Origin of the sequence: Streptomyces sp. NPDC053048 (assembly GCF_044547045.1) — a bacterium.
Lineage (GTDB): Bacteria > Actinomycetota > Actinomycetes > Streptomycetales > Streptomycetaceae > Streptomyces.
Window position 1 is genome coordinate 1 of the sequence record NZ_JBITZS010000006.1, and the last position, 55,106, is coordinate 55,106.

55 protein-coding genes and 1 pseudogene are annotated in these 55,106 nt (G+C 72.5%); 36 read left to right on the forward strand and 20 right to left on the reverse strand.

Annotation, left to right across the window (positions count from 1 at the left end; all coding sequences use genetic code 11):
- Positions 1-379: 379 nt before the first annotated feature.
- Both ACIG36_RS16620 and ahcY read right to left on the reverse strand, forming a co-directional pair.
- Positions 380-1,000, reverse strand: a complete 621-nt coding sequence (locus ACIG36_RS16620) for a hypothetical protein (protein ID WP_399927662.1) — start codon at positions 998-1,000, stop codon at positions 380-382.
- Between the two features lie 114 nt (positions 1,001-1,114).
- A complete protein-coding gene (gene ahcY / locus ACIG36_RS16625) occupies positions 1,115-2,569 on the reverse strand; it encodes an adenosylhomocysteinase (protein WP_399927665.1) in 1,455 nt (484 codons plus the stop codon).
- 323 nt (positions 2,570-2,892) lie between these two features.
- Here ahcY and ACIG36_RS16630 point away from each other — a divergent pair, with 323 nt between their 5' ends.
- Positions 2,893-4,950, forward strand: a complete 2,058-nt coding sequence (locus ACIG36_RS16630) for a fructose-specific PTS transporter subunit EIIC (protein WP_399927667.1) — start codon at positions 2,893-2,895, stop codon at positions 4,948-4,950.
- 88 nt (positions 4,951-5,038) lie between these two features.
- Here ACIG36_RS16630 and ACIG36_RS16635 read toward each other — a convergent pair whose 3' ends face one another.
- The 6 genes from ACIG36_RS16635 to ACIG36_RS16660 form a co-directional block, all read right to left on the reverse strand.
- Positions 5,039-6,013 carry a cation diffusion facilitator family transporter gene (locus ACIG36_RS16635; RefSeq protein WP_399927669.1) on the reverse strand — a complete coding sequence of 325 codons (975 nt, stop codon included), beginning with the start codon at positions 6,011-6,013 and terminating at the stop codon, positions 5,039-5,041.
- A 113-nt stretch (positions 6,014-6,126) separates the two neighbouring features.
- Complete coding sequence (gene manA / locus ACIG36_RS16640; protein ID WP_399927672.1) at positions 6,127-7,332, reverse strand: mannose-6-phosphate isomerase, class I; 1,206 nt, start codon at positions 7,330-7,332, stop codon at positions 6,127-6,129.
- 57 nt (positions 7,333-7,389) lie between these two features.
- Entirely contained in the window at positions 7,390-8,571 is a 1,182-nt protein-coding gene (locus ACIG36_RS16645) for an SIS domain-containing protein (protein WP_399927674.1), read from the reverse strand.
- A 70-nt stretch (positions 8,572-8,641) separates the two neighbouring features.
- On the reverse strand, positions 8,642-8,827 hold the full coding sequence (locus ACIG36_RS16650) for a Trm112 family protein (RefSeq protein ID WP_399927677.1): 186 nt from the start codon (positions 8,825-8,827) through the stop codon (positions 8,642-8,644).
- Between the two features lie 191 nt (positions 8,828-9,018).
- Positions 9,019-10,380 (reverse strand): phosphomannomutase/phosphoglucomutase, encoded by a 1,362-nt coding sequence (locus ACIG36_RS16655; RefSeq protein ID WP_399927680.1) that lies wholly within the window; start codon positions 10,378-10,380, stop codon positions 9,019-9,021.
- 96 nt (positions 10,381-10,476) lie between these two features.
- Positions 10,477-10,917, reverse strand: a complete 441-nt coding sequence (locus ACIG36_RS16660) for a DUF3499 domain-containing protein (RefSeq protein WP_399927683.1) — start codon at positions 10,915-10,917, stop codon at positions 10,477-10,479.
- 273 nt (positions 10,918-11,190) lie between these two features.
- On the opposite strand from ACIG36_RS16660, the gene ACIG36_RS16665 reads away from it, so the two are divergent.
- Complete coding sequence (locus ACIG36_RS16665) at positions 11,191-11,655, forward strand: metallopeptidase family protein (protein WP_399927685.1); 465 nt, start codon at positions 11,191-11,193, stop codon at positions 11,653-11,655.
- 45 nt (positions 11,656-11,700) lie between these two features.
- On the opposite strand, the gene ACIG36_RS16670 is transcribed toward ACIG36_RS16665, so the two are convergent.
- From ACIG36_RS16670 to ACIG36_RS16680, 3 genes are all read right to left on the reverse strand, one after another.
- Positions 11,701-13,245, reverse strand: coding sequence for a DUF5719 family protein (locus tag ACIG36_RS16670; protein WP_399927687.1), 1,545 nt, complete (start codon positions 13,243-13,245; stop codon positions 11,701-11,703).
- Complete coding sequence (locus ACIG36_RS16675) at positions 13,242-16,931, reverse strand: glycosyltransferase (protein WP_399927690.1); 3,690 nt, start codon at positions 16,929-16,931, stop codon at positions 13,242-13,244. Before ACIG36_RS16675 ends, ACIG36_RS16670 begins: the two co-directional genes overlap by 4 nt.
- 462 nt (positions 16,932-17,393) lie before the next feature.
- Complete coding sequence (locus tag ACIG36_RS16680) at positions 17,394-17,657, reverse strand: WhiB family transcriptional regulator (protein WP_004952403.1); 264 nt, start codon at positions 17,655-17,657, stop codon at positions 17,394-17,396.
- Between the two features lie 715 nt (positions 17,658-18,372).
- Between ACIG36_RS16680 and ACIG36_RS16685 the strand changes: the two genes are divergently transcribed.
- From ACIG36_RS16685 to ACIG36_RS16695, 3 genes are read left to right on the forward strand one after another with little or no spacing between them, the layout of a single operon-like run.
- The gene (locus ACIG36_RS16685; RefSeq protein ID WP_399927693.1) at positions 18,373-18,879 is read left to right on the forward strand and encodes a cysteine dioxygenase; all 507 of its coding nucleotides are present in this window, start codon (positions 18,373-18,375) and stop codon (positions 18,877-18,879) included.
- Between the two features lie 48 nt (positions 18,880-18,927).
- Positions 18,928-19,905, forward strand: a complete 978-nt coding sequence (cofD, locus tag ACIG36_RS16690) for a 2-phospho-L-lactate transferase (RefSeq protein ID WP_399927696.1) — start codon at positions 18,928-18,930, stop codon at positions 19,903-19,905.
- Positions 19,902-21,263, forward strand: a complete 1,362-nt coding sequence (locus tag ACIG36_RS16695) for a coenzyme F420-0:L-glutamate ligase (protein WP_399927698.1) — start codon at positions 19,902-19,904, stop codon at positions 21,261-21,263. The genes cofD and ACIG36_RS16695 overlap by 4 nt, the downstream gene beginning before the upstream one ends.
- A gap of 35 nt (positions 21,264-21,298) precedes the next feature.
- On the opposite strand, the gene ACIG36_RS16700 is transcribed toward ACIG36_RS16695, so the two are convergent.
- From ACIG36_RS16700 to ACIG36_RS16710, 3 genes are all read right to left on the reverse strand, one after another.
- Entirely contained in the window at positions 21,299-22,204 is a 906-nt protein-coding gene (locus tag ACIG36_RS16700; protein ID WP_399927701.1) for a DNA-3-methyladenine glycosylase family protein, read from the reverse strand.
- 78 nt (positions 22,205-22,282) lie between these two features.
- Positions 22,283-23,365 (reverse strand): sugar phosphate nucleotidyltransferase, encoded by a 1,083-nt coding sequence (locus tag ACIG36_RS16705; RefSeq protein WP_399927704.1) that lies wholly within the window; start codon positions 23,363-23,365, stop codon positions 22,283-22,285.
- Between the two features lie 82 nt (positions 23,366-23,447).
- Positions 23,448-24,989, reverse strand: a complete 1,542-nt coding sequence (locus ACIG36_RS16710; RefSeq protein WP_399927707.1) for an N-acetylmuramoyl-L-alanine amidase — start codon at positions 24,987-24,989, stop codon at positions 23,448-23,450.
- A 127-nt stretch (positions 24,990-25,116) separates the two neighbouring features.
- Between ACIG36_RS16710 and ACIG36_RS16715 the strand changes: the two genes are divergently transcribed.
- The 4 genes from ACIG36_RS16715 to ACIG36_RS16730 all read left to right on the forward strand — a co-directional run bounded on the left by ACIG36_RS16715 (position 25,117) and on the right by ACIG36_RS16730 (position 31,145).
- Positions 25,117-25,869 (forward strand): TIGR03089 family protein, encoded by a 753-nt coding sequence (locus ACIG36_RS16715; protein WP_399927710.1) that lies wholly within the window; start codon positions 25,117-25,119, stop codon positions 25,867-25,869.
- Between the two features lie 91 nt (positions 25,870-25,960).
- A complete protein-coding gene (locus tag ACIG36_RS16720) occupies positions 25,961-27,268 on the forward strand; it encodes an LCP family protein (RefSeq protein WP_399927713.1) in 1,308 nt (435 codons plus the stop codon).
- 275 nt (positions 27,269-27,543) lie between these two features.
- The gene (locus tag ACIG36_RS16725; protein WP_399927716.1) at positions 27,544-29,310 is read left to right on the forward strand and encodes an LCP family protein; all 1,767 of its coding nucleotides are present in this window, start codon (positions 27,544-27,546) and stop codon (positions 29,308-29,310) included.
- A gap of 98 nt (positions 29,311-29,408) precedes the next feature.
- A complete protein-coding gene (locus ACIG36_RS16730) occupies positions 29,409-31,145 on the forward strand; it encodes an LCP family protein (RefSeq protein WP_399927719.1) in 1,737 nt (578 codons plus the stop codon).
- 86 nt (positions 31,146-31,231) lie between these two features.
- On the opposite strand, the gene ACIG36_RS16735 is transcribed toward ACIG36_RS16730, so the two are convergent.
- Positions 31,232-32,248, reverse strand: a complete 1,017-nt coding sequence (locus ACIG36_RS16735; RefSeq protein ID WP_399927722.1) for a glycosyltransferase family 2 protein — start codon at positions 32,246-32,248, stop codon at positions 31,232-31,234.
- Positions 32,249-32,493: 245 nt separating this feature from the next.
- Between ACIG36_RS16735 and ACIG36_RS16740 the strand changes: the two genes are divergently transcribed.
- Positions 32,494-33,978, forward strand: coding sequence for an LCP family protein (locus tag ACIG36_RS16740; protein ID WP_399927724.1), 1,485 nt, complete (start codon positions 32,494-32,496; stop codon positions 33,976-33,978).
- Between the two features lie 113 nt (positions 33,979-34,091).
- Here ACIG36_RS16740 and ACIG36_RS16745 read toward each other — a convergent pair.
- The 4 genes and pseudogenes from ACIG36_RS16745 to ACIG36_RS16760 form a co-directional block, all read right to left on the reverse strand.
- Positions 34,092-34,388 (reverse strand): annotated as a pseudogene (locus ACIG36_RS16745) (acyl-CoA thioesterase); the annotation flags it as partial.
- Between the two features lie 30 nt (positions 34,389-34,418).
- Positions 34,419-36,194, reverse strand: a complete 1,776-nt coding sequence (locus tag ACIG36_RS16750) for a recombinase family protein (RefSeq protein WP_399927727.1) — start codon at positions 36,192-36,194, stop codon at positions 34,419-34,421.
- A 90-nt stretch (positions 36,195-36,284) separates the two neighbouring features.
- Positions 36,285-36,677: a hypothetical protein gene (locus tag ACIG36_RS16755; protein WP_399927729.1), complete on the reverse strand. Its 393-nt coding sequence runs from the start codon at positions 36,675-36,677 to the stop codon at positions 36,285-36,287.
- Positions 36,678-36,699: 22 nt separating this feature from the next.
- On the reverse strand, positions 36,700-37,122 hold the full coding sequence (locus ACIG36_RS16760) for a helix-turn-helix domain-containing protein (protein WP_399927732.1): 423 nt from the start codon (positions 37,120-37,122) through the stop codon (positions 36,700-36,702).
- A gap of 342 nt (positions 37,123-37,464) precedes the next feature.
- Between ACIG36_RS16760 and ACIG36_RS16765 the strand changes: the two genes are divergently transcribed.
- The 21 genes from ACIG36_RS16765 to ACIG36_RS16865 all read left to right on the forward strand — a co-directional run bounded on the left by ACIG36_RS16765 (position 37,465) and on the right by ACIG36_RS16865 (position 49,226).
- Positions 37,465-37,677, forward strand: a complete 213-nt coding sequence (locus tag ACIG36_RS16765) for a helix-turn-helix domain-containing protein (protein ID WP_399927735.1) — start codon at positions 37,465-37,467, stop codon at positions 37,675-37,677.
- Complete coding sequence (locus ACIG36_RS16770) at positions 37,674-37,892, forward strand: hypothetical protein (RefSeq protein WP_399927737.1); 219 nt, start codon at positions 37,674-37,676, stop codon at positions 37,890-37,892. The genes ACIG36_RS16765 and ACIG36_RS16770 overlap by 4 nt, the downstream gene beginning before the upstream one ends.
- 76 nt (positions 37,893-37,968) lie before the next feature.
- Positions 37,969-38,118 (forward strand): hypothetical protein, encoded by a 150-nt coding sequence (locus ACIG36_RS16775; RefSeq protein ID WP_399927740.1) that lies wholly within the window; start codon positions 37,969-37,971, stop codon positions 38,116-38,118.
- Positions 38,115-38,435 (forward strand): hypothetical protein, encoded by a 321-nt coding sequence (locus ACIG36_RS16780; protein ID WP_399927742.1) that lies wholly within the window; start codon positions 38,115-38,117, stop codon positions 38,433-38,435. The genes ACIG36_RS16775 and ACIG36_RS16780 overlap by 4 nt, the downstream gene beginning before the upstream one ends.
- Positions 38,432-38,659, forward strand: a complete 228-nt coding sequence (locus ACIG36_RS16785; protein ID WP_399927745.1) for a hypothetical protein — start codon at positions 38,432-38,434, stop codon at positions 38,657-38,659. Before ACIG36_RS16780 ends, ACIG36_RS16785 begins: the two co-directional genes overlap by 4 nt.
- Positions 38,656-39,765 carry a recombinase RecT gene (locus ACIG36_RS16790; protein ID WP_399927747.1) on the forward strand — a complete coding sequence of 370 codons (1,110 nt, stop codon included), beginning with the start codon at positions 38,656-38,658 and terminating at the stop codon, positions 39,763-39,765. Before ACIG36_RS16785 ends, ACIG36_RS16790 begins: the two co-directional genes overlap by 4 nt.
- The gene (locus ACIG36_RS16795; protein WP_399927750.1) at positions 39,762-40,376 is read left to right on the forward strand and encodes a hypothetical protein; all 615 of its coding nucleotides are present in this window, start codon (positions 39,762-39,764) and stop codon (positions 40,374-40,376) included. The genes ACIG36_RS16790 and ACIG36_RS16795 overlap by 4 nt, the downstream gene beginning before the upstream one ends.
- A complete protein-coding gene (locus ACIG36_RS16800; protein ID WP_399927753.1) occupies positions 40,373-40,936 on the forward strand; it encodes a hypothetical protein in 564 nt (187 codons plus the stop codon). Before ACIG36_RS16795 ends, ACIG36_RS16800 begins: the two co-directional genes overlap by 4 nt.
- Complete coding sequence (locus ACIG36_RS16805) at positions 40,933-41,106, forward strand: hypothetical protein (protein ID WP_399927754.1); 174 nt, start codon at positions 40,933-40,935, stop codon at positions 41,104-41,106. Before ACIG36_RS16800 ends, ACIG36_RS16805 begins: the two co-directional genes overlap by 4 nt.
- A 38-nt stretch (positions 41,107-41,144) precedes the next feature.
- On the forward strand, positions 41,145-41,381 hold the full coding sequence (locus ACIG36_RS16810) for a hypothetical protein (protein WP_399927757.1): 237 nt from the start codon (positions 41,145-41,147) through the stop codon (positions 41,379-41,381).
- Positions 41,378-42,193 carry a helix-turn-helix domain-containing protein gene (locus ACIG36_RS16815; RefSeq protein WP_399927760.1) on the forward strand — a complete coding sequence of 272 codons (816 nt, stop codon included), beginning with the start codon at positions 41,378-41,380 and terminating at the stop codon, positions 42,191-42,193. Before ACIG36_RS16810 ends, ACIG36_RS16815 begins: the two co-directional genes overlap by 4 nt.
- Positions 42,194-42,197: 4 nt before the next feature.
- A complete protein-coding gene (locus ACIG36_RS16820; RefSeq protein ID WP_399927762.1) occupies positions 42,198-42,884 on the forward strand; it encodes a hypothetical protein in 687 nt (228 codons plus the stop codon).
- Positions 42,881-43,237: a hypothetical protein gene (locus ACIG36_RS16825; RefSeq protein ID WP_399927764.1), complete on the forward strand. Its 357-nt coding sequence runs from the start codon at positions 42,881-42,883 to the stop codon at positions 43,235-43,237. The genes ACIG36_RS16820 and ACIG36_RS16825 overlap by 4 nt, the downstream gene beginning before the upstream one ends.
- A gap of 102 nt (positions 43,238-43,339) precedes the next feature.
- A complete protein-coding gene (locus tag ACIG36_RS16830) occupies positions 43,340-43,801 on the forward strand; it encodes a single-stranded DNA-binding protein (RefSeq protein WP_399927766.1) in 462 nt (153 codons plus the stop codon).
- 96 nt (positions 43,802-43,897) lie between these two features.
- The gene (locus tag ACIG36_RS16835) at positions 43,898-44,113 is read left to right on the forward strand and encodes a hypothetical protein (RefSeq protein ID WP_399927769.1); all 216 of its coding nucleotides are present in this window, start codon (positions 43,898-43,900) and stop codon (positions 44,111-44,113) included.
- On the forward strand, positions 44,110-44,523 hold the full coding sequence (locus ACIG36_RS16840; protein ID WP_399927770.1) for a hypothetical protein: 414 nt from the start codon (positions 44,110-44,112) through the stop codon (positions 44,521-44,523). The genes ACIG36_RS16835 and ACIG36_RS16840 overlap by 4 nt, the downstream gene beginning before the upstream one ends.
- Positions 44,524-44,731: 208 nt before the next feature.
- Complete coding sequence (locus tag ACIG36_RS16845) at positions 44,732-44,968, forward strand: hypothetical protein (RefSeq protein WP_399927772.1); 237 nt, start codon at positions 44,732-44,734, stop codon at positions 44,966-44,968.
- Between the two features lie 74 nt (positions 44,969-45,042).
- Positions 45,043-45,843 carry a hypothetical protein gene (locus ACIG36_RS16850; protein ID WP_399927775.1) on the forward strand — a complete coding sequence of 267 codons (801 nt, stop codon included), beginning with the start codon at positions 45,043-45,045 and terminating at the stop codon, positions 45,841-45,843.
- Between the two features lie 143 nt (positions 45,844-45,986).
- Positions 45,987-47,372: a hypothetical protein gene (locus tag ACIG36_RS16855; protein WP_399927778.1), complete on the forward strand. Its 1,386-nt coding sequence runs from the start codon at positions 45,987-45,989 to the stop codon at positions 47,370-47,372.
- A 59-nt stretch (positions 47,373-47,431) separates the two neighbouring features.
- Complete coding sequence (locus tag ACIG36_RS16860; RefSeq protein ID WP_399927781.1) at positions 47,432-48,076, forward strand: hypothetical protein; 645 nt, start codon at positions 47,432-47,434, stop codon at positions 48,074-48,076.
- 76 nt (positions 48,077-48,152) lie between these two features.
- On the forward strand, positions 48,153-49,226 hold the full coding sequence (locus tag ACIG36_RS16865) for a DUF2637 domain-containing protein (RefSeq protein WP_399927784.1): 1,074 nt from the start codon (positions 48,153-48,155) through the stop codon (positions 49,224-49,226).
- A 90-nt stretch (positions 49,227-49,316) separates the two neighbouring features.
- Here ACIG36_RS16865 and ACIG36_RS16870 read toward each other — a convergent pair whose 3' ends face one another.
- Positions 49,317-49,526, reverse strand: coding sequence for a hypothetical protein (locus ACIG36_RS16870; protein ID WP_399927786.1), 210 nt, complete (start codon positions 49,524-49,526; stop codon positions 49,317-49,319).
- Between the two features lie 59 nt (positions 49,527-49,585).
- On the opposite strand from ACIG36_RS16870, the gene ACIG36_RS16875 reads away from it, so the two are divergent.
- The 5 genes from ACIG36_RS16875 (at position 49,586) to ACIG36_RS16895 (ending at position 55,050) form a co-directional block, all read left to right on the forward strand.
- Positions 49,586-50,098 (forward strand): helix-turn-helix domain-containing protein, encoded by a 513-nt coding sequence (locus tag ACIG36_RS16875; RefSeq protein ID WP_399927788.1) that lies wholly within the window; start codon positions 49,586-49,588, stop codon positions 50,096-50,098.
- Positions 50,099-50,101: 3 nt separating this feature from the next.
- Positions 50,102-51,361 (forward strand): PBSX family phage terminase large subunit, encoded by a 1,260-nt coding sequence (locus ACIG36_RS16880; protein ID WP_399927791.1) that lies wholly within the window; start codon positions 50,102-50,104, stop codon positions 51,359-51,361.
- 67 nt (positions 51,362-51,428) lie between these two features.
- Positions 51,429-52,904 (forward strand): phage portal protein, encoded by a 1,476-nt coding sequence (locus ACIG36_RS16885; protein ID WP_399927794.1) that lies wholly within the window; start codon positions 51,429-51,431, stop codon positions 52,902-52,904.
- 15 nt (positions 52,905-52,919) lie between these two features.
- Positions 52,920-54,878 carry a phage minor capsid protein gene (locus ACIG36_RS16890; RefSeq protein WP_399927797.1) on the forward strand — a complete coding sequence of 653 codons (1,959 nt, stop codon included), beginning with the start codon at positions 52,920-52,922 and terminating at the stop codon, positions 54,876-54,878.
- Positions 54,879-54,894: 16 nt separating this feature from the next.
- Complete coding sequence (locus ACIG36_RS16895; protein ID WP_399927800.1) at positions 54,895-55,050, forward strand: Rmf/CrpP fold protein; 156 nt, start codon at positions 54,895-54,897, stop codon at positions 55,048-55,050.
- Positions 55,051-55,106 lie beyond the last annotated feature (56 nt).

Below are 55,106 nucleotides of genomic sequence, written 5' to 3' on the forward strand. Positions count from 1 at the left end.
TCAAGGAACGGACGCTTCCTTTGTACTCACCCTCTCGGGCTTTCCTCCGGGCGCTTCCCTTCGTTGTTTCCAACCTTACCAGATCCGTTTTCCGGTCCCTCCCGCTTCTTAATGAAGCAGTCGGTCCGAATTCCGTTTCCGGCCCCCTGTTGGCGGGGCGTTTCGACTTTATCAGAATTCTTTCCGGCCGATCACATCGGCTTTCCGAATCCTGAAGGGAGTCGAGGCGCTTCGTTTTTGTGATGTGCTCACTGACCGAAGCTGGTCAGATCCTAACCGTTGCAGTGGACTGGGTCCACCTCGTCGCAACCGTTCGAATCTACCTCCCCGCGGAACCCGTGTCAACGGTTTCTGTGGGGCGAAGAGAACAGTACCAGGTTCAGCGGGCCCCGAAGGACGACGGCGGGCTCTCCAGGTCCTCGAGCTCCACCCCGGGAGCCGACAGCACCACGTCGCCCGCGAGGTGGACGGCGTACTGCTCCCCCGTGTCCAGCTCGCTGACCTGGTACTCGTCCACTTCCAGCGGGCCGTTGTCAGTGGCGTGTGCTGTCCTGGCGACCAAGGCCCAGGACTGGTCCAGCGTGCGGGGGGCGAGGACGGGCGCGGTGAAGGAGACGAGGCGGATCCGGACCGGCTCGTCCCCGGGGGACAGGCGGAGGAGACGGCTGATGGCCACGTAGAAGGCGGGGGAAGCGCCGGTGAAGGTGTGGGCTCGGACGTTGCCCTCCGTCGCGTGCTCGCCGGTCGGGTCGGTGCGGACCCAGGTGACGCCGTCGAGTGCGGCGCCGCGCACCTGCCAGTCCGCGCGCTGGAGCTGGAGGCGGATGGGGCGGCCGAGGCCGTCGATGGCGAGGTCGACCGAGCCGGCGGGGGTGCCGGAGGGGCCGGTCAGCTGCGAGACGTAGCGCCAGCCGGAGGGGCCGGTGGCGCAGTGGAAGTGCTCGTTGCCGAGGGGGGAGTGATCGTGGGGGTCGTGGAGCGAGTAGCGGCCGCGAGGCATGGTGGGGTCCTTGACACGAACGGGACAGGCCCCCGCCATGGGGGCGGGGGCCTGTTCTACCAGGTACTGAAGCGGTTACCGAGGCGGCTGCCGGGGGTGTCGGCAGCGGCGCGGTCAGTAGCGGTAGTGGTCGGGCTTGTACGGGCCCTCCACCGGGACACCGATGTACGCCGCCTGCTCCGGGCGGAGCACCGTGAGCTTGACGCCGAGGGCATCGAGGTGGAGACGGGCGACCTTCTCGTCCAGGTGCTTGGGCAGGACGTAGACGTCGGTCGGGTACGACTCGGGCTTGGTGAAGAGCTCGATCTGGGCCAGCGTCTGGTCCGCGAACGAGTTCGACATCACGAAGGACGGGTGGCCGGTGGCGTTGCCGAGGTTGAGCAGGCGGCCCTCGGACAGCACGATCAGGACCTTGCCGTCGGGGAAGGTCCAGGTGTGCACCTGGGGCTTGACCTCGTCCTTGACGATGCCCGGGATCCTGGCCAGGCCGGCCATGTCGATCTCGTTGTCGAAGTGGCCGATGTTCCCGACGATGGCCTGGTGCTTCATCTTGGCCATGTCGGTGGCCATGATGATGTCCTTGTTGCCCGTCGTGGTGACGAAGATGTCGGCGATCTCGACGACCTCGTCCAGGGTGGTGACCTGGTAGCCGTCCATCGCCGCCTGCAGGGCGTTGATCGGGTCGATCTCGGTGATGATCACCCGCGCGCCCTGGCCGCGCAGCGACTCCGCGCAGCCCTTGCCGACGTCGCCGTAGCCGCAGACGACCGCGACCTTTCCGCCGATCAGGACGTCGGTGGCGCGGTTGATGCCGTCGATGAGGGAGTGGCGGCAGCCGTATTTGTTGTCGAACTTCGACTTGGTGACCGCGTCATTGACGTTGATCGCCGGGAAGAGCAGCGTGCCGTCGCGCTGCATCTCGTACAGACGGTGGACGCCGGTCGTGGTCTCCTCGGTGACGCCGCGGATCTCCGACGCCAGCTGCGTCCACTTCTGCGGGTTCTCGCCGAGGGTGCGGTTGAGGAGCGTGAGGATCTGGGCGTACTCCTCGCTGTCGGCCGTCGCCGGGTCCGGGGCGGCGCCCGCCTTCTCGAACTCGACGCCCTTGTGCACCAGGAGGGTGGCGTCACCGCCGTCGTCCAGGATCATGTTGGGGCCGCCGGTGGCGGTGCCGGGCCAGGTCAGGGCCTGCTCCGTGCACCACCAGTACTCCTCCAGCGTCTCGCCCTTCCAGGCGAAAACGGGCACGCCCTGCGGGTTCTCGGGGGTGCCGTCGGGGCCCACCGCGATGGCCGCGGCTGCGTGGTCCTGGGTGGAGAAGATGTTGCAGGACGCCCAGCGCACCTGGGCGCCCAGCGCCACCAGGGTCTCGATGAGGACGGCCGTCTGCACGGTCATGTGCAGCGAGCCGGTGATGCGGGCGCCGGCCAGCGGCTGGGCCTCCGCGTACTCCTTGCGGATCGCCATCAGGCCGGGCATCTCGTGCTCGGCGAGGGTGATCTCCTTACGACCGAAGGCCGCCAGCGACAGGTCCGCGACCTTGAAGTCCTGGCCGGTAGTGAGAGTCATACGGGCTGCTCCTCTAGGGCGAGCTGGAGTGGGTACGGCTGTGCACGCGGTCAGCCCAGCGTGGGCACGGTTGGTTCCACACTGATCCCCTGGCCGCAGCTCAGTCCGTCGGAGGCCCTCTCTCCCTCGGTCGGCCCGTCGCGCGGGCCGCCCGACCGCCATCAGCAGCGACGTCTGGCTCTGCCACGAATCTACACCGGGGGGTGTGGCGAACCCCAGCCCCCTCGGCCCCCGTTCGGCCCCGTCGCTCCTGCCCTCCGGGCCCGCTCCTGTTGCAGGATGCGGAGGAGGATCGATGCCGGCCGAGTGGTGAGGAGGACCGCGTGACGCCTTCAGCCGATCCCCCGGCGCGCCCGGCGGCCAGTGGACAGCGGCTCGGACTGATCGCCGTGACCGCCTGCCCCACCGGCATCGCCCACACCTATATGGCGGCGGAGAAGCTGGTCCAGGCCGCGGAAGCGCTCGGCCATGACATCAAGGTGGAGACGCAGGGCTCGATCGGGGCCGAGAACGTGCTGTCCGACGAGGACGTCCGGCGGGCGGACGGCGTCATCATCGCCGCCGACAAGGACGTCGACCGGGCCCGGTTCGCCGGCAAGCGCGTGCTGGTGGTGGGAGTCGCCGAGGGGATCCACCACGCCGAGCAGTTGATCGAGCGGGTGCGGGACGCCCCGGTGTACGAGCCGGTGGGCGGCGCCCGGGGAGGCGGTCCCGACGAAGGCCGGCGAACCGGGCTCGGTGCCGGAGCCGGCGGTGGGCGCGGTGTCGTCTACGGGTCGTTGATGAACGGGGTCTCCTACATGATCCCGTTCGTCGTCGTCGGCGGCCTGCTCATCGCGGTGTCGCTGGCGCTGGGCGGGCATCCGCAGCCGGACGGCGGACTGGTGATTCCCGAAGGGTCCTTCTGGAAGCACGTCTTCGACATCGGCGACATCGGCTTCAAGCTGATGATCCCGGTGCTGTCCGGATACATCGCCTACGCCATCGCCGACCGCCCCGCCCTCGTGCCCGGGATGATCGGCGGCTGGATCGCCAACACCGGCGCGCTCTACGACTCCGAGTCGGGCGCGGGCTTCATCGGCGCGATCGTGACGGGCTTCCTGGCCGGGTACGCGGTCCTGTGGATCAAGAGAGTCCGGGTTCCGGCATTCGTCCGGCCGATCATGCCAATCATCGTGATCCCGGTCCTGTCGACGGCGGCCGTCGGGCTCTTCTTCATCCATGTGCTCGGCCGCCCGATCTCATGGGTCTTCGAGCACCTCACCTCCTGGCTGGGCGGGCTGACCGGGACCAGCGCCGCTCTGCTGGGGGTGGTGCTGGGCCTCATGATCGCCTTCGACATGGGCGGGCCGGTCAACAAGACGGCGTTTCTCTTCGGCGCGGGGCTGGTCTCGAGGAACCCCGAGGTCATGGGCATGTGCGCGGCGGCCATTCCGGTGCCGCCGCTGGGACAGGGGCTGGCGACGGTGCTGCGGCGCGGGCTGTTCGTCGATCAGGAGCGGGAGACGGGCCTGGCCGCGCTGTTCATGGGCTTCTTCGGCATCACGGAGGGCGCGATCCCGTTCGCCGCCGCGCGGCCGGCGCGCGTCATCCCGGCGAACATGGCGGGCGGTGCGGTGGCCGGTGCCATCGCGGGGCTCGCCGCAGTCAAGGACAGCGTGCCGCACGGCGGTCCGATCGTGGCGGTGCTGGGGGCGGTCGCCGGTGTGCCGATGTTCTTCGTCGCCATCGCCATCGGCATGGCCGTGACCGCGCTGACGACCGTCACGCTGATGACGCTGGGCGCCCCCGGCGCCCGTTCGCCGCTGCCCGTTCCGCGTGCCGCAGCGGGGGGACGGGCGGCCGGGGTGCGGGCCCCAGTGGCACAGGGCGTTCCCGGGGCGACCGTGGCTGCGGCGACCGTGGCCGCGGCGGGGGCTCCGCCCGTCGTGCTCTCCGGCTGCCTCACCGAGCGGACGGTGCGCCAGGACCTCGCGGCGGACCACAAGGAAGCGGCGATCCGGGAGATGGCCGAACTCCTCGCGGCCACCGGCAAGGTGACGGACATCGAGGGCCTGGTGCGCGCCAACCTCGCCCGGGAGGTGATGGGGACGACGGGTCTGGGCGAGGGAATCGCGATCCCGCACGCGAAGACGGACGCGGTCTCCGAGCCGCTGGTCGGCTTCGCCCGCTCGGCCGAGGGCATCGAGTGGGGGGCGCTGGACGGGACGCCGGCCCGGCTCGTGTTCATGATCGCGGTGCCGGAGGCGGCGGCGGGCGACGAGCATCTGCGCCTGCTGGCGCTGCTGGCGCGCAAGCTGCTGGACGCGGACTTCCGGGAGCGGTTGCTGGAGGCGCCGGACACGACGGCGATCCTGCGGGTGCTGGCGGAGGTGGGCTGAGGGAAGCGCCGCGTCAAAAGCAAACCGGCCGGACCGAGGCGACGGGCTGCCCGCCCTCCCCGGTCCGGCCGGCCGTTCTCACTGGGTGTCAGTGTGCAGTGGGTGCGGGGCCGCCCGGCGTCGCCGCCGGGTCCGCGCCCGCCGCGGCCGCGCTCTCGCTGTAGACGTCCGGCTCCAGGTAGATCACCCGGGCGATCGGGACCGCCGCGCGGATGCGGGTCTCGGCCTCGTCGATCGCGCGGGCCACCTGGGCGGCGGTGTCGCTGTGGCGCACCGCGATCTTCGCGGCGACGAGGAGCTCCTCGGGGCCCAGGTGGAGGGTGCGCATGTGGATGACGCCGACGACCGTCTCACCGTCGACGGCAGCGGCGCGGATCTTGGCGACCTCCTCCGGTCCCGCGGCCTCGCCGAGCAGCAGCGACTTGGTCTCGGCGGCCAGCACCAGCGCGATCAGGACGAGGAGGGCGCCGATGCACATCGTGCCGATGCCGTCCCAGATGCCGTCACCGGTGATGATCGTCAGGCCGACGCCGCCGAGCGCGAGGACGAGGCCGACGAGCGCGCCCAGGTCCTCCAGCAGGACGACGGGCAGTTCGGGCGCCTTGGCCGTGCGGATGAAGGAGCCCCACGACTGCTTGCCGCGGAGCTCGTTCGACTCCTTGACGGCCGTGCGGAAGGAGAACGACTCGGCGATGATCGCGAAGACGAGCACGCCGACCGGCCAGTACCAGTTGTCGAGCTCGTGCGGGTGCTTGATCTTCTCGTAGCCCTCGTAGAGGGCGAAGACGCCGCCGATGGTGAACAGCACGATGGAGACGAGGAAGCCGTAGATGTAGCGCTCGCGGCCGTAGCCGAACGGGTGCTCCTCGGTCGCCTTCCGCTGGGCCTTCTTGCCGCCGAGCAGCAGCAGCGCCTGATTGCCGGAGTCGGCGACCGAGTGCACGCCCTCGGCGAGCATCGACGACGAGCCGCTGAACGCGAAGGCGACGAACTTCGCCGCCGCGATGGCCAGGTTGGCGCCCAGCGCGGCGACGATGGCCTTGGTTCCGCCTGTTGCACTCATATGTAACGGGATATCCCTTCCGCGACTCCGCTGCTGCGGTTGCCTTTACAGTCCCTTTACTGGTTACGGCGGGTCATTGTCGCAGCAGCCGGGACGGAATGCGCGTCAGGAGGTCACTGTGGCGCGGGCACCACGGCCCGGAAGAGGGAACCCTCGCCGTCCGCCGTCACCGGCTCCCCCGCCTGTACATAGGCGGACTCGCCGCGGGCCAGGGCCAGTTCGGTGCCGTCCGCGCCGCGCAGGCGGGCCGAACCGGCTACGCACAGCAGGATCTGCGGCGTACCGGCGTCGAGCCGGTGGGGGCCGGAGCCGGGGGCGAGCGCGTAGCGGGACAGGCGGAACTCCTCGACCGGCGTCTCGTACACCTCCGCGCCGTCGGGGTCCGCCTCCGGGCGCAGGACGCGCGGTTCGGTGGCCTCGAAGCGGACGATCCGCAGCAGTTCGGGGACGTCGACGTGCTTGGGGGTCAGGCCGCAGCGCAGCACGTTGTCGGAGTTGGCCATGATTTCGACGCCCAGGCCCTCGAGGTAGGCGTGCGGGACGCCGGCGCCCAGGTAGAGGGCTTCGCCGGGCTGCAGGCGGACATGGTTGAGGAGCATGGCGGCGATGACGCCGGGGTCGCCGGGGTAGTGACGGGCGATGGAGGCGTAGGCGGCGTAGGCGGCCCGGTGCGGTCCGGTGCCGGTGGCCAGGCGCTCGGCGGCGTGCGCGGCCCGCTGCACCGTCTCGGCCATGGCGTCGCGCTCGGCGCTCAGCACGGCGGTGAGCATCTCGCGCAGCGCGGCGTCCTCGGGGTGGGCGTGCAGGAGGTCGGCGTAGGGCTTGAGGGAGTCGACGTCGAGGGCGGCGAGCAGCTCGGCGGTGGCGTCGGGGGCGCGGAAGCCGCACAGTCCCTCGAAAGGGGTCAGGGCGCAGATCAGCTCGGGCTTGTGGTCGGCGTCCTTGTAGTTGCGGTGCGCGGCGTCCAGCGGGACGTGGCGCGCCTCCTCGTCGGCGAAGCCGGCCCGTGCCTGCTCGAGGTCGGGGTGGACCTGCAGGGAGAGGGGGTCGGCGGCGGCGAGCAGTTTGAGGAGGAACGGCAGCCGGGGGCCGAAGCGTCGCGCTGCCGCGGGGCCGAGCTCGCCCTCGGGGTCGGCGGCGATCACGTCGCCGAGCGCGACCGGTCCGGTGCCGCGGTCGACGAGGGAGGGGGCCCCGGGGTGGGCGCCCATCCACAGCTCGGCCTGGGGTTCGCCGGTGGGCGGGGTGCCGAGCAGCTCGGGGATCGCGGTGGTGGAGCCCCAGGCGTAGGGGCGCACGGTGTTGACGAGGCGGTCCATGGGCGTTCCTGGGGGACGTGTTCTGTGGGACGTGGTCTGCGCGGGACGTGTTCTGTTCTACGGGGTGGAGGCGAGCGCCAGGTACACGGCGGCGAAATCCGTGATGGCCAGGAGTTCGGCGGCGGTCTCCAGGGGGCTGTTGCCCTCGGTCGCCTCGAGCTCGCTGATGGGGGTGTCGCGGTGCAGGGCCAGCTCGCGGGCGGCGGGGATGGGCGAGGTGACGGCCGGTTCCCGCTCGCGGAGCAGGACGACGCGGGCGTGCAGGGCCTCGGGTTCCTCCACCCGGTCGCGGAAGAAGTCCTCGGGGTCGGCGCCAGCGGCGAAGGCCCCGGCGAGCAGGGTGCCGTGCGCGGTGAGCGCTTCGGGGAGCTCTCCGGCGAGCGCCGGGCGGCCGGCGAGGGCGGCGAGGACCCTGGCGAAGCGGCGGCCGGCCGCGGCGGCGAGCTCGCCCTCGGTCCAGATCAGCGGGAGGGTGTCGGCCAGCTCGGCCGCCAGGGTCTTGGCCGGGTTGCTGTACGTGGCGATGGCGGGGCCGCAGCGCTCGGCGATCTGGTCGAGGCGGTCGGCGAGCGATTCGAGGGCGGCGGGCGGGGCGCCGAGCAGGCCGATGCGGTCGCCGAGCGCGAGCAGCGGGGTGAGCAGGGACCACAGGGTGCCGGGCCCGGTGGGCAGCACGCTGTCGGAGGTGTCGCCCAGGATCCCGCCGCTGCCGCCGTTCCCGCGGTCGGCCATGGCGGCCTCGTACGGGGTGGTGGTCAGCGGGATCGCGAGTCCGCGGGCCTGCACGGTGGCCTCGGCGAGCGGGGAGCCGGCGGGGGCGACGGTGACGACGGAGCTGCCGCGCCGGGAGGCCTGCTCGAGGAGGAGGGCCAGGCCCGGCTCGGTGCCGTCGGGGCTGGCGACGAGGAGGAGGTCGAGCGGGCCCGTCCAGCCGGGGAGCGCCCAGCGCAGGGCTCCCGGGGCGGGGGCCACGCCGGCCGGCCGGATCAGCGTGACGGGGCAGCTGTCCCCGGCGAACGCGGCGAGCAGGTCGGCGGTGGAGCCGGCCGCGGGGCCGGGGCCGGCGACCAGGACGGTGCGCGGGCGACCGTCCGGGCGCAGACCGCCCACGCCCGCCTCGGCGGCGTTGCGGGCGGCCGTGCGGACCCGGGCGCCGGATTCGGCGGCGCCCCGGAGCAGGCCGTGGAGGTCGGCGCGGGAGAGGCCGTCGGGGTTATCGAGGAGTGACTCGTCGAACAACGTTGATCAGCCTCCGGTCGCCGTGCTGTACGGGGTGCCCGCCGGCGGCGTGCCGGTCGGGCCGGTCGCCTCAGGCGGGGCGGCGGGCCTCGTCCACGAGCAGGACGGGGATGCCGTCGCGGATGGGGTAGGCCAGGCCGCAGCTCTCGCCCTCGCACACCAGCTCGGGGTTCTCCTCGTCGGCGGTCTCCTCGCGGAGCGGGGCGTGGCACGCGGGGCAGGCGAGGATCTCCAGGAGGCCGGCTTCGAGCGGCATGAGGGGGTTCCCTTCGGGGATGCGGGTCTTTGGGGTCAGCGTAAGCCACCGGCCCGGCCGGTCCGGGGTCGGACGTGCGGGCCGGTGGGGGGTGGTTTCCCGCCCGGTGCCGCCCGGGTGCCGTCCGGATGTGGCCCAGGTGCCGTCCGGATGTCGGCCGGGTGCCGTCCGGGGGCGTCGGGCGGCCCCGGTCAGGCCCGCACGATCGCCAGGACCTCGTCCCGCACCCGCGCCACGGTCGCCTCGTCGCGTGCCTCCACGTTCAGGCGGAGCAGGGGCTCGGTGTTGGAGGCGCGGAGGTTGAACCACCAGTCGGCGGTGGTGACCGTCAGGCCGTCGAGCTCGTCGAGCGTGGCGCCCTCCAGGCCCTGGTAGGCGGCCTTGACGGCGGCGGCGCGGCCGGCCTGGTCGGCGACCGTGGAGTTGATCTCGCCGGAGGCGGCGTAGCGGTCGTACTGGCGGACGAGCTCGGACAGCGGGCCCGGCTGGCCGCCGAGGGCCGCCAGCACGTGCAGGGCCGCCAGCATGCCGGTGTCGGCGTTCCAGAAGTCGCGGAAGTAGTAGTGGGCCGAGTGCTCGCCGCCGAAGATCGCGCCGGTGCGGGCCATCTCCTGCTTGATGAAGGAGTGCCCCACGCGCGTGCGGACGGCCTCGCCGCCGTGCTCCGCGACGACCTCGGGCACCGACCACGAGGTGATCAGGTTGTGGATGATCGTGCCGCCGGGGTGCTTGGCCAGCTCGCGGGCGGCGACCAGGGCGGTGATCGCGGACGGCGGGACGGGCTCGCCGCGCTCGTCGACGACGAAGCAGCGGTCGGCGTCGCCGTCGAAGGCGAGGCCGATGTCCGCGCCCGTCTCACGGACCTTGGCCTGGAGGTCGACGATGTTCTTGGGGTCGAGGGGGTTGGCCTCGTGGTTGGGGAAGGTGCCGTCCAGCTCGAAGTACATGGGGACCAGGTCGACCGGCAGCCCGTCGAGGACGGTGGGGACGGTGTGGCCGCCCATGCCGTTGCCGGCGTCGACGACGACCTTCAGGGGGCGGATCGTGCCGAGGTCGACCAGGGAGCGCAGGTGCGCGGCGTAGTCGGCGAGGACGTCGCGCTGGGTGATCTTCCCGGGGGTGGCGACGGCCTCGGGGGCAGCGCCGCCCTCGGACCAGCCCTCCACGAGCGTGCGGATCTCGGCGAGCCCGGTGTCCTGGCCGACGGGGGCCGCACCGGCGCGGCACATCTTGATGCCGTTGTACTGGGCGGGGTTGTGCGAGGCGGTGAACATGGCGCCGGGCAGGCCGAGTTGACCGCTGGCGAAGTAGAGCTCGTCGGTCGAGCAGAGGCCGATCTCGGTGACGTCCACGCCGCGCGCCGCGGCGCCGCGCGCGAAGGCCCGGGACAAACCGGGCGAGGAGGGGCGCATGTCGTGGCCGACGACGATGGCGCTCGCGGCCGTGACCTGGGCGAAGGCAGCGCCGAACAGCTCGGCCAGTGACTCGTCCCACTGGTCGGGCACGACGCCGCGCACGTCGTACGCCTTCACGATCTGCGACAGCTCAGCCACAGCCAACCCCTCCTGGAGTCCGGTTCGGGACAACAAACCTACCTGCCGGGACCGACAATCCGGACCGCGCCGGCGGGTGCCCGGCCGTACGGCTCGTCAGGAGTCGGGGGACCTCAGGACCCTGAGGTGGCCTCGGCGGGCGACCTCCATCGGGTCGGCGCCCCGCCCGGTGGGCCCGACGGCGCCGGGCGTGGGGGCGGGCGCGGTGGGCCGCTCCTGGGGACGGGCCGCCTCGCGCACGGCGTTGGCGAGCGCCTCGAGGTCGTCACCGCTGGGACGGGTGGGGCCGCTGTCGACGGCGAGACGGACGACGTCCCAGCCGCGGGGCGCGGTCAGCCGCTCGGAGTGCTCGGCGCACAGGTCGTAGCAGTGGGGTTCGGCATAGGTGGCGAGCGGGCCGAGGACGGCGGTCGAATCGGCGTAGACGTACGTCAGCGTCGCGACGGCCGGGCGGCCGCACGCGGTGCGCGAACAGCGACGTACAGGGCTCACGAGGTTGGACGGTACCGCACTCTTGAGCGGGCCGCGACGACTCACCCCCGGCTCACTCCTCCGTGTCGTCCCGGTTCGTCCGGTGGACGCCGTTGCCGAACCGCCTGGTTGACCTACCGGAGGGGCGGGGCACGAGCCACCGGTGACCGAGAAATCTGTCACCACCAAGCACACATAGTGTCATTCGGCATGCGGCCGCCGATCCCGGAGGTGGCTTTAATCGATCGCATAGATGACCGGAACGCTCATCGGGCGACATGCCATGAGATGGGCGGCTACCGCGTGCGTACGACCGCCCGGCGGATACCCTCGGGAGTGATGGACAGCCCCGTACCTCCCCGACCGACCGGACCGCGACCGCGCCACCGCGACCGCCACGGACGCGGCATGCGCGGGCCCATCGCGCCCCCTCAGGTCCCCCTGTCGGTCAGCCGGGCCGAGGCGTTCGTCGACCTCGTGCAGGACTCCGCGGAACGGCTGGAAAGGCGCTGGCCGCAGCTGTCGGCGGTGGAGTTCGTGGTGCTCGAGGTGCCGGTCGGCGCCGCCGGCGCCACCGGGAGCACGCTGGACCTCCTCGACGGCGAGACGGTACCGCTCGGCCGGTACGTCGCCGCGCACGGGGACGACCCCGACCGGATCGTCGTCTACCGCCGTCCGGTGGAAATCCGTACCAAAACGCGTGACGAGCGCGCGCTGCTCGTTCACGAGGTCGTGGTCGAACAGGTCGCCGAACTCCTGGGGCTCGCACCCGAGTCGGTGGACCCGCGCTACGGACAGGACTGACCGGCACCGCCTCATCAGCGGTGGCGGGCCGTCAGCCAGCGGCCCTCAGTCGTTCAGCATCGACAGGTCCTGCTCGGCCTCCGGCACCGCCACCGTCGAGCGGTCGTCGGAAACCGGCTGGAGCGTGAACAGCGGAACACCGTCCTTCGGCAGCGCCAGCACGCGGGCGGCGTACACCGGTCCGCCTGAGACCTTCTCCACCGTCAGCGCGTACACACCCCTGCCGCCGGCCGGCCGCGGCGGCTCGACCGCCAGCGTGCTGCCGGCCCCCACCTCGTAGGTCCGGGTGACCGGTGTGCCGCCCCCGCTGCCCGCCGACGCCGTCACCCGCACCCGGGCGGCCCGGCCGGGCGCGGTCAGCGCCAGCGTGCCGCCCTGGGCGCGGTTGTCGGCGACGGTGCCGCGCTCGTCGATCGCGCGCGTGGCCGCGGCGAACGCCGTCTCCCGGGCCTCGCCCTTGCCACGCGTGACCCGCAGGGCGGCCACGAACGGAGCGCTGCCGTGCTCGGCGGTCAGCAGCAGTGATCCCGCCTCGCCCCTGGTGACGTCCCCCAGCTCCTCGACCGCCGTCGTGCCGCTCCTGATGTGCAGCGACTCATGGCCCGCCGGGCTGATCGAACCGCCGGGGCCCGCGAGCCTCACCATGACGTCGGCGTCCCGCGGGCCCGGCGCGAACACCACCAGCCGCACGGAGGTGGCATCGGCCGGAATGCCCGGCAGCACCACGCCCGCCGCGGCGTCGGCGGACGGCGGCAGCCAGTCGCCGCCCAGCTTTTCCTCGGCCGCCCGCAGCGCCGCACCCACCCGGCCGGAACGCGCCGCCACATGGAGGGTGAGGTTGTCCTGGGGGGCGTCCGTCAGGGTCGGCAGGAGCACCTGAACGGTCGACCGGGGCGGGACGCCGACGCCTTCCCCCGCGGGGGTGCCGATCCTGCCGTCCACGCCGTACAGCTCGAGGTCGACGACGGCCGCCGAGCCGTCGGGGTTCGTCAGGTGGACGTAGTCCTGTCGGCTCTTGGCGGTGCTCGCGCCCGGGAACCAGAACGAGGTGTCCGGCGCGGTGCAGGCGACGCCGTACAGCCCGCGCCCGTCCCCCGCGCCGACCACCGTGGTCAGCTGGGCGGTCCAGCCGGGGGCGAGGGCGCCGTCGGCGGTGCCGAGGAGGGCGGGGGCGTCGGGGCGGTCCGTGGTGACGGTGACGGGTCTGCCGGGCTCCACGAGGGAGAGGACCGGCTTGCCCGCGTCCCGCTCGCCCTTGGCAGCCTGCGTCGTCTTGCCGCCCTTGTCGCCCTTGTCGCTCCTGTCGCCCGCCACCGGACCATGGCCCGCCGCCGGCAGCAGCCGCGCCGGGTGCGCGGGCGGCCCGGCGCCCTCGTGCGGCGGCGTGAAGGCGGTGTACGTCGTCTCCCCCGCGCCGGAGGGCGCCGCTGCCGGGCACAGCAGCGTGGAGCGTTGCACGGGCAGACGCGCGGCGCTCGTACCGCCGGCCGTCGTGCCGCGCTCCGGAGGCGGCGGGTTGAGCGCGGCCACACCCGTGACGACGGCCAGCGACGCCGTGACCGCGAACAAGGACAGAGTGGTGCTCTTCACCGCTGCTCGCTCCCGTCACGGCCGTGCCCGTCGCCCGCGCCGTACGTCGTGTCGGACTGCCCCTGCTCGTAGGGCTGCGCCTGGCCGTAGCCGTACGGGTCGTAGGCCCCGGCCGCGTACGGGTCGGGGTACCCGCCCTCGCCCGGGTACGCGCCGTCGTGGGCCGCCTGGGTGCCGTAACCGCCCTCCGGGTACGGCCGCGGCTGCCCGTAGCCCGCCTGCGCCGGATCCCATCCCGGGTACGGCTGCTCGGGCGCGGCCGCGTACGGATCGGCCGAGGGGGCCGGAACGTGCTGATCCGGGCCGGCGGCCGTACTCGTGCTGCCGGCCGCGCCCGCGAGCACGGCCGTCCTCCCGGCCGCAGCCTCCGCGGCTGCCCGCAGCCGGCGGGCCCGGCGGCCCTCTCCCGGCGCGGGCTGTGCCGGCACGGCCACTGCCGCCGCCTCCGGCAGGTCGTCGTCGGCCGCGCGGCGGCGGCCAGGCAGTGCGAGCACGACGAGGACCGCCGCCAGCAGTCCTTGCGCCCACAGCCACGCCGTGCGGGCGCCCGACGGCTCGTGGACGAGGGTCAGCCGACCACCCTCGGCGGGCAGCCGGAAGCCCTGCGCCCAGCCGTCGACCGTGACGGGCTCGAGCGCCCGGCCGTCGAGCGTCGCCCGCCAGCCGGGGGCGGCCCGGTCCGCGATCCGCAGCACCCTGCCGCGCGCGCCCGCGGGGATCGCGGTGCGCGCCTCGACGGGCCCGGCGGCGACGGGCACCGGGGCGGGCTGCTGTTCCGCGCCCTCCGCGCGCGTGCCGGGGGCCTCCGGCCGGGTGCCGGTGACGATCGCGACGCGGGCGACCTGCCGGTCCACCCGCCACAGCGCGCCGTGTTCCTGCCGACTGAGCCGGGTCAGCCCGGGGGTGGCGTCCAGGACGCGGGCCGTCGTCTCCTGGCCTCCGCCGGACGCACCGGCAGAGGCATGGTCGCGCACCAGCACATAGCCGACGGCGTAGCCCGCCAGACGGGCCGCCTGGTCGGCGCCGGAGCCCGCCACGAGGTGGGCGACCGTCGCGTCGAGCCGGTGGTCGCGCCCGGCGGCCGCCACCGCCTCGGCGTCGCCCAGCCGGGCACCGGAGCCGCGTACGAGCGCGTAGGTGACGCGGCCGCCTCCGGCGGCCAGCACCAGAGTGCGGGCCTGGTCGCGGGTGCCCGCCTCCTCCGCGACGAACGCCGGCACCTGCACCGCCTCGCGCCGCTCCAGCGGCCCGGCCGCGCCCTTCGCCGTCCACAGGACGGCGGCGAGCAGCGGGGCCGCCCCGGCGGCGAGGGCGATCAGGCCCGCCAGCGGCTGCCGCCAGCCGAAGCCGTGCGCGGCCACCCGGTCGCGGGCGCCCTCGGCACCGACGACGGCCGCCGCGATCAGGGCCAGGCCATGGACGAGGGTGGCGGGCCCCGCCCAGCACCAACCATTGGACAGGGCCGCGCACAGCAGCCCGGCCAGGGCCACGGCCCAGGCGGTGCGCACGTCCCGGCGCCGGTCCTCGCGCAGCAGTGCGGCGAGCGCGGCGAGCAGGAGGCCCGTCAACAGCAGGGCACCGAAGGTCCCCGGCCCGCCGGGATCGCCCGTCAGCAGCCGCAGGGGCGCGTGCGTGCCGTGCCCGTACCCCGGCGCGCCCGCCTCGTCCAGGAAACGGCCGGGGTGGGCAAGCAGCCGCAGCGACCAGGGCGCGAGGACGAGCAGGGGCGTGCCGGTGGTCACCGCCAGCACCCGCAGCCCGTGCCGGGCGGCCGGCGCGCCCCCGCCATCGGCCACCCGCCGCAGCACGACCGCGAGCCCCGACGCGAGGGCCAGGGGCCACACCACGGGGGTGAAGGCGGTGGTGACGGTGAGCAGCAGCGCGTACGTCCAGCACGCGCGCGTGGCGGACGTCGGGGCCGTGGCGGCGCGCCGCCCCCAGGCCGTGACGGCCGCGCGGGCCATCAGGGGCAGCAGCACGGCCAGGACGGCCGTGCCCAGCCTGCCTGTGGCCAGCGCACCCGTGACGGCGGGCAGGAGGGCGTAGGTCACGCTCCCCCAGGCCCGCAGCAGCCGGGAGCCGGTCAGCGGGCGGGAGGCGACGTAGGCGCTGAGCCCGGCGAGCGGTACCGAGCAGACCAGGAGGAGGGTGAGGGCGAAGCCGGTGGAGCCCAGGAAGAGCGTCGCCAGGGCGGCCAGGATCGCCAGGTAGGGCGGCGCGCCCCCCGTGGTGCCCACGCCCGCCGGATGCCAGTCGCCGGTGTAGGCGGCCCACAGGGCGGACGCGTCGCCGGGCGCCGGCAGCAGGGCGCCGCCGGAGAGCGTGCCGCCGCCGAACAGGCCGCGGCAGGCGACGGCGGAGACGAGCAGGAGAAGGGCGAAGAGAACGGGCGCGGGTTTGCGGGCGATGCGCCGGAGCCGGGCGAACTGCTCGACCTCGAGGTAGTCGGCGTCGTCGCCGCCGGGGCCGGATTCGACGGCACCGTGGCGCCCGGAGTACGCGGGCACGTCGTCCGTCCTGCCGCCGAAGTCGCTCACCAGCTGTTCGACGGTGGCACGGACGGTCGCACCGGGCGGCGGGAAGAGCGGGCGCAGGGCGTGCGGCGCGGCCTTCGGCTCGGCGCGCCGCGCACGGGCCGCGCGCAGGCGCCCGGGGCGCAGGAGGACGGCGGCGAGCCCCGCGACTTCGTCGAGCGCCTGCCCCGGCGCCTTGCCGACGAGGTAGCCGAGCGTGCGCAGCAGCGTGCCGAGCACGAGCCGGAGCAGGACGTACGGCAGCAGCGGGCCGTGGGTGTTGGCGAGCAGGGTGTAGACGGAGCCGGACTTGTCGACGCGGTGCGGGTTGACCCTGCTGCGGCCGACGCAGTCGACGGGGCGGCGCTCGCGGGCGGCGGCCTCGGCGTGGCGCAGCACGGCGTCGGGTGCGACGAGCACGCGGTGGCCGTCGGCGTGGGCGCGCCAGCACAGGTCGACGTCGTCGCGCATGAGCGGCAAGCGCGGGTCGAAGCCGCCGAGCTCGCGGTAGACGTCGCGGCGGATGAGCATGCCGGCGGTGGAGACCGACAGCACGGGCCGCACCTGGTCGTGCTGTCCCTGGTCCTGTTCGCGGCGTTCGAGCCCGGTCCAGCGGCGGCCGCTGCGGGCGATGGAGACGCCGGCCTCGAGCAGCTGTCTGCGGTCGTACCAGCTGCGGATCTTGGGTCCGATGACGGCAGCGTCCGGCTCGGCCTCGGCCACCCGCAGGAGTTCGTGCAGGGCCGCGGGCTCGGGTGCGCAGTCGTCGTGGAGCAGCCACAGCCACTGGACGGGTTCGAGGTCGGCGCGGTCGCCGTCGTCGCCGTCCTCGGTCCAGCCGCGGCTGACGGGATCCCAGCCGCTGGAGCGCTTGAGGTAGGGCAGGTCGTCGGCGGTGTGCACGGGGGCCGTGCGGACGGCCTCCTCGACCGCGGTGCCGAAGCCGGAGCGGCGGGCGAGGTGCAGGACGTGGTCGGCGCCGAGGGCGTCGGCGAGCAGGCGGCGGGAGTCGTCGGCGCTGCCGGTGTCGGCCGCGACCGCGTACTGCACCGGCCGTTCCTGGCCGAGCAGCCCGGAGAGGGCGTCGGGGAGCCAGCGGGCGCCGTCGTGGGCGACGAGCACGGCGGTGACGACGTGCCGGGGGAACGCCGGGGGAATGGTGGGGTCGAACATGGCAGGTGCGGGCCCCGGTTCGGTGAGTCTGTTCGGTGGAGACTGCGGTGAGGACTGCGGTGACGCGCGACCGCCCCGCGGAGGCCGACCGCCCGGCGGGGGCGTCGGGCCTCGGGCGAACGCCGGCCCGTCGGCCGTCGGAGGCGTCGCGGCCCTGGGAGGGTACCGGGCCCCGGAGGGCGCCCGGCGCGTTCCGGACGGGGTCTCACCCTGACGGGGACTCACCTTGACGGAGGCTCACCCGGCGGTCGCAGCGACGGGCCGGCGACCGGTGGCCATTGACCGGCGACCGGCGGCCGGGAAGAACAGCGGTCCGCCTCTCGCTTGCGGGTGCGAGAGACGGACCGTGCGATATGAAGCGTGCGGTGGTGGAGGGTGGAGCGGACAGCCCCTCAGTCCCCTTGGCCTGCCGTGAACAAGACATCTCGTCAGATCAATGACGTCAGGTCGTGGCGCCCGGCCTCAGACCGCGGCCTTCTTGAGGCGGCGGCGCTCGCGTTCGGACAAGCCGCCCCAGATACCGAAGCGTTCGTCGTTGGCCAGGGCATATTCAAGGCATTCCGAACGGACTTCACAGGCGAGGCAGACCTTCTTCGCCTCACGCGTGGATCCGCCCTTTTCGGGGAAGAAGGACTCGGGGTCGGTCTGAGCGCACAACGCGCGCTCCTGCCAGCCGAGCTCCTCGTCCGCCTCCTCGACCAGCAGTTGCTGGAACAGCTCGGTCATGTGCGCCCCTCGTCTGATTGCGTCCCCGTGTGCTGCCGCGGGTCAGTTGCGGCAGAACGACACGAGTGAAATTACAAGTGCGCCGATCCGGGCCAGTCAAGCCGGGATCTGCTATTGGGCCCCTTATTCACTCTGCGGAACCAAGGCTGAGCGGAAAGTTGCCAAATCATCACAAGAGTGGACACTTCCCTCAGCCATCACAAACACCCCACCGTCCCCATATTCGGGGGTCCGAGGAAGGGGCCGGCGAAGGAGCCGACAAAGGAGCCGGAACGATGTTTAACGGCTCCACCCGCCGCCCCACTGTCCGCACACTCCGCGACACAAACCTTCGGCCCGACTCAGTAACCGGATGAGTGAAAGATAGGCACCAAAACGGACATCCGGTTGACAGGCGGGCGGTCGACCCGGTCTCCTTGTTCGCATGCCAGCGACCTCTGTCCCCCTGGCCTCTGCCCTGGGGAACCTCAGCCTGACCCGCGCTTACGGGTCCCGCTGTGCTGTGCACGCGCGCTGTCGCTGTTCCAGCTGTTGATGCCGAACCGCTTTCGCTCCAGCTGATCTTTTCCCGAGCCCTTCCCGGATCGTTTTCCGGCTCCGGTCGGCTCTCCTTGCTGCTTGGTTCCCGCCTCCCCCTTCCTTCCTTGCGCGGCCTGATCGTCCGATCATCCGGCCCGTGCCGCCGCCCCCGCACATCCGTCGAGGAAACCCACACATGAACAGCGACGTCCAGATCGCCGGCGACCCGCTCGCCCTCCCGCACCTGATGCCGCCGCCCGCCGCCCACCCCGCCACCGTCGCCGAGTTCGCCGGCCTCGCCCGCGCCATCGCCGCCGACACCGCCTCCTGGGCCCCGCTCGTGCGGTACGACGCCCTCAGCCGCTGGTACCACCGGCTGCGCACCGGCCCCGGCTACGAGGTCTGGCTGCTGAGCTGGGTGCCCGGCCAGGGCAGCGGGCCGCACGACCACGGCCCCTCCTCCGGGGTGATGACCGTGCTGCGGGGAGAACTGTCGGAGCGCTCCGGGGGCACGCACCGCGTGCTGGGCGCGGGCGCGCAGCGGGTCTTCGCGCCCGGGTACGCCCACGAGGTCGTCAACGACTCGCTCGAGCCGGCGGTGAGCCTGCACGTCTATTACCCGGGGCTCACGGAGATGCCGATGCACCGGGCGGAGGGCGTGCAGGGCGTGCACTGCGGTGCGCACGCTGCCGCGGCGCTCTAGCGCCCGCCCTTCTTCAGAGCCGTGATGCTCTGGTGACAGACTGCGGTCATGCAGCGCATTGTGGTTCTGGCCGGCGGGATCGGGGGCGCCCGCTTCCTTCGTGGCCTCAAGTCAGCAGTCCCCGACGCCGAGATCACCGTCATCGGGAACACCGGCGACGACATCCATCTGTTCGGGCTCAAGGTCTGCCCCGACCTCGACACCGTGATGTACACGCTCGGCGGTGGCATCCACGAGGAACAGGGGTGGGGGCGCGCGGACGAGTCCTTCTCCGTGAAGGAGGAGCTCGCCGCGTACGGCGTCGGACCCGAATGGTTCGGGCTCGGCGACCGTGACTTCGCCACGCACATCGTGCGGACGCAGATGCTCGGCGCCGGGTATCCGCTCAGCGCCGTCACCGAGGCGCTGTGCGCGCGGTGGCAGCCCGGAGTGCGGCTGCTGCCGATGAGCGACGACCGGGTCGAGACGCACGTTCTGATCGACGACCCGGAGGGCGCGGAAGGGGCGGGGGCCAGGAAGGCCGTCCACTTCCAGGAGTACTGGGTGCGGATGCGGGCCTCGGTGCCCGCTCACGCGATCATTCCGGTGGGGGCCGAGCAGGCCAAGCCGGCACCGGGGGTGCTCGAGGCGATCGCCGCGGCGGACGTCATCCTCCTCCCGCCGTCCAACCCCGTCGTCAGCGTCGGCACGATCCTGGGCGTGCCCGGTGTGCGCACGGCCGTCGCCGACTCCGCCGCGCCCGTCGTCGGGCTCTCCCCCATCGTCGGCGGAGCGCCGGTGCGGGGCATGGCCGACAAGGTGCTCGAGGCCGTCGGGGTCGAGTCGACGGCCGCAGCGGTCGCCCGGCACTACGGGTCGGACCTGCTGGACGGCTGGCTGGTCGACTCGGTGGACTCCGCCGCCGTGGCCGACGTCGAGGCCGCGGGCATCCGGTGCCGGGCCGTGCCCCTGATGATGAGCGACGTCGAGGCGACGGCCGCGATGGCGCGCGAGGCGCTGGCGCTGGCCGAGGAGGTGCGGCAGTGAGCACGGAGCTCGGTTCCGGGTACCGCGTGTGGGCCGTGCCGGGAATTCCCGAGGTGCGTCCCGGGGACGACCTCGTCAAGATCATCGCTGCTGCCGCGACGAGCGAGGGGCAGCCGGGGCTCGCCGACGGTGACGTCCTCGTCGTCACCTCGAAGATCGTCAGCAAGGCGGAGGGACGGATCCTGGCGGCCGAGGACCGCGAGGCCGCGATCGACGCGGAGACGGTGCGGCTGGTGGCCCGGCGCGGGTCGCTGCGCATCGTCGAGAACCGGCTGGGACTGGTCATGGCCGCCGCCGGAGTCGACGCCTCCAACACAGAGGCGGGCACGGTGCTGCTGCTGCCCGAGGACCCCGACGCCTCCGCCCGCCGGATCCGGGACGGGCTGCGGGACGCGCTGCGCGTGGACGTCGGCGTGATCGTCACCGATACGGCCGGGCGGCCGTGGCGCAAGGGGGTGACGGACTTCGCCATCGGCGCGGCCGGGGTGCGGGTCGCCGACGATCTGCGCGGGGGCGTGGACGCGTACGGGAATCCGCTGGTCGCCACCGTGGTCGCCACCGCCGACGAGCTGGCCGCCGCCGGGGACCTGGTGAAGGGCAAGGCCGGGGGGCTGCCCGTCGCCGTGGTGCGGGGGCTGGCCCGGGTGGTTGTCGGTGGCCAGGACGCCGGCGACGGCAATGGCAATGGCGATGCCGATGCCGACGGTGCTCGGTGGCTCGTCCGGGGCGGACCGGACGACATGTTCCGGCTCGGGACCTCCGAGGCCGTGCGCGAAGCGGTTTCGCTGCGGCGGACCGTGCGGGAGTTCACGGACGATCCCGTGGACCCGGGCGCCGTGCGGCGGGCCGTCGCCGCTGCCGCCACCGCGCCGGCTCCGCATCACACGACGCCCTGGCGGTTCGTGCTGCTGGAGTCCGAGTCGTCGCGGACGCGGCTGCTGGACGCCATGCGCGACGCGTGGGTCGCGGATCTGCGGGCGGACGGGCTCTCGGAGGAGCGCATCGCGCGGCGGGTGCGGCGGGGGGACGTGCTGCGGAAGGCGCCCTACCTGGTGGTGCCGTGCCTGGTGATGGACGGGTCGCACAGCTATCCGGACGCGCGGCGGTCGGCGGCGGAGCGGGAGATGTTCGTGGTGGCGGCGGGGGCCGCCGTGCAGAACTTCCTGGTCACGCTGGCCAGTGAGCGGCTGGGGTCGGCGTGGGTGTCGTCGACGATGTTCTGCCGGGACGTGGTGCGGGAGGCTCTGGAGCTGCCGGAGGGGTGGGATCCGATGGGAGCCGTCGCCGTGGGGCGGGCGGCGGAGGCGCCGCGGGAGCGGGCGCCTCGGGACGCCTCGGCGTTCATGGTGGTGCGGTAGCGCCACCATGCCCCGAGCCCGCGCCGGGCACCCTGCTACATCCCCCTGAAATCCCGCACCGAGAAGCGCGGTGCCCGGCGCGGCAGGGTCGCCCCGCTCAGGAGGATCAGCCGGCATGCCCGGTGCCGCTGGCCCTCGTACGGCGTGAGGAGTTCGAGCATCGCCTCGTCGTCCGCCCCGCGGAACCCCGTCAGGGCGTAGCCGACGATCCTCGGCAGGTGGAGGTCGCCCACCGTCACCGCGTCGGCCGCGCCGTTGGTGCGCTGCAGCGTCTCCGCCGCCGTCCAGGGGCCGATGCCGGGGATCGCCCGGAGGCGGGCCGCCGCCTGCGGCTCGTCCATTGACGCCGCCTCCTCGAGGCGGGCCGCCGCGCGGGCCGCTCGGACGATCGTCGCCGATCGTTTGCCGTCCACGCCCGCCTTGTGCCACTCCCAGGACGGGATCAGGGCCCAGGTGCGCGGGTCCGGCATCACCCTCAGGTCCGGGTCCGGGCCCGGTGCCGGGTCGCCGTGGCGTTGGAGCAGCTGGCGCCAGGAACGGTAGGCCTCGTCGCTCGTGACCTTCTGTTCGAGGATCGACGGGATCAGCGACTCCAGGACCAGGCCCGTGCGGGCCAGCCTGAGGCCGGGGTTCCGGCGGTGGGACTCGTGGACCAGGCGGTGGCGGGGCGTGAAGGCCGCGGGGTCGTCGTCCGCCCCCAGGAGGGCGGGGAGGTTGTCCAGGAGCCAGTCGGCTCCCGGGCCCCAGGCCTCGGCGTGGACCGTGTCCGTCCGGGTCAGCCGGAGCGTGCCGGGGCCCTGAGGGGTGCGGCTCGCGCGCCAGATCGAGCCGTCCGGGGCCACCCGGTAGGCGGGGTCGCCGGGGCCGCGTGCCAGGACGCACAGGGTGCGTCCCAGGTCGTACGGGCCGCCTCCGGGCGGAGCCCACGTGCGGGTGGCCATTCGGCCAGGGTACGTCCTGCTTCTGGTCCGACGGGAACCTACTGGTCCGACGAGAGACCTACTGGTCCGACGGGAAACCTACTGGTCCGACGAGAAACGGATCGCGCCCTGCGGGATCTGCGCCCCGCACCAGATGCGGGCACCCGCGCGCAGTTCGTTGTCGGGGCCGATGCGGGCGTGGTCGCCGATGACCGCGCCGTCCAGGACCGTACGCGCGCCGATGCGCGCGCCCGCGCCGATGAGGGAGTCACGCACGCGGGCGCCCGCCTCGACCACCGCGCCGTCCAGGACCGTACTGCCGTCGATGCGCGCGCCCGGCTCCACGCGGGCGCCCGCGCCGATGACCGTGCCGCCCATGAGCTTGGCGTCCGGGGCCACCTCGGCGCCGTCCAGGACCAGGCGGTCGCCGCAGCGGCCGGGCACCGCCGGGGAGGGGGCGCGGCCCAGGACCAGGTCCGCCGAGCCGCGGACGAAGGCCTGCGGGGTGCCCAGGTCGAGCCAGTAGGTGGAGTCGACCATGCCCTGGAGGTGGGCGCCGGCCGCCAGGAGGCCGGGGAACGTCTCGCGCTCGACGGAGACGGGGCGGCCGGTGGGGATCTCGTCGATGACCGAGCGGTTGAAGACGTAGGCGCCCGCGTTGATCTGGTCGGTGACGATCTCCTCCGGGGTCTGGGGCTTCTCCAGGAAGGCCTGGACCCTGCCCGTCGCGTCGGTGGGGACCAGGCCGAAGGCCCTGGGGTCCTCGACGCGGGTGAGGTGGAGGGAGACGTCCGCGGCGGTGCGCCGGTGCGTGTCCACCAGGGCCTCGATGTCCAGGCCCGTGAGGATGTCGCCGTTGAAGATCAGGACCGGGTCGTCGGGCGCCGAGTGCAGGCGCGAGGCCACGTTGCGGATGGCGCCGCCCGTGCCCAGGGGCTCGACCTCGGTCACGTACTCGAGGTGCAGGCCGAGCGAGGAGCCGTCGCCGAAGTACGGCTCGAAGACCTCGGCCAGGTAGGACGTGGCCAGCACGATGTGCTCGACGCCCGCCGCGCGGGCCCGCGCCAGCTGGTGGGTGAGGAACGGGACGCCCGCCGCCGGGACCATGGGCTTGGGCGTGTGCACCGTGAGCGGGCGCAGCCGTGTTCCCTTGCCGCCGACCAGGAGGATCGCTTCTGTCACCTTGTCGTCTCTGCTTCCTGCTGGGGCCGGGCCGTGATCGGCGGCCAGTGTATGCAGAACGTACGGCTCCGGCCGCGCCCGGTCAGCGACCCTGGAGCCGGGCCGCCTCGGCACGGGCGGCGCCGAGCCGGTTGTAGAGGCGGTCTCCCGGGCATTCGGTGGCGTAGCCGTCGCGGTGCCCGGAGATCACTTTGAGCTTGACCGAGGTCCCCTTCTTGAAGAGGTTGCCGCCGCCCGAGACCAGGGTGGTGCGGCCGGCGGGGTTGACGTCGTAGAGGCCGAGCTTCCATGCGGTGAGGGTGGCCACGGCGTCGACCGCGGCCTCGGACGGGTTGGTCCTGCCGAAGGATCCGAGTACGGCGATGCCCATGCTGTTGGTGTTGAAACCGAGAGTATGGGCGCCTCTGACGGGTTTCGCCACACCGCCTGCCCGGCCTTCGTAGACCGTGCCGCACTTGTCGACGAGGAAGTTGTAGCCGAGGTCCCGCCAGCCGCTGCTCACCACGTGGTAGCGGTAGATCCCCCGGATGACGGAGGCGGACTGCGAGCAGCTGTAGCCGTTGCCGGAGGCGGTGTGGTGCACGAACGCGGCCCGCACGGTCTTGGTGTACGGGAAGCCGCGTTCGCGGATCGACTCGTCGGCGCCCCAGCCCGCCCGGGTGACGATGCGGGGCCGCGGGCCGACGTAGTAGCCGGCGAGCTCGTCGGACTCCTCCTCGGGCGGGTCGGAGGGGTCGGCGGTGGGCGCGGGGGGCACCGGGGGCACGGGTGGCAGCGGGGGCGCCGGCGGTGCCGGTGGCGCGTCCGGGGTGTCGCCCTCGGGGTCGCCCTCCCCGTGGCCGTCGGGGTCGGTCCGTTTGCCGGCCGCGGCCGTGCTCGCGCTGGCGAGGTCCACATGGGTGGCCGCCACGTCCTTGGCCGATTCCGGCTTGCCCATGGCCGGGATCTCCGTGGCGCCGAGCGGGGCGAGCGGGACGTTCGCCGCCGAGGCGGCGGTCTCCTCCTCGGAGGGGGCGGGGGCGGCGCGCTCCGAGGAACCGGGGGCGGCACGGCGGCCGGTGCGGGGTGTGCGCGGATCCTTGCCGGGGTCGACGAGCTCGACGCGCAGGCCCGAGGGCAGCGGGCGGGCGTCGGGGGTGCGGCCGGCCGCCGGGTCCTGGCGGACGCGGACCTGTACGGCGTCGCAGGCGCCGACCCACAGGGGTGCGGTGGATCCTCGCAGGCTGCCGCCGCGGGTCTCGGGCGAGTCCAGGTCGGGGCGGTCGTCGTCGTGCGTCTCGACGTCCTGCCAGCCGGACCACTGCTTGGCGCCCACCGGGCGGGTGCGGACCTGGGCCGTGCCCCGCAGTTCGGCGGTGGCGTCGTCCCAGACGATGCCGACCATGGAGAACGGCGGGACGTCCTGGGGCGGCAGCACCCGCTCGGCCCCGCCGCCGCGGACCGCGCGGTGGCGCGAAGGCACCAGCGGCAGCGAGTGGGTGGAGCCCGGGACGGCCGGCCGCGCGGCGGACGGGGCGGGCCGTGGCGTGGTGTCGGGTGCGGTGGCTCCGGACGGGGTGGCGAGGAAGGGCAGGGTCAGGGCGGCGCAGGCGGCGAGGGCCGAGGAGACAAGGATTCCACGCATACCTGAAATCCTGGGCATATCACTGTAAATCTGTCCATTCGTGAACTGACGGCGAGTCGGGCCCGGACGGCCTCGCGGGGCCTTCCCCGACTGCCCGTCAGGCGCCTCGCCGCGTACCCTGACGCCGATGAACGCCACCGATCGCACCCCCGCCGACCTGCTGCGTTCCGCGCTCGCCGCGGACCCGGCCCGCCCGCTCGTGACCTTCTACGACGACGCCACCGGCGAACGCGTGGAACTGTCCGTGGCCACCTTCGCCAATTGGGTGGCGAAGACCGCCAATCTGCTCCAGGGCGAACTGGCCGCCGAGCCCGGTGACCGGCTCGCGCTGCTGCTGCCCGCCCACTGGCAGACCGCCGTCTGGCTGCTGGCCTGTTCCTCCGTCGGCGTGGTCGCCGAGGTGGGGGGCGATCCGGCCGGCGCCGATCTGGTCGTCAGCGGGCCGGACACGCTGGAGGAGGCGCGGGCCTGTTCCGGGGAGCGCGTGGCGCTGGCGCTGCGCCCCCTGGGCGGCCGCTTCCCGCAGCCGCCGGCCGGCTTCGCCGACTATGCCGTCGAGGTGCCCTCCCAGGGCGACCGCTTCGCCCCGTACGCACCCGTCGACCCGGACGCCCCGGCGCTGGCGGTGGGGGGCCTGGAGCTGACGGGCGCGCAGGTGGTCGAGCGCGCCCGTGCCGACGCCGCCCGGCTCGGGCTGGGCGCGGGCTCGCGGCTGCTGTCGGGGCTGGCGTACGACCAGTGGGAGGGCCTGTCCGCCGGGCTCCTCGCGCCGCTGGCCGCGGGCGGGTCGGTGGTGCTGTGCCGCAACCCCGACCGGCTCTCCGGCGACGACCTGGACAAGCGGCGCGAGAGCGAGCGCGTCACCGTGACGGCCCTCTGACGCTGCCGTCGCGCCGCTCCCGGGCGATGATCGGCGGTACGTGCGCCCGCACGCCGCCCGGTCCGTGGAGGAGGAGGGACGCAGCGCAGCCGTGACCCACAACCCTGGCCAGCCCGTGTGGCCGGACGGCTTCTTCGCCGAGGAGCCGCCCGGCCCGGGGCGCGCGCCCCGGCGCCGCTGGCTGCGCCGGCTGGCGCTGGGGCTGGCGCTGCTGGTGCTCGTGGTGGCGGGGATCGGCTGGGTGCTCTACGAGCGGCTCAACAGCAACATCACCACCGACACCGAGACCGCGGAGGAGCTGCGCCGCTGGGAGAAGCAGCGCCCCAGCGCCCTGGTGGCGGGCGCCCAGAACATCCTGATCATCGGCTCGGACACCCGCAGCGGCTCCGGCGGCAGGTACGGCGAGGACAGCGGCACCCAGCGTTCGGACACCACGATCCTGCTGCACGTGGCCGCCGACCGGAACAGCGCGACCGCCGTGAGCCTGCCCCGCGACCTGATGGCGAAGATCCCCAGCTGCCGGCGGCCGGACGGCACGTACACCAACGAGCGCTTCGCCCAGTTCAACTGGGCGTACGAGCTGGCCGGCACCGCCTGCACGATCCGCACCGTCGAGAACATCACGCAGATCCGGATCGACCATCACATCGTCGTGGACTTCATGGGGTTCAAGGGCCTGGTCGACGCCATCGACGGGGTCGAGGTGTGCCTGAAGCGGCCCGTGGAGGACCGCGAGGCGAAGCTGAGGCTGCCCGCCGGCCGTCAGGTGCTGCACGGCGAGCAGGCGCTGGGCTACGTCCGGGCCCGCTACAGCCTGGGGGACGGCAGCGACACCGAGCGGATGGGGCGTCAGCAGTTGTTCCTGGGCGCCCTGGTGCAGGAGATGCAGAGCGACGGCGTGCTGCTCAACCCGGCGCGGCTCTACCCCGTGCTGGACGCGGCCACCAAGTCGCTCACCACGGACGGCGGGCTCGACTCGATCAAAAAGATGTACGACCTGGTGCGCACGGTGCGGGGCATCCCCACCGAGCGGGTGCAGTTCCTGACGGTGCCGCGCAAGCCGTACCCGTACAACAGCGCCCGTGACGAGCTGGTGCAGCCGGACGCGGACCAGCTCTTCCAGCAGCTGCGCCTGGACCGCCCGGTGGCGGTGAGCGCCCATGTCCGTCCGGCGGACAACAAGCCCCCGGCACACCGGGAGCCGGCGCCGGAGGCACCCGAGGGAACGGAGGGGACGGCGGGGCCGGAGGTGCCGGAGGGAGTGGAGCCGCCGGCCGGTCCCGGCGTGCCGGAATCGGTGCCGCCGTCGCCGTCACCGCCGGCCTCGTCGCCCTCGCCTCTGCCCACCACGCCGCCCACGTACGAGGGCACTACCGCCGCCCGTGGGATCTGCGGCTGACGCCTGGCGCGTAATCACCGGAATGCCACCAAAAGGTACGATCATCATTTCGCGCCGGTGTTCGCTCTGACATCCGTCTCCGCGAAGGGATTGGGCAGATTGCCCAGTTGTAGGGGAGTGCAATTTGTCACGGGCGTCGCTTGACGCTGAACTGGGCGGATAGTGTGAGCGATCCGGTGCGCACGGCCGGGCTGACCGCGCACTGCAACAGAGACATGATCGAGCGCCTCGGGGGGGTAGGCGCCGCGTGGCACCGACGGAGGATTCAAGCGACCGTGGACGCGCAAGGCCGTGGGCGAGCGGGCGACATCGACCCCGCCGACCAGTGGGTGTTCGACCCCGAAACCGGCAGCTATGAGCTGCGCCTGGACCATGCCGGGGAGCCGGTGACGACGCCCGGCTCCGTCCCCGCCGCGACGTCTTCGCCCGCCTCCCGGAAGTCGGCCAGGCCGCCGGCCTCGCCCAAGCCCAAGCCCCGGCCGGGCGGTGGCGCCGGCGGCCGGTCCGTCCCCGGTCAGCGGGGCGGCGGCGGTGGCCGCCGGGCCGCGGCCAAGGCGGCCACGGGACGCCGCAAGCCCAAGCCGAAGAAGACGGCGAAGAAGAAAGCCCTGATGTGGACGGGCGGCACGGTCGGTGTGGTGCTGGTCGTCGCCTCGGTGGGCGGCTACCTCCTCTACCAGCACTTCAACAACAACATCGACAAGGTCGACGTCGGCATCAACAACGGCGCCGTCACCAAGGGCCCGGTCAACATTCTGGTCATCGGCACCGACAAGCGCTCCGGCAAGGGCAACACCGGCTACGGCGACAACGGGAGCGTCGGACACGCCGACACCACCTTGCTCTTCCACGTCTCCGAGGACCGTACGAACGCCACCGCGCTGTCCATCCCGCGCGACATGATCACCGACATCCCGGACTGCCCCACCAAACAGAAGAACGGCTCCACCAAGACGATCCCCGGCTCCAAGGGCGTCCGCTTCAACGAGAGCCTGGGCCAGGAGGAGCGCGACCCCGGCTGCACCTGGCGGACCGTCGAGAAACTGACGGGCCTGAAGGTCACCCACTTCATGATGGCCGACTTCAACGCCGTCAAGGAGCTGTCCTCGGCCGTCGGCGGCGTCGAGGTCTGCCTGGCGAAGGACATCGACGACCCCGACTCGCACCTCAAGCTGAGCAGGGGTCGGCACACGGTCGAGGGCGAGGAGGCGCTGGCGTTCGTCCGCACCCGGCACTCGGTCGGGTTCGGCGGCGACCTCAGCCGGATCGAGCTGCAGCAGCAGTTCCTCAGCTCGATGATCCGGAAGATGAAGGACGGCGACACCCTCTCCAACCCCAAGAAGCTCTACGGCCTCGCCGATGCCGCGACCAACTCCCTCACCGTGGACACCGGCATAGGATCCATCAGCAAGCTGACCGCGCTGGCCAAGGAGCTCAGCAAGGTCAACCTGAAGAACATCACCTTTGTGACCGTGCCCGTCGTCGACAACCCCGCCGAGGGCAAGGTGCACAAAACGGTCGTGCTGGACAAGCCCAAGGCCGAACCCCTCTTCGCCATGGTCCGTCAGGACGTCTCCCTCACCGAGGTGAAGGAGAAGGAGGAGAAGGCCAAGGAGGCGGCGGACGCCAAGCAGGCCGCCCTGCTCAAGGGGCCGCGGGCCACCCCCGCCACCGTGCGGGTCAAGGTGCTCAACGGCAGCGGCCGCATCGGCGCCGCCCACGAGACCGTCGGCTGGATGCAGAACTCCAAGGGCATGCCGCGCACCACCAACGGCGGCAACGCCTCCGGCGGCAAGAAGGACAAGACGGTCCTGGAGTTCGCCCCCAACCAGGCCGACCAGGCGCGCCGGCTGGCCGACGACATGGGCCTGCCCGTCGACGCCCTCAAGCAGGGCTCGACCGACGCCGCGCCGAACGCGGAGATGACCCTCATCCTCGGCGCGGACTTCAAGGGCGCCGGAATGCCGGTTTCCGCCCCGAAGAAGGCCCCCGAGGGCATTCAGAAGGTCGAAGCCGACGACAAGAACATCTGCGCCAAGTGAACCCACCTGCCGGGCTTTCGCATCTCATTACGCAGTAAGACTCATTAGGTACAACACGCCTGCCCATCGGGCCGGACGCACCATTCAGGGGAGGCCCGATGCGGCAGAGCAGCGGCGTGCGGGAAGAGCAGGCCGCGCAGGCCAAGGGCGGCAGGGCCGCCGAGGGCGGCAAGGCCGCCAAGGCCGCGAGCCGCAGTCCCGAGGGGGACGGCACCAAGGACGACAAGGAGTCCATAGCCGGCGGCGGCAGGCGCCGCCGGATCGGGCGAATAGCCCGCTGGGCGGCCCTCGGCCTCGCCCTGCTGATTCTCGGGGTGTCCGCCGCCGGATACTTCTACTACGAGCACCTCAACGGCAATCTGAAGAAGAACAAGCTCAACCTCGGCGACAAGCAGCTCGACCGCAGCGCCGCCAACGCCGCCGGCCAACGCCCCCTGAACATCCTGCTGCTGGGCTCCGACAGCCGCGGCAGCAAGGAGAACCAGGAGCTCGGCGGCGCCCGCGACGACGCCGACCGCCCGCCGCTCGCGGACGTCCAGATGCTGGTGCACGTCTCGGCGGACCGCAGCAACATGTCGGTCATCAGCGTCCCGCGCGACACCCGGGTGACCATCCCCAAGTGCACCGACCCGGACAACGGCAAGGTCTACCGGGAGACCAACCGTCAGATCATCAACACCAGCCTCGGCAACGGCGGCCCCGGCTGCACCGTGGCCACCTGGGAAGAGCTCACCGGCATCCCCATCGACCACTTCATGATGATCGACTTCGCGGGCGTGGTGAACATGGCCGACGCCGTGGGCGGCGTCCCGGTCTGCGTCGACAGCAACATCTACGACGACAAGTCCGGGCTGCGGCTGCCCAAGGGCACCCACACGGTCAAGGGCGAGCAGGCCCTGCAGTGGCTGCGCACCCGGCACGGCTTCGAGGACGGCAGCGACATCGGCCGCACCCACGCCCAGCACCTGTACATGAACGCGATGGTCCGTCAGCTGAAGGCGGGCACCAAGCTCTCCGACCCGGGCCAGCTCACCGACCTCGCCGAGGCCGCCACCAAGGCGCTCACGGTCGACAAGGACCTCGGCTCGGTCAAGAAGCTCTACGACCTCGCCGACGACATCAAGCGCGTGCCGTCCGGCCGGATCACCATGACGACCATGCCGTGGGTCTCCGACCCGCAGAACCCGGACGCGCACGTGATCCCCAAGCCCGGCGACTCCGACAAGCTCTTCTCGCTCGTCCGCAACGACATCGCGCTGGACGGCAAGGACCCCAGGAAGGACGAGAAGTCCCTGCCGTCCGCGCCCCCGGCCGGCCCGAAGAAGGACATCGCGGTCACCGTCTTCAACGGCACCGGCACCGTGGTGGAGCCGCCGGTCACCGGCCGCGGCTCGGACATCGCCGCGTTCCTGGTCAAGCAGGGCTTCGCCAAGGCCGCCTCGGACTCCACTCCGCGGGCGCAGGCCGACACCACGATCTCCTACCCCCGGGCCACCCAGCGCAGCGACGCCATGGCCGTGGCCAAGGCCCTCGGCCTGCCGGAGACGGCGGTGCGGCACTCCCCCGAGGTCCAGCAGATCACGCTGGTCGTCGGCGGCGACTGGAAGACCGGCACGGCCTACCCCAAGGAGACCGCGGGCGAGCCGGCCGAGCCGTCCGGCAAGCCCGGGGAGAAGGACGGCGAGAAGGACGCCGCGGACGGGAAGAACGGCAAGAAGGACGACGGCAAGGGCAGCAGGAAGGCCGACGAGAACAAGGCGCCCGAGAGCTCGGACCCCCTCAACGGCGACGACAAGTCCGCCTGCATGAAGGTCAACCCGCTCAACCGCTTCTGAGCACCGCTTCTGAGCACCGCTGCCGGACGAAGAGGGCCCGTGACCTGCGTGGTCACGGGCCCTTCACGGTCTACGGCGGGGTCCGGTCAGCCGGCCTTCACCGCCGGACGGCGGCTGGCGATGACCTTCTTCGCCAGCGAGCGGGGGCTGGTGAGGAAGCCGAAGCCCCACGACATGTGCATCGTCGCCAGCGCCACCGGGATGCGCAGCCGGGCGCCGGCCGGCAGCCCCTTGCCCGCGGGCACCGAGCCGGCCGTGATGGCGGCCAGGTAGCCGGCGGGCACGACCAGGCCCCAGGGGGTGACGGTGGCGCCCACCACCAGGCCGGCCGCGATGGCGACCACGGCGGTCGGCGCGGCGAGGTACCGCAGGTTGATCGAGCCCTGGTGGTAGCGGGCGACCACGTGCCGCCAGCGGCCGTAGTCCTTGTACTGCTTGGCCAGCGCCCGGACGTTCGGGCGCGGCCGGTAGGAGACCAGCAGCTCGGGCGAGAACCAGATCAGCCCGCCGGCCTCGCGGATGCGGAAGTTCAGCTCCCAGTCCTGGGCGCGGATGAACTCCTCGTTGTAGCCGCCCTGCCGCTCCAGCGCCTCCCGGCGGAAGACGCCCAGGTACACGGTCTCGGCCGCGCCCGCCGCGCCGCCCGTGTGGAAGGCCGCGTTGCCGACCCCGATCCGCGAGGTCATGGCGGCGGCGACGGCCTGCTCCCAGGCGTTCTCGCCCTCGGCGTGCATGATGCCGCCCACGTTCTGGGCGCCGGTCTCCTCCAGCAGCCGCACCGCCGTCGCGATGTAGTTCGGCGACAGCATGCCGTGACCGTCGACGCGTACCACGATCGGGTGACGTGAAGCCTTGATCGCCGCGTTGAGCGCGGCAGGGGTGCGACCGGTCGGATTCGCCACGGTATGGACCCGGGAGTCCTCCTTGACGAGCTCCGCGGCGATCTCGTCGGTGCGGTCCGTGGACGGGCCGAGGGCGATCACCACCTCCAGCTCACCGGCATACTCCTGCTCCAGGATGTGCCGCACGGAGGTGCGCAGATGCCGCTCTTCATTGAGCACCGGCATGATCACGGAAACGGCGGGCGGCTGCTGATCGTGCATGGTTCCTCGGGGGTACGGGGGTCGGGGTCACCCCCCGGCGGACGGCCGGTTCGGCCGCTTCGGCCGGCTCGGCCGCTTCACCGGCGGCCCCGGCCACGTTACCGCCAATGGGGGACACGGTCCCGCCCCGGCCGGGTGGCCGGGCCGTCGCGGACGGCGTGGGGGCGCGGACAGTTCATCGTATGGGCCTACCGTGTTCCCGGATTCCCCCCAGCGTGGGGCCCGATCGTCGCGGAGGTCTCGAAGTGACCGCACCGGCCCGCTCTCCCCGGCCCCGCCCGACCCGCCGCGACCAGCGGCCCGCGCGCCGCCCGCGCTGGGGAATGCGGCTGGCCACGGGCGCGGCGGTGGCCGTACTGGGCACCGGGGGCATCGGGCACGCGGTGGTCTACGGCATCGAGGGCGGCATCGGCCGGGTGGACCCCTTCGAGGGGCTGTCGAACCGGCCGGGCGTCTCCCGCGGCATGAACGTCCTGCTCGTCGGCACGGACGGCCGCGACAGGATCACCAAGCGGGACCGCGACCGCTACCACCTGGGGGGCGCCCCCTGCCACTGCACCGACACGATGATGCTCGTACACCTCTCCGCCGACCGCGACCGGGCGACCGTGGTCGGCCTGCCCCGCGACACCTACACCGAGATCCCCGAGCACCCGGACGCGACGGGCCGCATCCGCCCCGCCCACCCCCTCAAGCTCAACGCGGCGTACGCGGAGGGCGGCCCCGGCATGACCGTGCGCTCGGTCGAACGGCTGACCGGCGTGCATGTCGATCACTACATGGAGGTCGACTTCACCAGCTTCATGGAGACCGTCGACGCCGTGGGCGGCGTCCAGGTGTGCACCGTGCGGCCGCTGAAGGACGCCTGGACGGGACTGGACCTCCCGGCCGGCACCAGCACCCTCGACGGCGGCCGGGCCCTGCAGTACGTACGCTCCCGCCACCTGGACGGGGCGGCGGACCTGGGCCGGATGCAGCGGCAGCAACGATTCCTCGCGTCGCTGATCCACCAGGTGACCGACAGCGGGGTGCTGCTCAACCCGGTGAAGTTCCAGGAGGTCGCCTCGGCCGTCGTCGGCTCGGTCCGCGCCGACCGGGGCTTCGGCAGCGACGAGCTCGTCGAGCTCGGCCGGGCGCTGCGGAACCTGACTCCCGCCTCCGCCGAGTTCACCTCCGTGCCGATCGCCGTGGCGAACTTCCCCGTTGCCGGTGTCGGCTCGACCGTGAAGTGGGACGAGGCCGCGGCCGGCAAGCTCTTCCAGGCCCTGCGCGAGGACCGCCCGGTCAACGCCGCGCCGCACGCCCCGCACCGGGCCCAGGACGCCAAGCCGCCCGGCACGCGGCGGGCCAGGACGGTGGACGTGGCACCGGAGCAGATCCGCGTCCAGGTCCTCAACGGCAGCGGACGCGACGGGCTGGCCCGCTCGGTCGACCAGGCGCTGCGCGCCACCGGCTTCGCCACCACCGGCACCCCCACCGACGCCCCGCGCGTCTCCCGGCGCACCGTGATCACCTACGACCCGCGCTGGGACCGGTCGGTGCGCTCGGTGGCGGCCGCGCTGCCGGGCGCGCAGCTGCGGCCGGTGGCCGGGCAGGGGCAGCTGATGAAGGTGATCCTGGGGTCGGACTTCACCGAGGTGCGGCCGGTGCGCGCCCAGGACCCCCCGCCGCGTGCCGGGGGCGCCCCGGTGGTCACCGGCGACCAGGTGGTCTGCCCGGAACAGGCCTGAGGCGACGGAACAGGCCTGAGGGGACAGATCAGGCCTGAGAGGACGGAACAGGCCTGAGGGGACGGAACGGGCCTCAGGGCCCGGAACCGAAGAGGCCCGTGGGTCCGGGACCGTCAGTCCTCGAAGCCCTCGGCGGCCCGCTGCTCGCGCAGCTCCATGATCGCGCGGCGCCGGGCGAGCCGGTGCGTGCGGCGGATCTGCGCCTCCTGGTAGCGGCGCCGGTCCTTCTCGGTCTCGGGGAGCACCGGCGGCACGCGCCGCGGCTTGCCGTGTTCGTCGACGGCGGCGAAGACCAGGTAGGCGCTGCCGACCTGGACGGCCGGCGTGGACTCGTTCCACCGCTCGGCCAGCACCCGCACGCCGACCTCCATGGAGGACCGCCCGGTCCAGTTGACCTGCGCCTTCACATGTGATCAGTCCTCTAAAACATAAACTCGCGCTTAGGCGACGACGGCGAGGTGGGGCGCCTTCTGCGCCGGTGCCGTCGGTTTGGGCTGCTTCACCAGGGACACCTTCTTTGGCGCCCACGGGTCCGGCTCCCACACCGGATGGATCTCAACGCGGGACGTCGCCCGCTTGCCCCGGCCACGGTCGATGCGCACGACCGACACGCGCCGCAGCAGCTTTCGAAGGATGCCGTTTTTCTCGCCCGTGGTGAGTGTGTCCCACTCGTCGAGCAGGCCGAGGGCGAGCGGTTGAAAGTCGATCGGCTGTGGGGTCGTCTCGACCTCGACGACTTCCTGTAGCGCCTTCTCGGCGGCCGTTTTCTCCTTCTTGATCTTGTCGCGTGCCGCTTCGTAGTCCCCCGGTTCGTAGTCGTCCGGGTTCACTGCGTGATCCGCCCTGAGCCGTGCGAGGCCGTCCGTCAGCTTCTTGATCTGCTTCGTGAGTCGCTCGCGCTCCCGCTTGGCGATGTCTCGCGCCTTGTCGACGTCCTGTCGGCGCTGCTCCACGGGGGGCGCGGCGTCCACGCCGGGCGCTACCTCGTTGGCGAGGAAGGTAAGGACGGCCATTTCGACTTTGGCGCGGGTGATGCTGACGCCCTCACATGCGCTGCCGCCGCTCTTGATGTACCAATTGCAGCGGTACCCGTACCCATTCACCGTGGCGCCCGAGGAACCCCCACGGAATGCGCCCAAGCCCCGTCGGCATTCTCCGTGACGCATAAGGCCGGTGAGCGGGTAGGTAGCGTTCCGCTCCCGTGGCGGCTGATCCTTGATCTCCTTTCGGTGTTCTAGGTATGCCTCCCACAGTTCTTGGTCGATGATGGCCGGCTGTGCGCCGGGCAAGAAGTGGAAGTTCTTGCAGTTCGCCATCTCAGTGCACGTGCAGTCGTGGTTGTGGACGCGCAGCAGGCCGGCCGCGAAGCCTGAGTCCATGTACTTCCGTAGAGCGGACTGCTCCCAGAGATTTCCCTGCGTTGTGCGGAATCCAAGGGAGTTGAGCCATGCGCAGATGGTCGTGAAGCCCTCGCGTCCGTACACCTTCCGCTCGTACGCTTCGAGCACGGCCTCGGCGGATTCGGGGTCGAGGGCGTACCGCTCCTTCTGGAGCGTTTCCGTCCTCGGGTCCCACCGCCGGTGCCAGATGTACCCGAAGCGCTTACGGCCGGTGGCGGGCAGGCGCTCGGTGTTGCGCCGGTGTTCGTGGGTCTCGCGCCACTGTTCACCGGCCCTGTTGGACTCGAAGTTGCCGAACGCGAAGATCATTTCACGCTGGAACTCGCCAATGGCGGTCGAGGCGTCGACCGGCTCGGTTGCCGATTCGAGGCGCCCGCCCGCATATTCGAGCCTGGCGAGGTTGACGGCGTTGCCAGTCCTGTTCCTTCCGAACCGGCTGTATCGCCATACGGCGATGCCTCGGGCGAATTTCGCCTCGACGCCCTCGATCGCGCGCATGATCTTGCGTTTGAAGTTTCGGCCGGTTGCGTCGAGGTCGACTATCCAGCCGATTATCCGGCGTTTGTTCCGCCGGGCCCATTCCTCGATGGCGCTCTTTTGTAGCTCCGGGCTGATCTTCTCCTCTCTCCATGTGCTGACCCGTATGTATCCGATGTACGGTTCGAGGCCGTCGAGTTCGGACAGGTCGTCCGGCACCTTGATGTCGGGCAGGAACGTTGCCGGTAGGTCGTCGACCTTGAACGAGTCGGGTACGTCCCGGAAGGACTTGACCAGTTCTTCCCACGTGATGAGCTCGTGGCTTGGTGCGCGCATCATCGCGTTGGTTTCCCCTCCCTTGGATGCTTGGGTGTTGGGGTGGCTGCTGCGCTACCCCCCGCGGTAGCGCCTGCGTGCCGTCGCCCTCTCTTACTGCGCTCTTCGGTAGTTCGTGGGGTCGTCGCACCGAGGCACCGCGTACAGGCGGGGCATGGTGGCGAGGTTGTCCGTGGAGTCACCCGGGCCGCCGTCGTCATCCGTGACGGGTGGCGGTGTGAGCAGGCCGCGCCGTGCATGCTCAAGGCCGAGTCGGTATCCCTCGCGGCGGAGTGCCTCCGCCTTCCCCCTGGTGATACGCGTCTGGCGCCGGTGCAGGGTGAGAATCACCAGAGGCAGGGCGGCGAAGACGACGACGGAGCCGCTATCGGCGAGTCGGGCGTCGGTCCCGGTTACAGCGCCCATGACGACCATGACCAGGCCGACGATGAACGCGAGGGCAGAGGCAACGACTGAGCTAGCGCGGAGCTGCTCACGGGTGATCATTGGGACGGTTGCCTTTCTGTGCTTAGCCGCTTGCGCGGCGGTCGCTTGGTTCGGTGGCACGGAGGCCGCCAACCATTCGCTTGAACGTTGCAATACCTGGTTCGCTGGTAATCCCGAGTTCGCGGGCGGCTTGCTCGGGTGTGATGGATGCAGGGTGGATGGGGCGGGCCGCAGCGTCGGCGAGGTCGTCGGCCGTGAGGATGCCGGCGCGTACGAGAAGGTCGCCGAGGCCAACACCTAGTGCCTCGGAAAGGGCACTGAGGGTGTCCAGGGCGGGCACGCCGTCAGCGCGGAGCAGGCGGGACACGGTTGCTGGGCTGATGCCGGAGTCAGCAGCGAACTGCCGCTGTCCACCGCGTTCGGGGTAACCGCGTAGAAGCAGTTGTTCCCTCAACCAGGCGGCGAACGTCTTGGGGGTATGCGCGGGGGTGGCATGGGGTGTCATGCATGAAACATATCGCGCATGAAAGATACATGGCACCCGTACAGCTCGCAGGCATGACAAAACCTCCCCCCGTTCGGCGGCGCGCAGCAGCGCGTCACGCTCGTTAAATATCGAACAAAGCTTCGATAAGTCTAGGACCGGAGCCCTCGACCTGTCACGCACGTAACCGTACCGGCGCGTACAGGCGGTGACGTTATCCCATCTCAGGCGGTTCCGTCCGTTTTCTGACGACCCCTCACGTGGTCCAGGTTTCCAACCCAGTTGATTTCATGCATGAAACGTTTGTGCTAGATTTCAAGCACGAGAGAGATCGACCCAGATCATCTCGTGAAAGGAACTGTCATGTCTTACGCACCTGCGGCCCTCATCGCCGCCGCGCAGGCCAAGGGCGACCGCACCCCCGCCGACATGGCCCGACGCATGGGCATGCCGTACCTCGCCGTCTACCGGTGGGCGACTGGCCGCAACGCCCCGGGGTCGTCCGGCCTCGCCGCCATCGAGCGGGCGTACGGGCTGACCGCGGCCGACCTGATGCGAGAGGACGCTGCGGCATGAGCGCGCCCATTCCCCGCGAGCAGGCGTTCGCCGCGGCCCGTGCCGTCCTCGACCGGGCCCGCGCCCGCCGCGACCGTCTGCCTATCCGGCAGGCCGCCGAGCAGGCCGCCGTTGGAAGTTTCCAGAGCGCCGACGAGATCGAGCTGACCCTGCGCCGGCTGCACCGTGCCGCCCGCGCCCAGCAGCGCCCGGCGCCCGCCGCTATCGCGGCCTGACCCCATGAAAAAACCGCCCCGGGTGCGACCGGGGCGGCGAGAGAGACCACCCGTACCAGTCACGAGAGGTCCCGCCATGAACCTTACCCGCCTGAGTCACCCGCGGCCCCCGCGCGCCGTCGACCTGCCCGAACTGTGGGCGTGGCTCGCGAGCTTGCCCGCCGCGCTGCGGATCACCGCCCTTGCCACCGCCGCCGCCCTCTACTTCCCGGAGGTCACCCGATGAGCCGCCACACCGCCGCCGAGGCCGTGCGCGCCGTCATGGTGGCCCGGGAGCTGCGCCGCGTCGATCCCGACGTCGAGACCGTCCTGACGACGCCCGTCTACACCGAGCGCGGACCGCGAGGCCCCCGCATCAGCGTGCACGTCTACCTCGCCGACGTCCTCGACTTGCCCCTCGCCTCCGGCCCGGCCGAGCACCGCGCCGTGTACGCCGTCCTGCGCCGCGCCTTCCCGCGCGCCGGGTGGGCGAGCGACGAGTACCGGTACGACGTCCGCGCCGGCCGCCTGCTGCGCCTCGACCCGTGGGGGGCCGAGCAGTGACCGCCGAGACCGTCCTCGACGCCCTCGCCGAGGCGTACGCCGACGCCCCGGCCGTCCTCGAGCACCTGCTGCTCGACCTCGCCGCCGCCCGGGCGCACGCCGACCACATGCGCCACTACCCAGCCGCCACCGACTACGGCCGCGAGAACGCCGCCGCCGCGCTCCACGCCGCCCGCGAGCAGCTCGTCGCCGCCCTCGACTTTCCCGAAGGAGTCACCCTGTGACCGTTTCCACCCTGCCCATCCGCGCGCAGCAGGCCGCCCCGACCGCGCCCGGCGGTGCCCTGTCCCTGGGCCGCATGACCCCGCAGGAGGCATGGCACTTCTGTCAGGGCCTCGCCGGTACTCCCCTGCTGCCGGACGTCTACCGCAACAACCCCGCGTCGGTCCTGTGGGCAATGGAGTACGGAAGGGCCCTCGGCCTCGACGTCGTCACCACCATCACGACCATCCACGTGATCAAGGGCAAGCCGACCCAGAGCGCCGACCTGATGCTGTCCCGGGCACGGGAGGCCGGGCACAAGGTGCGCATCAAGTCGGAGCGCGACCGGTGCGTCGTGACCATCGTCCGCCGGGACGACCCGGACGACGAGAACGTGATCGAGTGGACGCTCGACGACGCGGTGACCGCCCGCCTATGCGAGCTGCGCAACGGCCGTCCGTACGCCCGTGACCAGAAGGGCCAGCCGACCGCGTGGGAGAAGTTCCCGCGCGCCATGCTGCGAGCCCGCGCTATCGCCGAGTGCGTCCGGGCGGCGTGCCCCGAAGTGCTGCACGGCGCGATCTACACGCCGGAAGAGTTGGGCGCCGTCGTTGACCAGGACGGAAACGCCGTGCACGTTGAGCGCGCCGACGCCCCCGTGCGAGTACAGGCGACCGTCGTGCAGCAGGCCCCGGAGCAGCCGGCCGCCGTACAGGACGGCCCGCCGCGGGACTTCCTCGCCGAGGCCCTCGCCGCCGAGGCCGCTGAGCAGGTTCGCGCGCTGTGGGTCGAGGCGCAGGCCGCCGGGGCACCGCGCGAGTACCTCGCCGACCTCTCCGCCATCGGCGCGGAGAAGCCCGGGGCCCGCACCACCGACCAGGAGCAGGACGAGCAGCAGCTCGGCCAGGACGCCGAGGGCGGCACCGCGCCGGCCCCGGCCGACCAGGAGGAGCACGCCGCCGCCCTCGCCGACCTGCTCGCCGCCGGTGCGGCCGTCGGTCTGACCGCTCAGCAGGTCGAGCAGATAACGCGGCAGGAGGCCGGGAGCCCGGCCGCCGAGTGCACGGTCGAGCAGCTCGCCGCCGTTGCGGCCGACCTGCGGGCCGCCGTCGAGGAGGCCGCCGCATGAGCGACGAGCAGACCCCGGGGGCGCCGAAGTACACCCCGGCGGAAATCAAGGCCGCCACGACCAAAGAGGCCGTTTTGAAGGCCCTGTTCGACCAGATCGAGAAGGCGTACGAGGCCGCGCGCACGGACGTGCAGGCCATGCTCGACGAGCAGCAGAAGACGACCGGCGGAACGAAGTTCGACGCGATGCTGCCGGACGGCACGAAGGTTGCCGACATCGGCCTGACCGGCGGCGAACCGGCCGCGAAGATCACCGACCCGCAGGCGTTCAACACGTGGGCCCGTGAGCGGTTCCCGTCCGAGGCGGTAACGCGTCTGGTCAAGTCCGTGCAGCCGCGGTTCGTCGAGCTGCTGCTCGACCAGATGACCGCGGCCGGCGTCGCGCAAGTCGTCGACGAGGAGACCGGGGAAGTCCTCGACGTTCCGGGCGTCGAGATCAAGGCCACCCGTAAGCGGTCGCACTCGGTGCGCTTCACCAGGCAGAGCAAGACGCGGCCGAAGGCGGGCCGGGACTTGGTCGCCGAAGCGTGGCGCGAGGGGAAGCTCGCGGCGCTGGTGTTGCCCGCCCTCGCCCCGGCGTCGTCGGCCGACGAGAGCGAGGCACCCGCATGAGGCGCCTTGTTCGCGGACTCGACCTGTCCCTGACCGGTTCCGGCGTCGCCGGGGCCGGATGGGCGCAGACCCTCGGCAGCAAGGGCAAGCGCAGCGACACCTATGCCATGCGCCGGGCGCGGCTGCACGGCCTCGCCGACCGCATCGTTGAGGCCGTCGGCCGGTGCGACCTCGCGGTCGTCGAGGGCCCGAGCTACGGCTCGACCGGCGCCGGGACGTGGGACCGGGCGGGTTTGTGGTGGATGGTCGTCGACGGCCTCGCTGCTCGCGACATCCCCGTCGCCGTCGTCGCGCCGACCGCCCGCGCCCGGTACGCGACCGGGGACGGACGGGCCGGTAAGCAGGCCGTCATCGCCGCCGCCACGTTCCGGTACGGGGTGCGCCTGCGCGACGACAACCAGGCCGACGCGTATGTGCTGCTCGCCATGGGGCACGACTGGCTCGACGAGCCCCTCGCCCCCGTGCCGGAGCAGCACCGGGCCGCCCTCGATGGCGTCGAGTGGCCCGACCTGCTGCCGCCGCCCGCCCTTGCCCTTATCGAGCACGTGAGGGCCGCATGAGCCGCCCGAAGTGCGCCCACTGGAACGGCGCGCAGGAACGGTTCTGCCGCCTTCCCGGGGCCCGCCCGTACATCCAGGGCCCGCGGTGCCCGCTCCACACCCCGGCCGCCCTCGCGGGGAAGCCCGAGCCCGGCACGCCGCCGCGGCCCGCGGCCGAGGGCACGCCCTGACCGTCCCGACGGTCCCCTGCCCGGCGTGCGGCGCCTCGGTGATCCGCACGCCGGCCGGGGACCTGCTCGACCCCACCCCGCACCCCCTCGCCATCACCCGGCCGGACGGCCGGCCCATGTCGGTGGCCGACGTCATCGCCTGCGCCACCGGCCGCCGCCCGCCGGCCGGGCACCACCCGCACCGCCCGGGCCTGCTCCCTCCGTACGACTGCCGCCCTGTCGTCGAGCAGCTCGCCCTCGACCTCGACCTCGACCTAGGAGACACCTCCCCATGAGCTACGACGCCCGCGAATGGGTGTGGGAGCACAGCACCAGCAAGGGCACTGCCCGAATGGTGCTGCTCGCCATCGCCGACCGGTGCGTCGACCGGCGGTGCATCGCGTACGCGTCCGTCCCGGCCCTGATGAAGCGCTGCAACGCGTCGCGGACAGCCGTGCGTACCGCCCTCGACAAGCTGCTCGACGGCCCCGAGCTGGTGCTGCTCGAAGGGCGCACCGGGCCGCGCGGAGAGACGTACTACTGCCTCCCGGCCGCCGCCACGTTCCTTGCCGAGCAGGCCGCGGAGGGGGGCCGGAATGCGGCCCCCGGGGGGTCGGAATCCGACCCCCTTGCCCCGTCCGAGGGGGGGTCGGATTCCGACCCGGGGGCACGGAATGCGACCCCCAGGGGGACCGGATTCCGACCCGGGGCAGGGCCGGATTCCGACCCCCAGAACAGAAGAGAACCGAAGGTGAACGGTAGGAGAGCTGCTCTTACCGTTCCCGCCGCCGAGTGGCAGCCCGACGAGCAGGCCCTCGCGTGGGCGCAGCAGCAGGGCCACCTCGAGCGCCTCGGCGAGCACGGTCTGCGCGCCGCCGACGAGAAGTGGCGTGTCTACCGCGCTACCGCCGCGCCCCGGGCCGCCGCCGCGTGGGCCGCCGACTGGCGGGCGTGGATCGCACAGGAGCGCACCCCCGCCCCCGGCCGGCCCGCCCTGTACGCCCTGCCCGGCGGAGCCACCCCGCCCGCCGCTCCCGGCATGACCCGTGCCGAAGCCCACACCGCCGCCCTGCTCGCCGCCCTCGACGACCCGACCGGAACGGAGTGAACCGATGGAACGCCGCGAAATCGCCGCCGTCCTCGCCTACATAGGCCGCCTCGACCCGCGCACGATCCGAACCGACACGGGCGAGGCCCGCGACCAGATCGACCAGTGGTACGAGCTGCTCGGCGACGTGCCCCTCGCCACCGAACGTTGGGACGTCCGTACCGCAATCCGCGAGCACGTCCTCGACAGCCCGTACCCGATCCTCCCTGTGGACGTCGCCCGGAAGTGGCGCACCTACCGCCGCGACCGCCTCGCCCGGCACACCGACCCCACCCCGGCCGCCGACCCCGACAACGTCGAGACATGGCGCGCCGAGCTGCTCGCCACTCGGCACGCCGTGGCCACCGGCACCGCCGAGCCCATGACGCACCGGCAGATCACCAGCGGCCCGGGCCCGGATCTTGAGGAGCGCCTGCGCGCAATCGGATCGTGCATTCCGCCGGCCGTCCGCGCCGAACTGGCCCCCTACCGGCCGACCCGGGCCGCACGCGAGGCCGCCATCGCCAAGGGGGACCCCGACCCGCTCAGCGTCCGGTGCCAGTGGTGCGGCGCCGACGAGGGCGAGCCGTGCCGCTCCCGCCGCGTGGACCCCGACGGCGCGGCCCGCGGCAACGGGCGGCGCAACAAGCCCCACCCGACCCGCTTTGACCTCGCCGCCGCAGCACTCACCCGACAGGAGGCCGCAGCATGAGCCGCCGAACCCACCGCGTTACCGGTAAGTGGCCGTGGGCCCGCGACAGCCGGTACGAGAGCACCGATCACGCCCGGGTGCGCGCCAAGGCCCGTAAGTGGGCCGCGGCCGGAGCAACCGCCGTCGTCGAGGAGGGCGCCGGCGCGTGGACGTGGCGCCACGTGCGGACGTACGAGCCGCCGCCGGCCGTCGAGCAGCAGCTCATCGTCGAGGAGCCCGCGCCGGCCGTCGAGGACGACGACCAGGACGAGACGAGCCTGTACGAGCGGCTCATGCGGCAGGCCCCCACCGGCCGGGACCACCGCGGACGCGTCCCCTGCCGGCACGTTGTCGGAGGCCGCGGAATCCGCTAGCCCCCCGGGGGCAACTCGGAAGACAAGGCCGACCCATACCCACTAGATTTCACGTACGATTCGAAACCCCGCTTTTTGTTTCGCGAGCGAAAGAGAGACGCTGTGTCCGGCGAGACCGTCATCACCCTGATTGGGAACCTCACCAGCGACCCGGAGCTGCGATTCACCCCCTCCGGGGCCGCGGTCGCCAACTTCACCGTCGCCAGCACCCCCCGCGTCTACGACAAGCAGTCGAGCGAATGGAAGGACGGCGACACCCTGTTCATGCGGTGCGCCATCTGGCGGGCCGCAGCCGAGAACGTCGCCCAGTCGCTTACCAAGGGCGCCCGCGTCATCGTGCAGGGCCGCCTCAAGCAACGGTCGTTCGAGAAGGACGGCCAGCAGCGAACCGTCGTCGAACTCGACGTCGAGGACATCGGCCCCTCGCTGCTCCGCGCCACCGCCACCGTCACCAAGACCGGCGCAGGCGCCCCGAACAGGCCCCAGCAGGCCGCCGCCGACCCGTGGGCCACCACACCGCAGCGCCTCGGCAGCAACGGCTACGGAGACGAACCCCCCTTCTGATCTCGCGCCCGCGACCGGTCGATGCCGCCCCCGCGCGCAGGAGGCGGCCCGGACCCTTCCACCCGCCCGACCTCGCACCGCCCGGAGACCCACCCCATGTCGAGCCCGACCCGCCGAACCGTCCACATCACCCGGACCGAGCACGCCCTCGCCCTGCCCGCGTCCCTGCTCGACGTCGCCGCCCTGGTCGAGACTGTCCGCGCCGAGCTTGACCGCGCCGGCCGTCCGACCGACGAGGCCGAGCTGCACGTCGCCGACGGACACCTGCTCGCGTACTACGACATCCCGCGCGCCGCCGTGGTGAACCGATGAGCCGCCGCCCCACCCGCACCGTCCGGGAGCAGGCCCGCGCCGACCGGCGCGACCGTATCGACATCCTGCTCGCCCGCTACGCCCGTCACGCCCCGGCCGAGGCCGCCCTGCTGCGCTCCCTGGTCGAGGCCGAGATCACCGAGGGCGACCGGTTCCGCCGGGAGGCCGGCGGACAGCAGGCCGCGGTACGTCGGGAGCAGCAGCGCGTCGCCGCGGCCGAGGCTGCCATCGTCGAGGCCGAGCAGCGCGCCGAAGCCGCCGAGCAGGCCCTCGACGCGTGCGCCTACCGGGACCGCCTCGCCGAGGAACTGCTCGACCGGCCCACGCTGCTCGGTAACCCGCGCCCGGCCAGCCTCGACCGCCTGCTCGACCACGTCGCCGAGCAGCTCGACCACCGGGCGCAGCAGTGAGCACCAGGCCGCCGAGCGTCCTGTGCGCACACGGGTACGTACTGATGCAGGACTCATGCCCCGGATGCGATGCCGAGGAAGAGCAGCCCCACCCTGCCGATCCCGTCCGCGTCATTCCGTCATGGACGACCAGGCCGCACCGCCGGTGCCGGCGCTGCGCCCTGCGCCCCTCGCACCGCATCCACCAAATCATCCCAGAGGACCCCGCATGACTCCGCAGTTCCCGCGCCCGTTTGCACTACACCGCACGCTCGACCACACCGGCGTTTCCGGCACGGGCATCGTCGCCGAGGGCGTCCTGTTCACCGACGGGACAGCCGTGATTCGTTGGCGCGGCCCCCACGCTTCCACCGTCATATGGGCAAGCCTCGACGACGCCCTCGCCGTGCACGGCCACGACGGTGCAACCGTCCCCCTGTTCGCCGACGAGCAGCCCGCCGCGTGACTGCCCCCGGGGCGTACCGAGCAGGCTGCGCCCCGGCCCCCGCGCCACCGCACCGACCCGCAGGAGATACCACCGTGCAGCACCACGTCGCCCACGCCACCGCCGCCCGCCTGCACACCATCCGGGAGCAGTGGGGCGCCCTGCTCGCCGCGGTCGAGACCCCGCCCGCCCCCTCGACGTGGCCGCCGGCGGAAACCCGCGCGTTCCTCAACACCGGGGCCGAGGACGACGCGCCCCTGCTGGTCGAGGACCGCGCCCCGCTCAGCCTCCGACAGCACCCCGCACCAGCGAATCTCGACGCCCTCGACACCGCGGTGTTCGTCGAGCAGCAGGTGTTCGACCTCGCCGACACCCTCGCCGCCGCCGTGCAGCACGCGGCCCCGGAAGACCCCCGCCGCTGGACGTTCCCGAACCCGGGCGCACCCGACGCCCGCACGGCCGCAGGCTCCCGCGCGCACGGCCTGCACTGGGCCGCCCTGTACGTCGAGGGGCGCGTGCTCGACGAGGACACCGACCCCGAGCTGCTCGCCGACGGCACCCTCGGCCCGGCCCCGTTCTCCCCGCTCCCCGAGGCCCTGCTGCACAAGGCCGCCCACGTCGCCCGGGCCTGCGAGCAGCGCGTCGCTCGCATCCTTGCCGCGGACGCCATCACGAGTAGCCGTGCCCTGCCGACCCCGTGCCCGTCGTGCGGGGGCGCCCTGGTCGTGCGCGCCGCGCCCGCGGAGCCGCCGACCGTCACCTGCCAGACCGGGGAGGCGTGCGGCGCGGACACCGGACGGGACCACCGGGGGCGCCGGGTGTGGGAGTGGCCCGAGTCCCTGCCCCTGCTGCTCACTGCCGAGCAGGTCCTGCCCGGAGCCACCCAGGCCGCATGACCCCAACTCCCCTACAAGGGCCCGGAATTCGCCGGGCCCTTTTTTCCATCACCCCTTGTGTACTGAGTACAGTACCCAGTACAGTCATGATCACTACGCCGGGCTGCACACCCGGCCACACCACAACCACGGGAGCTAACCCCATGGAGCAGCAGACGTTCACCGAGCAGGTCGGCGTCAGGTACGCCGTGATCGGCAAGGGCAAGCGCGTGCACTACTCGCCGAGCAACGACGACGGCCTGTGTGGTCGCGCCATCACCGCGTACCTTGACGTCTGGGACGCCGTCGCCCTGTTCGACAAGGGATACGAGCTGTGCAGGCCCTGCCACCGCGCCGCCGAGAAGCGCGCCGAGGCCCGCCGCCTCGCCGACGCGTCCCCCATTGCAGCCGCCGTTATCGCCCTGGTCGAGACCGTCGAGCAGGGCGACGCCGAGCAGGCCGCGACCGACGGGACGTGGCGCGGCGAGTGGATCGGCGCGCAGGACGACGCCGAGACCCTGTTCCCCATCGAGCGCAACACCGAACAAGGCGCCCTGTTCACCGAGCGCGCCGCCGCCGAGCAGCGCGCCGTCGAGGGCGTTGTCGTCGAGCACGCCGGCACCGCCGAGGGCAGCACCCCGAGCAACGCCTCGAACCCCGACGTGGTCGCCGCCCGTGCCGCCCTCGACGGCATCGCCGTGGCGACCATGACCGAGCACCACGACGTCACCGACCCGGCCGAGGACGAGCAGCACGTGCGCGGGTACCTGGTCGACCCCCGTACGCACGGCCGCGTCGCTGTGTACTGGCTCGAACAGGGCCGCATCGTGCGCCGCGACGACCCGTGGCACGGACCGGGCCTCGACTGCCTCGCCGACCGCCTGCGCCGCCGCGGGTGGGTCGTCGAGAAGATGCTGCGTTCCTCGCAGTGCGTGTTCGCTCACCTGCCGGCCGAGGGCGCAGTGCCCACCCCGCAGACGATGGCCGCGGCGGGCGAGTCGGTCCCGGCCGAGCCGGTCCCCGGCACGCTGGTCGACCCGTGGACGTGGCTCCGGCGCCCGGCGAGCAGCCACGACACGCGCAGCGCAGCGACGCCCGCCGTCGAGGCCCTCACATGCCGGCACAGCGTCACCCCGCGGGCCGACGTGTCCGGCGACCCGATCAAGCGCTGCGCCACCAAGGAGAGCACCCAGGAAGCCGGCGTATTCAGCGACGAGGGGTGCGTCGAGGCGTACGACTGCTGCGTGCAGGCCGCCAACCGGGCCGCCGAGCTGAACGCCGAGGACGACGCACCCGCCGACGAGCCGCTGTACGGGTGGGATCTGATGTGCCCGGAACACCGCGAGCAGCAGGTCGACACCTGCGAGGAGTGCGCGGCCGACGACGAGACCGACGCCGCCGAGGCCGAGCTGCTCGCCGCCGTCGACGCCGTCGAGGAGGCCGAGCGCACCGACGGCACGTGGCGCGGCGCGTGGATCGCGGCGGCCCCGAACGACCCCGCCCTACTCGACCTCGACCCGACCGCCGAGCAGGGCGCCCTCTTCACCTAACCGATACCGTCCCGCCCGCCCCGCACCCGCGGGGCGGGCCCGCCCAGAGAGAGCAGCCCATGAGCAGCAAGCAGCCGAGGTCACCGGAGTTCGACGAGAAGGCGCGCGAGACCCTTCTCGCCCTCTTCGCCAAGTTCATCGGCGACCCCGGCGTACGGTCCCGGCGCGTGGGTCGGGCTGTGACACCCGAGGAGCAGCAGAAGGTCGAGGCCGTCCTCGCCACACTTCGTGAGGAGGACGAGGGCGGGAGTGCTGCGAGCCGCGCCCTTGACGAGCTGCGCAAGGCGGGAGCCGTCCGCCGCACGTGGGAGGAGGATTACAAGCCGCGCATGACGCAGATCATCTACCACGCCCGGCACGATGGGGGCGCTACGCCGGCGCAGATTGCCGCGGAACTCGGCGTGGGCGAGTCATACGTATACCGCGTGCTGCGTGAAAACGTCTCCTACCTGTACCGCCTCGACGTGCGCGACGGGGCGCCCGGCCCCGGGTGGCAGTGGTTCGAGAACGGGCAACGCGTCGCCCCCGTGAACGAGCCCGAGCTGCTCGCCGATGACGTACTGAATGAGTATCTAGCCGCCTATCCGGAGCACGCCGACCCCGTCGGCGAACCGCGCCTGCGCGTACTGCTGTGGGTAGAGGAGGACCAGCCGGACGACAAGGCCGTGCGAACGGTCCTGTGGCCCGACCCCGAAGGCCAGTAACCGCCCAAATCAACGGGCCCGACCGGTGACTGCACATCACCGACGGGCCCTGACCACCACGGGAGCTAACCCCGCAATGGCTACGCACCACCCTACCTACCCGCGCACGGCCGCGAGCAGCCCCTCACGGGGACACCTCGCCGCGGCCGTCGCCGCAACCGTCGGATTCGCGTTCCTCGCGTTCCGACTGTCGTTCGAGTCCCTGACAGCGCTTGCCGTCGACCACGGCACCCCCACCGACATCGGGTGGATGTTCGCCGTACTGGTCGACGGAGGCGCCATCGTCGGCACGGTGGGCGTTGTTGCCGCCAAGCGCGCCGGCCGACCAACGGCCGCATACTGGGCAACCATCGCCGCGTTTGCCGCCGTGTCGCTCGCGTTCAACGTCGCCCACTCCGACGGGACCGGCGCCGGCATCGCCATCGCCGTTGTGCCGCCCGTCGCGCAGCTTGTCGCCACCGAACTACTCGTGCGCATGCTGCCGGCCGCCGGTACCGCCACCGTCGCCAACGTCGCCCCGGCAGTCGCACAGGCCGACGCCGCCGCCCGCCGCGCGCAGGATGCCGCCGACACCGCGCGCACCGACGCCGCCGCGGTGCGCGCCGCCCTCGACACCGCCGCCCGGACCGTCGCCGACGCTGCCGCCGAAGCGAGGGCCGACGCGCGCGACGCCGTCGCCGACGCTGTCGAGCGCACCGTCGAGGCCGCGGCCGTCGCCACCGACGCCGCAGCCCGCGCACAGGAGGCCGCCGCTACCGTCACCGTCGCCGCTGCGCCGCCGCTTGCCCTGGTCGACCTCGCCGCCGCCGTCGCCGCCGTCGACGGCCCGCCCGTTCTCGACACCGTCGGCGACACCGCGCCGGCACCGCTCCCCATGGCCGCGACATTCACCGCGCCGCCGCTCCCGACGCCCGCGCCGCTCGACGAGGTCCCGGGCGACGCCCCGCAGGCCGACGCACCCGCGCCCGTCGGCGACGCGCCAGCCGACGCCGTCGCCGCCTATCGGCGCCTGCGTCGGGAGACCGGCGCCCGGCCGACAGCCGAGGCCCTCGGCAAGGCGTTGGGGCTCAAGAGGACCCGGGGGAGCGAGCTACGGGTGTTGGTCGAGCGCGCCCTCGCAACACCCGTTGCCGCCGTTATCAATTCGTGATCTAATGGGGGGCGTCTCCGGCGTGCCCGGAAGTACCCCCTCAACTCGCCCCGTCAGACATCCCCGTCGCGACGGGGCGCCTGCGTCTCGTCATTCAAGGCCAGAGGCGCACGAGGCGTCCGGGTTGTAGTAGCCCCCGCGAATCAACTGGGCCACGACCAAGCCGTGATGATCGATACACGCGTGCCATCTGTTCCCGATTGGGTCGATTGCATAGAGAAGCGCCTGCACACGGCAGATGCAGCACTGCACATCGTCGGCACTCAACTCGATCAGGCCGCAGGCCAGTTCCGGGGACATGCCGGAAGCCTAGGCTCGGCCGCTTGCCGCCTACCCCCTGATTCACCGGGAGGTGTGACGTGCGCGAGCCGATTAGCGACGCCGACCGCGACGCTGTCCGCCGGCTGCACGCCGAGGGCAAGAGCCGCAACGACATCGCCCGCACCATCGGGCGCAGCGGCTCGACCGTGACGAAGATCGCCCGCAGCCTCGACCTGTCATTCGAGCGCGGCCCCGAAGTGGTCGCCGCCACGGAGGCGCGCCGCGTTGATCTGGCCGCCCGCCGGCAGCAGCTCGCCGAGGCCCTACACGAGGACGCCGAGCGTCTACGTGCCCAGCTCTGGGAGCCGTGCACGGTGGGCGCGTTCGGAGGCCGAGACAACATCTGGTCTGAGCAGGCGCTCGACCGCCCCACGTTCAGCGATCAACGGCAGATCCTCGCCGCTACCTCTATTGCCGTCGACAAGTCCCTGCGACTGGCCCCGGCCGAGGGCGGAGAGGGCGCCGACGACGTCCGTTCGATGCTCGGCACCCTCGGCTCTGTCCTGGCTGAGGCGTTCGCCGACGACGAGGGGGCTGACGACGGGGGGTGAGCCGTGCCGCTCCCCCTCGACCTCGACAGCCTGCCCCTGTCGCGCAAGCAGTTGCGCAGCATCGGCCGCGCCACGGCCCGCGTGAACATCTGGCACGGCGCCGTACGGTCGGGCAAAACGATCTCGTCGTTGCTCGCATTCGTCATCGCCGTTGCTTCGGCCGGCCCGTCGGGTCTGATCCTGATCTGTGGGCGCAGCTTGCAGACGATCGAGCGGAACGTGTTCGAGCCGCTCACCGACCCGGCCCTGTTCGGCTCGCTCGCCCGGCACATCCACCACACCCGGGGTGCGACCACGGCCGTCATCCTCGGTCGCACGGTACATCTCATCGGTGCATCGGACGTCCGTGCCGAGGGCCGGCTGCGCGGCCTGACGGCACAGCTCGCCTACGTGGACGAGGCCACCCTCGTACCCGAATCCTTCTGGACTCAGCTCCTCGCCCGACTCAGCACCCCCGGCGCGCGGCTGCTCGCGACGACCAACCCGGACAGCCCCCGGCACTGGTTGAAGGTCGGCTACCTCGATCGTGCGCACGAACTCAACCTGCGACACTGGCATTTCAAGCTCGCCGATAACCCGAGCCTGACGCAGCAGTACGTCGACGACCTCGCCGCCGAGTACGTCGGCCTGTGGCGCAGGCGCATGATCGACGGCCTGTGGGTGGTTGCCGAGGGCGCCGTGTTCGACATGTGGGACGAGTCCGCGCACGTCGTCGACACCCTGCCGCCGATGGTCCGGTACTGGGCAGCCGCCGACTATGGGACCACCAACCCCTTTGCGCTGCTCACGCTCGGACTGGGCACCGACGGCCGGCTGTACGTCACGTCGGAATGGCGCCACGACAGCAAGGCCGCGCACCGGCAGATGACCGACGCCGAATACAGCCAAGCCGTCCGCGCACATCTCGCAGCGCAGCAGATCGAGCCTGAGTGGACGTTCATGGACCCCTCGGCGGCGTCGATGATCACGCAGCTTTGGGCGGACGGGCACCCGGGCGTCACCCGGGCCGACAACGATGTGCGCGCCGGTATCCGCAGCGTCTCGACCGCCCTTGGGGCCGGCCTGCTGCGCGTGCACCGGTGCTGTACTGGCCTGCTCGATGAGATCCCTGGGTACTCATGGGACCCGGCCGCCTCCGCCAAGGGCGAAGACAAGCCGATCAAGACCGCCGACCACAGCGTCGACGCCTTGCGCTACCTGCTGCACAGCACCGTCCACGAGTGGCGCCACATGATCACCGCGCCTCGCGAGATGGCCGCGTAACCCCCGTCCTGCCCCGGCCGTGCGCTGCTGCGCCTCCGCGCCGGCCCGACCGAGCGGGGGTGATGTGGTGCCCCTGCCGGAGAACGGCGCCGCGTGGCCGCCCCGCGACATCGCCCCCCTGTATGCCGACATCCGTGTCGACGACGCTTGGTACAGCGGCGACCGGCACAAGCTCGCCGCCGTCTACCGGCACCAGGCGCACCGCGCCGACGGCCGCCGCCGGCTGTGGGGCCGGCCCCGCCCGGAGGGGACGCGCGAGCACCGGCTGCACATCCCTCTCGCCGGCGAAATCGCGCAGACCTCCGCTGACATGTTGTTCGCCGACACCCCCGTCGTCACCGTCACGGATACCGCGACGCAGGACCGCCTCGACGAGTTGCTCGACGCCTGTGCCGTGCCCGAGCTGCTGCTCACCGCCGCGGAGACCGCCGCCGCCTTGTCGGGGGTGTTCCTGCGGGTGACGTGGGACCGCGACGCAGCGCCCGACCGGCCGCTGCTCACCGCCGTGCACCCCGACCAGGCCGTACCCGAGTGGCGTTTCGGCACGCTGACGGCCGTGACGTTCTGGCGGGCCCTGCCCTCGACGACACAGACCGTGTGGCGCCACCTCGAGCGCCACGAGCGGGGCGTGATCTTGCACGGCCTGTACGAAGGGACCGACGACCAGCTCGGCCGCCGCGTGCCGCTCACGGAGCACCCGGATACGGCCGGCCTCGCTACCTCCCTCGGCCCCGAGGGCGACAGCATCCCGACCGGCGTCGACCTGCTCACCGCCGTCTACGTCCCCAACATCGCCCCCAACCGCCGCCACCGCGGCGCACCGTGGGGCCGATCGGACTTGCAGGGCGTGCACGACCTGCTCGACGCGCTCGACGAAGTGTGGTCGTCCTGGCTGCGCGACATCCGCCTCGCGCGGTCGCGGATCATCGTGCCCGACGGGTACCTGCGCAGCCGCGGGCCCGGGCAGGGAGCGGAGTTCGACGGGGACCGGGAAGTGTGGCAGACCCTTGCCATTCCGCCCACCGAGCAGGGCAGCGGCATTACGTTGTCGCAGTTCAACATCAGGGTTGAAGAGCACCGAGCGACCGCGGAAGCGATCGTGAGGCAGGCCACGACCGCGGCTGGGTACTCCCCGGCCTCTGTTGGGCTCGACGGGGACGGAGCTGCCGTCACCGCAACGGAAATCGCGGCCCGCGATCACCGGTCGATGGTGACGAGGGCGAAGAAGGCGCGGTATTGGCGCCGCGCCCTTGGCGACATCCTGCGCGTCCTGCTCGCCGTCGACCGCGCCCAGTTCGGCGCGCGGACAGCTGATGAGCGGCCCACTGTCGACATCGGCGACGGAGTAGCGGAAGATCCCGGCAGCACGGCACAGACCCTGTCCCTGCTCGCGCAGGCGCAGGCCGTGAGCACCGACACCAAGGTGCGCATCCTGCATCCCGATTGGGACGACACCGCGGTCGCCGAGGAAGTCACCCGCATTCACGAGGAGACCGGGCAGGCCGCCCCCGACCCCGTCGGGGCGTTTCCGCTCGCCGCCTGATCAAGGGGGTGCCCGGTGCCGGTATCTCCTGATCAGGTCGAGTACCTCGCCGCGACGACTGCCGACCTGTACGCGGACGTCGAGCGGCGCCTGCTCGCCCTGTGCGCGCGGCAGCTCGCCGCCGGCATGGAGGCCCCGGGGTGGGCCGTGGCCAAGCTCGGCGCCCTCGCCCCGCTGCGCCGCGCGGCCGACATGCTGCTCGACACCCTCGCCGGGACCGTCGCCCAGGAGGTGAGGCGCGTTGTCGCCGAGGCGTACACGTCCGGTAGGCACTCCGCCCTCGCCGAACTCGGCGTACTCGGCGACGCCGACCGGCGCACGGTCGCCGAGCGCACGCCGCAGGCCCAAGCTGTCGACCGCCTCGCCGCCGAGACGATCGAGACCGTCACCGCCACGCACCGCGGGATTCTCCGCGCCACCGAGGACGGGTACCGGCAGGTCGTCGCGGAGGTCACCGCGGCGCCCCTGCTCGGCACCGAGTCGCGCCGGCAGGCCACACAGCAGGCCATGCAGAGGTTCGCGGACCGGGGCGTTTCCTCGTTCCGGGACCGCTCCGGCCGCCGTTGGCAACTCACCTCGTACGCCGAAATGGCGGTGCGCACTTCCGTTGCTAGAGCTGCGACCGAGGCGCACATGACCACGCTCGCCGCGGCCGGCGTCGACCTGGTCGTCGTCAGCAGCAGCCCGCGCGAATGCCCCCTGTGTCGCCCGTGGGAGCGCAAGGTGTTGTCGATCGGCGGACCGTCCGGCGCCCGTACGGTCGACGTCGAGCACGCCACCCACGACGGCCGCATGGTTCGGGTGGACGTCGCCGGCAGCCTCGACGAGGCCCGCGCCGCAGGGCTGCAACACCCCAACTGTCGGCACTCCGTGTCGTCGTACGCCCCCGGCATCACCCGCGTTCAGGACGCCGAGCCGGACCCCGCTGGCTACGAGGCCGGACAGCGGCAGCGCGCCATCGAGCGGAACATCCGCAAGTACAAGCAGCGCGCCGCCGCGGCCGTCACCCCCGAGGGCAAGCGCGCGGCCGAGGCGAAGGTACGCCAGTGGCAGGCCGCGCAGCGGCTGCACCTCGCCGCACACCCCGACTTGCGGCGCCTGCGTCACCGCGAACAGCCCGGGGCCTCCAACCTGCCAAAACCGCAGGTCAGAGCAGGTGACGACTTTCTGCAGGCTGCCCGCGTACGGGCAGGCGACGACGTCACGCTGCGTCGGGAGATGACCGACGAGCAGCTCGCCCTCGCCACCCGGCCCGGGGTCCTCGACGAGCGCGACCTCGCCCGCATCGAGGCCGAGGCGGACCGCCGCGACGCCGTCGACCTGCGCCGCGCCGTCTTCCCCGACGGGCGCCTGCTCGCCGACCTCTCCGGCACGAGCGACGACGTCCTCGCGTGGGCGCAGCAGCACGCCAGCGACGACGAGCTGCTGCGCATCGCGGCCGAACTCGACCGCCGGTACCCGGGGGAGATCCCCGAGTTCCCCCTGCCGATGGGGGACGACGTCGACGATGTCCTCGCCGCCTCGGCGGCCCTCGACGACGCCCTCGCGCCGGGAGCGCCGCCGAAGGAATGGGGCCGGTACGCCGACGTCGCCGACGACGACCTGCCCGCCGCGGCGCGGCACCTCGCCGACGGGAGGCCGGCCGACGAGCCGGTGCACAAGGTCACCCGGCGCGAGGCCCGCGAGATGTATTTCGAGTGGGCCATGGGCCAGTACCAGGCCGCCGAGGGCGCGACGAACGGGTATCTACTCAACCGCCGCGGGCAGGCTGCCGGCATCGACCCGGGGAGCCTGTTCACCGGCCCGGCACGCATCGCCTACGCGTACGCATCCGACGAGCTGAAAGCGTTCTGGCGGGCCCACCCCCGCAAGACGCAGCAGCAGTTCGTTGCCGAGGTCACAGGGCAGAACATGAGCGATATCCGCAAGGCGCAACAGGCGTTGTGGGATGCTCAGGACAAGCACGACGGATGATCAAAGAGGGGGCGTCATGGCCAGCCGCGTTGACCTCACCCGCGCACTGCTCGCAGGCCGCGCCGCGGCCCGCGCCGAGCAGCCCATGACCGTCTGCCCCCACCCGCCGCGCACGCTGCTGCGTACCGCGTGGCTGCGCGGATACGGCCAGGAAGCCCCGGCCGCCGAGTAGCACCGCACCACCACTCACCCCGAGGGCCCGCCGAGATCGGCGGGCCCTTTCGCATG

What these genes read in the sequence shown, in the direction of transcription:
- ACIG36_RS16620 (WP_399927662.1), bottom strand. Translation starts at nt 1,000, where the DNA reads ATGCCTCGCGGCCGCTACTCGCTCCACGACCCCCACGATCACTCCCCC.
- ahcY (WP_399927665.1), bottom strand. Translation starts at nt 2,569, where the DNA reads ATGACTCTCACTACCGGCCAGGACTTCAAGGTCGCGGACCTGTCGCTG.
- ACIG36_RS16635 (WP_399927669.1), bottom strand. Translation starts at nt 6,013, where the DNA reads ATGAGTGCAACAGGCGGAACCAAGGCCATCGTCGCCGCGCTGGGCGCC.
- manA (WP_399927672.1), bottom strand. Translation starts at nt 7,332, where the DNA reads ATGGACCGCCTCGTCAACACCGTGCGCCCCTACGCCTGGGGCTCCACC.
- ACIG36_RS16650 (WP_399927677.1), bottom strand. Translation starts at nt 8,827, where the DNA reads ATGCCGCTCGAAGCCGGCCTCCTGGAGATCCTCGCCTGCCCCGCGTGC.
- ACIG36_RS16665 (WP_399927685.1), top strand. Translation starts at nt 11,191, where the DNA reads ATGGACAGCCCCGTACCTCCCCGACCGACCGGACCGCGACCGCGCCAC.
- ACIG36_RS16675 (WP_399927690.1), bottom strand. Translation starts at nt 16,931, where the DNA reads ATGTTCGACCCCACCATTCCCCCGGCGTTCCCCCGGCACGTCGTCACC.
- ACIG36_RS16680 (WP_004952403.1), bottom strand. Translation starts at nt 17,657, where the DNA reads ATGACCGAGCTGTTCCAGCAACTGCTGGTCGAGGAGGCGGACGAGGAG.
- ACIG36_RS16685 (WP_399927693.1), top strand. Translation starts at nt 18,373, where the DNA reads ATGAACAGCGACGTCCAGATCGCCGGCGACCCGCTCGCCCTCCCGCAC.
- cofD (WP_399927696.1), top strand. Translation starts at nt 18,928, where the DNA reads ATGCAGCGCATTGTGGTTCTGGCCGGCGGGATCGGGGGCGCCCGCTTC.
- ACIG36_RS16700 (WP_399927701.1), bottom strand. Translation starts at nt 22,204, where the DNA reads ATGGCCACCCGCACGTGGGCTCCGCCCGGAGGCGGCCCGTACGACCTG.
- ACIG36_RS16710 (WP_399927707.1), bottom strand. Translation starts at nt 24,989, where the DNA reads ATGCGTGGAATCCTTGTCTCCTCGGCCCTCGCCGCCTGCGCCGCCCTG.
- ACIG36_RS16715 (WP_399927710.1), top strand. Translation starts at nt 25,117, where the DNA reads ATGAACGCCACCGATCGCACCCCCGCCGACCTGCTGCGTTCCGCGCTC.
- ACIG36_RS16730 (WP_399927719.1), top strand. Translation starts at nt 29,409, where the DNA reads ATGCGGCAGAGCAGCGGCGTGCGGGAAGAGCAGGCCGCGCAGGCCAAG.
- ACIG36_RS16735 (WP_399927722.1), bottom strand. Translation starts at nt 32,248, where the DNA reads ATGCACGATCAGCAGCCGCCCGCCGTTTCCGTGATCATGCCGGTGCTC.
- ACIG36_RS16750 (WP_399927727.1), bottom strand. Translation starts at nt 36,194, where the DNA reads ATGATGCGCGCACCAAGCCACGAGCTCATCACGTGGGAAGAACTGGTC.
- ACIG36_RS16755 (WP_399927729.1), bottom strand. Translation starts at nt 36,677, where the DNA reads ATGATCACCCGTGAGCAGCTCCGCGCTAGCTCAGTCGTTGCCTCTGCC.
- ACIG36_RS16760 (WP_399927732.1), bottom strand. Translation starts at nt 37,122, where the DNA reads ATGACACCCCATGCCACCCCCGCGCATACCCCCAAGACGTTCGCCGCC.
- ACIG36_RS16765 (WP_399927735.1), top strand. Translation starts at nt 37,465, where the DNA reads ATGTCTTACGCACCTGCGGCCCTCATCGCCGCCGCGCAGGCCAAGGGC.
- ACIG36_RS16770 (WP_399927737.1), top strand. Translation starts at nt 37,674, where the DNA reads ATGAGCGCGCCCATTCCCCGCGAGCAGGCGTTCGCCGCGGCCCGTGCC.
- ACIG36_RS16775 (WP_399927740.1), top strand. Translation starts at nt 37,969, where the DNA reads ATGAACCTTACCCGCCTGAGTCACCCGCGGCCCCCGCGCGCCGTCGAC.
- ACIG36_RS16780 (WP_399927742.1), top strand. Translation starts at nt 38,115, where the DNA reads ATGAGCCGCCACACCGCCGCCGAGGCCGTGCGCGCCGTCATGGTGGCC.
- ACIG36_RS16795 (WP_399927750.1), top strand. Translation starts at nt 39,762, where the DNA reads ATGAGCGACGAGCAGACCCCGGGGGCGCCGAAGTACACCCCGGCGGAA.
- ACIG36_RS16800 (WP_399927753.1), top strand. Translation starts at nt 40,373, where the DNA reads ATGAGGCGCCTTGTTCGCGGACTCGACCTGTCCCTGACCGGTTCCGGC.
- ACIG36_RS16805 (WP_399927754.1), top strand. Translation starts at nt 40,933, where the DNA reads ATGAGCCGCCCGAAGTGCGCCCACTGGAACGGCGCGCAGGAACGGTTC.
- ACIG36_RS16815 (WP_399927760.1), top strand. Translation starts at nt 41,378, where the DNA reads ATGAGCTACGACGCCCGCGAATGGGTGTGGGAGCACAGCACCAGCAAG.
- ACIG36_RS16820 (WP_399927762.1), top strand. Translation starts at nt 42,198, where the DNA reads ATGGAACGCCGCGAAATCGCCGCCGTCCTCGCCTACATAGGCCGCCTC.
- ACIG36_RS16825 (WP_399927764.1), top strand. Translation starts at nt 42,881, where the DNA reads ATGAGCCGCCGAACCCACCGCGTTACCGGTAAGTGGCCGTGGGCCCGC.
- ACIG36_RS16835 (WP_399927769.1), top strand. Translation starts at nt 43,898, where the DNA reads ATGTCGAGCCCGACCCGCCGAACCGTCCACATCACCCGGACCGAGCAC.
- ACIG36_RS16840 (WP_399927770.1), top strand. Translation starts at nt 44,110, where the DNA reads ATGAGCCGCCGCCCCACCCGCACCGTCCGGGAGCAGGCCCGCGCCGAC.
- ACIG36_RS16845 (WP_399927772.1), top strand. Translation starts at nt 44,732, where the DNA reads ATGACTCCGCAGTTCCCGCGCCCGTTTGCACTACACCGCACGCTCGAC.
- ACIG36_RS16855 (WP_399927778.1), top strand. Translation starts at nt 45,987, where the DNA reads ATGGAGCAGCAGACGTTCACCGAGCAGGTCGGCGTCAGGTACGCCGTG.
- ACIG36_RS16860 (WP_399927781.1), top strand. Translation starts at nt 47,432, where the DNA reads ATGAGCAGCAAGCAGCCGAGGTCACCGGAGTTCGACGAGAAGGCGCGC.
- ACIG36_RS16865 (WP_399927784.1), top strand. Translation starts at nt 48,153, where the DNA reads ATGGCTACGCACCACCCTACCTACCCGCGCACGGCCGCGAGCAGCCCC.
- ACIG36_RS16870 (WP_399927786.1), bottom strand. Translation starts at nt 49,526, where the DNA reads ATGTCCCCGGAACTGGCCTGCGGCCTGATCGAGTTGAGTGCCGACGAT.
- ACIG36_RS16895 (WP_399927800.1), top strand. Translation starts at nt 54,895, where the DNA reads ATGGCCAGCCGCGTTGACCTCACCCGCGCACTGCTCGCAGGCCGCGCC.